At 36.3% G+C, this 57671-nt stretch carries 55 protein-coding genes (1 of these 55 only partly in view); 39 read left to right on the top strand and 16 right to left on the bottom strand.

Annotation, left to right across the window (positions count from 1 at the left end):
- On the top strand, positions 1 to 1658 hold the 3' portion of the coding sequence (locus NSQ59_RS19260; RefSeq protein ID WP_340832432.1) for an ATP-binding protein. Its footprint begins 1312 nt before the window's first position; only the last 1658 of its 2970 coding nucleotides appear in the window; its start codon lies beyond the left edge, outside the window; the stop codon is at positions 1656 to 1658.
- Between the two features lie 250 nt (positions 1659 to 1908).
- Entirely contained in the window at positions 1909 to 2853 is a 945-nt protein-coding gene (yhaM, locus tag NSQ59_RS19255; RefSeq protein ID WP_055740877.1) for a 3'-5' exoribonuclease YhaM, read from the top strand.
- 291 nt (positions 2854 to 3144) lie between these two features.
- Here yhaM and NSQ59_RS19250 read toward each other — a convergent pair whose 3' ends face one another.
- Genes NSQ59_RS19250 through NSQ59_RS19240 form a run of 3 tightly spaced genes read right to left on the bottom strand, consistent with a single transcriptional unit; the run spans position 3145 to position 5872 of the window.
- A complete protein-coding gene (locus NSQ59_RS19250; protein ID WP_340832431.1) occupies positions 3145 to 3876 on the bottom strand; it encodes an EcsC family protein in 732 nt (243 codons plus the stop codon).
- A 36-nt stretch (positions 3877 to 3912) separates the two neighbouring features.
- Positions 3913 to 5139, bottom strand: coding sequence for an ABC transporter permease (locus tag NSQ59_RS19245; protein ID WP_055740875.1), 1227 nt, complete (start codon positions 5137 to 5139; stop codon positions 3913 to 3915).
- Positions 5126 to 5872, bottom strand: a complete 747-nt coding sequence (locus NSQ59_RS19240; RefSeq protein ID WP_055740874.1) for an ABC transporter ATP-binding protein — start codon at positions 5870 to 5872, stop codon at positions 5126 to 5128. The genes NSQ59_RS19245 and NSQ59_RS19240 overlap by 14 nt, the downstream gene beginning before the upstream one ends.
- A gap of 880 nt (positions 5873 to 6752) precedes the next feature.
- Here NSQ59_RS19240 and NSQ59_RS19235 point away from each other — a divergent pair.
- Positions 6753 to 7175: an HIT family protein gene (locus tag NSQ59_RS19235; RefSeq protein ID WP_055740873.1), complete on the top strand. Its 423-nt coding sequence runs from the start codon at positions 6753 to 6755 to the stop codon at positions 7173 to 7175.
- A 174-nt stretch (positions 7176 to 7349) separates the two neighbouring features.
- Positions 7350 to 7865: a tryptophan transporter gene (locus NSQ59_RS19230; RefSeq protein ID WP_055740872.1), complete on the top strand. Its 516-nt coding sequence runs from the start codon at positions 7350 to 7352 to the stop codon at positions 7863 to 7865.
- Between the two features lie 34 nt (positions 7866 to 7899).
- On the opposite strand, the gene NSQ59_RS19225 is transcribed toward NSQ59_RS19230, so the two are convergent.
- Positions 7900 to 8172 carry a hypothetical protein gene (locus NSQ59_RS19225; protein WP_126648311.1) on the bottom strand — a complete coding sequence of 91 codons (273 nt, stop codon included), beginning with the start codon at positions 8170 to 8172 and terminating at the stop codon, positions 7900 to 7902.
- A gap of 248 nt (positions 8173 to 8420) precedes the next feature.
- Between NSQ59_RS19225 and NSQ59_RS19220 the strand changes: the two genes are divergently transcribed.
- Both NSQ59_RS19220 and NSQ59_RS19215 read left to right on the top strand, forming a co-directional pair.
- On the top strand, positions 8421 to 8780 hold the full coding sequence (locus tag NSQ59_RS19220) for a YtxH domain-containing protein (RefSeq protein WP_055740870.1): 360 nt from the start codon (positions 8421 to 8423) through the stop codon (positions 8778 to 8780).
- A 127-nt stretch (positions 8781 to 8907) separates the two neighbouring features.
- On the top strand, positions 8908 to 9480 hold the full coding sequence (locus NSQ59_RS19215; RefSeq protein WP_055740869.1) for an HTH-type transcriptional regulator Hpr: 573 nt from the start codon (positions 8908 to 8910) through the stop codon (positions 9478 to 9480).
- On the opposite strand, the gene NSQ59_RS19210 is transcribed toward NSQ59_RS19215, so the two are convergent.
- A complete protein-coding gene (locus NSQ59_RS19210) occupies positions 9477 to 9809 on the bottom strand; it encodes a DUF1878 family protein (RefSeq protein WP_055740868.1) in 333 nt (110 codons plus the stop codon). The two genes, NSQ59_RS19215 and NSQ59_RS19210, sit on opposite strands and share 4 nt — an antisense overlap.
- Before the next feature lie 414 nt (positions 9810 to 10223).
- On the opposite strand from NSQ59_RS19210, the gene NSQ59_RS19205 reads away from it, so the two are divergent.
- Positions 10224 to 10403 carry a hypothetical protein gene (locus NSQ59_RS19205; protein WP_340832429.1) on the top strand — a complete coding sequence of 60 codons (180 nt, stop codon included), beginning with the start codon at positions 10224 to 10226 and terminating at the stop codon, positions 10401 to 10403.
- 310 nt (positions 10404 to 10713) lie between these two features.
- On the opposite strand, the gene NSQ59_RS19200 is transcribed toward NSQ59_RS19205, so the two are convergent.
- Positions 10714 to 10803, bottom strand: coding sequence for a YjcZ family sporulation protein (locus tag NSQ59_RS19200; protein WP_055740866.1), 90 nt, complete (start codon positions 10801 to 10803; stop codon positions 10714 to 10716).
- An 83-nt stretch (positions 10804 to 10886) separates the two neighbouring features.
- Positions 10887 to 10970: a YjcZ family sporulation protein gene (locus tag NSQ59_RS19195; protein ID WP_083489390.1), complete on the bottom strand. Its 84-nt coding sequence runs from the start codon at positions 10968 to 10970 to the stop codon at positions 10887 to 10889.
- A 417-nt stretch (positions 10971 to 11387) separates the two neighbouring features.
- Between NSQ59_RS19195 and NSQ59_RS19190 the strand changes: the two genes are divergently transcribed.
- Positions 11388 to 12287: a peptidylprolyl isomerase gene (locus tag NSQ59_RS19190; RefSeq protein WP_055740865.1), complete on the top strand. Its 900-nt coding sequence runs from the start codon at positions 11388 to 11390 to the stop codon at positions 12285 to 12287.
- Positions 12288 to 12351: 64 nt separating this feature from the next.
- Here the strand turns inward: NSQ59_RS19190 and NSQ59_RS19185 are convergent, their stop codons facing one another.
- From NSQ59_RS19185 to NSQ59_RS19175, 3 genes are all read right to left on the bottom strand, one after another.
- On the bottom strand, positions 12352 to 12531 hold the full coding sequence (locus tag NSQ59_RS19185) for a sporulation YhaL family protein (RefSeq protein WP_055740864.1): 180 nt from the start codon (positions 12529 to 12531) through the stop codon (positions 12352 to 12354).
- Positions 12532 to 12877: 346 nt separating this feature from the next.
- Entirely contained in the window at positions 12878 to 14047 is a 1170-nt protein-coding gene (locus tag NSQ59_RS19180; protein WP_340833178.1) for a M20 family metallopeptidase, read from the bottom strand.
- Positions 14048 to 14370: 323 nt separating this feature from the next.
- A complete protein-coding gene (locus tag NSQ59_RS19175; RefSeq protein WP_055740863.1) occupies positions 14371 to 15765 on the bottom strand; it encodes a hypothetical protein in 1395 nt (464 codons plus the stop codon).
- Between the two features lie 308 nt (positions 15766 to 16073).
- Here NSQ59_RS19175 and liaF point away from each other — a divergent pair, with 308 nt between their 5' ends.
- The 3 genes from liaF (at position 16074) to NSQ59_RS19160 (ending at position 18684) form a co-directional block, all read left to right on the top strand.
- Positions 16074 to 16844 (top strand): cell wall-active antibiotics response protein LiaF, encoded by a 771-nt coding sequence (liaF, locus tag NSQ59_RS19170; RefSeq protein ID WP_055740862.1) that lies wholly within the window; start codon positions 16074 to 16076, stop codon positions 16842 to 16844.
- A 12-nt stretch (positions 16845 to 16856) separates the two neighbouring features.
- Positions 16857 to 17888: a sensor histidine kinase gene (locus NSQ59_RS19165; RefSeq protein WP_055740861.1), complete on the top strand. Its 1032-nt coding sequence runs from the start codon at positions 16857 to 16859 to the stop codon at positions 17886 to 17888.
- A 151-nt stretch (positions 17889 to 18039) separates the two neighbouring features.
- A complete protein-coding gene (locus NSQ59_RS19160) occupies positions 18040 to 18684 on the top strand; it encodes a response regulator (protein ID WP_055740860.1) in 645 nt (214 codons plus the stop codon).
- Between the two features lie 38 nt (positions 18685 to 18722).
- Here the strand turns inward: NSQ59_RS19160 and NSQ59_RS19155 are convergent, their stop codons facing one another.
- Positions 18723 to 19220: an antibiotic biosynthesis monooxygenase family protein gene (locus tag NSQ59_RS19155; RefSeq protein WP_055740859.1), complete on the bottom strand. Its 498-nt coding sequence runs from the start codon at positions 19218 to 19220 to the stop codon at positions 18723 to 18725.
- A gap of 416 nt (positions 19221 to 19636) precedes the next feature.
- Here NSQ59_RS19155 and hemE point away from each other — a divergent pair, with 416 nt between their 5' ends.
- The 4 genes from hemE (at position 19637) to NSQ59_RS19135 (ending at position 24622) form a co-directional block, all read left to right on the top strand.
- Entirely contained in the window at positions 19637 to 20689 is a 1053-nt protein-coding gene (hemE, locus tag NSQ59_RS19150) for a uroporphyrinogen decarboxylase (protein ID WP_055740858.1), read from the top strand.
- A gap of 5 nt (positions 20690 to 20694) precedes the next feature.
- A complete protein-coding gene (gene hemH, locus NSQ59_RS19145) occupies positions 20695 to 21627 on the top strand; it encodes a ferrochelatase (protein ID WP_055740857.1) in 933 nt (310 codons plus the stop codon).
- A gap of 149 nt (positions 21628 to 21776) precedes the next feature.
- Positions 21777 to 22349 (top strand): TetR/AcrR family transcriptional regulator, encoded by a 573-nt coding sequence (locus tag NSQ59_RS19140; protein ID WP_055740856.1) that lies wholly within the window; start codon positions 21777 to 21779, stop codon positions 22347 to 22349.
- Positions 22350 to 22426: 77 nt separating this feature from the next.
- A complete protein-coding gene (locus NSQ59_RS19135) occupies positions 22427 to 24622 on the top strand; it encodes a YhgE/Pip domain-containing protein (protein ID WP_055740855.1) in 2196 nt (731 codons plus the stop codon).
- A gap of 32 nt (positions 24623 to 24654) precedes the next feature.
- Here NSQ59_RS19135 and NSQ59_RS19130 read toward each other — a convergent pair whose 3' ends face one another.
- A complete protein-coding gene (locus NSQ59_RS19130; protein WP_083489389.1) occupies positions 24655 to 25233 on the bottom strand; it encodes an SCO family protein in 579 nt (192 codons plus the stop codon).
- Between the two features lie 214 nt (positions 25234 to 25447).
- Between NSQ59_RS19130 and NSQ59_RS19125 the strand changes: the two genes are divergently transcribed.
- From NSQ59_RS19125 to NSQ59_RS19065, 13 genes are all read left to right on the top strand, one after another.
- Complete coding sequence (locus NSQ59_RS19125; RefSeq protein WP_055740854.1) at positions 25448 to 25852, top strand: FixH family protein; 405 nt, start codon at positions 25448 to 25450, stop codon at positions 25850 to 25852.
- A gap of 211 nt (positions 25853 to 26063) precedes the next feature.
- Positions 26064 to 26798 carry an MBL fold metallo-hydrolase gene (locus tag NSQ59_RS19120; protein WP_055740853.1) on the top strand — a complete coding sequence of 245 codons (735 nt, stop codon included), beginning with the start codon at positions 26064 to 26066 and terminating at the stop codon, positions 26796 to 26798.
- 30 nt (positions 26799 to 26828) lie between these two features.
- Positions 26829 to 27818, top strand: coding sequence for a lipoate--protein ligase (locus NSQ59_RS19115; RefSeq protein WP_055740852.1), 990 nt, complete (start codon positions 26829 to 26831; stop codon positions 27816 to 27818).
- Between the two features lie 563 nt (positions 27819 to 28381).
- Positions 28382 to 29080 (top strand): response regulator transcription factor, encoded by a 699-nt coding sequence (locus NSQ59_RS19110; RefSeq protein WP_055740851.1) that lies wholly within the window; start codon positions 28382 to 28384, stop codon positions 29078 to 29080.
- A complete protein-coding gene (locus NSQ59_RS19105) occupies positions 29081 to 30016 on the top strand; it encodes a sensor histidine kinase (protein ID WP_055740850.1) in 936 nt (311 codons plus the stop codon).
- Positions 30017 to 30112: 96 nt separating this feature from the next.
- The gene (locus tag NSQ59_RS19100) at positions 30113 to 31036 is read left to right on the top strand and encodes an ABC transporter ATP-binding protein (RefSeq protein ID WP_055740849.1); all 924 of its coding nucleotides are present in this window, start codon (positions 30113 to 30115) and stop codon (positions 31034 to 31036) included.
- Positions 31037 to 31232: 196 nt separating this feature from the next.
- A complete protein-coding gene (locus NSQ59_RS19095) occupies positions 31233 to 31796 on the top strand; it encodes an ABC transporter permease (protein WP_340832427.1) in 564 nt (187 codons plus the stop codon).
- A 182-nt stretch (positions 31797 to 31978) separates the two neighbouring features.
- The gene (locus NSQ59_RS19090; protein ID WP_161809274.1) at positions 31979 to 32155 is read left to right on the top strand and encodes a hypothetical protein; all 177 of its coding nucleotides are present in this window, start codon (positions 31979 to 31981) and stop codon (positions 32153 to 32155) included.
- Positions 32156 to 32615: 460 nt separating this feature from the next.
- Positions 32616 to 33317 carry a response regulator transcription factor gene (locus NSQ59_RS19085; protein ID WP_055740847.1) on the top strand — a complete coding sequence of 234 codons (702 nt, stop codon included), beginning with the start codon at positions 32616 to 32618 and terminating at the stop codon, positions 33315 to 33317.
- Positions 33314 to 34285 carry a HAMP domain-containing histidine kinase gene (locus NSQ59_RS19080; protein ID WP_055740846.1) on the top strand — a complete coding sequence of 324 codons (972 nt, stop codon included), beginning with the start codon at positions 33314 to 33316 and terminating at the stop codon, positions 34283 to 34285. The genes NSQ59_RS19085 and NSQ59_RS19080 overlap by 4 nt, the downstream gene beginning before the upstream one ends.
- A gap of 425 nt (positions 34286 to 34710) precedes the next feature.
- Positions 34711 to 35481, top strand: a complete 771-nt coding sequence (locus NSQ59_RS19075; protein WP_055740845.1) for an ABC transporter ATP-binding protein — start codon at positions 34711 to 34713, stop codon at positions 35479 to 35481.
- Positions 35456 to 37357: an ABC transporter permease gene (locus tag NSQ59_RS19070; protein WP_055740844.1), complete on the top strand. Its 1902-nt coding sequence runs from the start codon at positions 35456 to 35458 to the stop codon at positions 37355 to 37357. The genes NSQ59_RS19075 and NSQ59_RS19070 overlap by 26 nt, the downstream gene beginning before the upstream one ends.
- Before the next feature lie 654 nt (positions 37358 to 38011).
- Positions 38012 to 39550, top strand: coding sequence for a fatty acid--CoA ligase family protein (locus NSQ59_RS19065; protein ID WP_055740843.1), 1539 nt, complete (start codon positions 38012 to 38014; stop codon positions 39548 to 39550).
- Between the two features lie 59 nt (positions 39551 to 39609).
- Here NSQ59_RS19065 and NSQ59_RS19060 read toward each other — a convergent pair whose 3' ends face one another.
- Entirely contained in the window at positions 39610 to 39909 is a 300-nt protein-coding gene (locus NSQ59_RS19060; RefSeq protein ID WP_055740842.1) for a hypothetical protein, read from the bottom strand.
- 152 nt (positions 39910 to 40061) lie between these two features.
- Between NSQ59_RS19060 and NSQ59_RS19055 the strand changes: the two genes are divergently transcribed.
- From NSQ59_RS19055 to NSQ59_RS19045, 3 genes are all read left to right on the top strand, one after another.
- Positions 40062 to 40838, top strand: coding sequence for an enoyl-CoA hydratase-related protein (locus NSQ59_RS19055; protein ID WP_055740841.1), 777 nt, complete (start codon positions 40062 to 40064; stop codon positions 40836 to 40838).
- A gap of 137 nt (positions 40839 to 40975) precedes the next feature.
- Positions 40976 to 41635, top strand: coding sequence for a GDSL-type esterase/lipase family protein (locus NSQ59_RS19050; protein WP_055740840.1), 660 nt, complete (start codon positions 40976 to 40978; stop codon positions 41633 to 41635).
- A gap of 169 nt (positions 41636 to 41804) precedes the next feature.
- Positions 41805 to 43073 (top strand): M48 family metallopeptidase, encoded by a 1269-nt coding sequence (locus NSQ59_RS19045; RefSeq protein WP_055740839.1) that lies wholly within the window; start codon positions 41805 to 41807, stop codon positions 43071 to 43073.
- Positions 43074 to 43226: 153 nt separating this feature from the next.
- Here NSQ59_RS19045 and NSQ59_RS19040 read toward each other — a convergent pair whose 3' ends face one another.
- On the bottom strand, positions 43227 to 43463 hold the full coding sequence (locus tag NSQ59_RS19040; protein ID WP_055740838.1) for an IDEAL domain-containing protein: 237 nt from the start codon (positions 43461 to 43463) through the stop codon (positions 43227 to 43229).
- Between the two features lie 241 nt (positions 43464 to 43704).
- On the opposite strand from NSQ59_RS19040, the gene NSQ59_RS19035 reads away from it, so the two are divergent.
- Complete coding sequence (locus NSQ59_RS19035) at positions 43705 to 44280, top strand: competence protein ComK (RefSeq protein ID WP_055740837.1); 576 nt, start codon at positions 43705 to 43707, stop codon at positions 44278 to 44280.
- A gap of 33 nt (positions 44281 to 44313) precedes the next feature.
- Here NSQ59_RS19035 and NSQ59_RS19030 read toward each other — a convergent pair whose 3' ends face one another.
- Positions 44314 to 44703, bottom strand: a complete 390-nt coding sequence (locus tag NSQ59_RS19030) for a hypothetical protein (protein WP_055740836.1) — start codon at positions 44701 to 44703, stop codon at positions 44314 to 44316.
- Between the two features lie 397 nt (positions 44704 to 45100).
- Here NSQ59_RS19030 and NSQ59_RS19025 point away from each other — a divergent pair, with 397 nt between their 5' ends.
- The 4 genes from NSQ59_RS19025 to NSQ59_RS19010 all read left to right on the top strand — a co-directional run bounded on the left by NSQ59_RS19025 (position 45101) and on the right by NSQ59_RS19010 (position 53150).
- Entirely contained in the window at positions 45101 to 47086 is a 1986-nt protein-coding gene (locus NSQ59_RS19025) for a S9 family peptidase (protein ID WP_055740835.1), read from the top strand.
- A gap of 284 nt (positions 47087 to 47370) precedes the next feature.
- Entirely contained in the window at positions 47371 to 47988 is a 618-nt protein-coding gene (locus NSQ59_RS19020) for a TVP38/TMEM64 family protein (protein ID WP_055740834.1), read from the top strand.
- A gap of 312 nt (positions 47989 to 48300) precedes the next feature.
- Positions 48301 to 51537: a BTAD domain-containing putative transcriptional regulator gene (locus tag NSQ59_RS19015; RefSeq protein WP_235950807.1), complete on the top strand. Its 3237-nt coding sequence runs from the start codon at positions 48301 to 48303 to the stop codon at positions 51535 to 51537.
- Between the two features lie 1088 nt (positions 51538 to 52625).
- Positions 52626 to 53150, top strand: coding sequence for a hypothetical protein (locus NSQ59_RS19010; protein ID WP_055740833.1), 525 nt, complete (start codon positions 52626 to 52628; stop codon positions 53148 to 53150).
- Between the two features lie 219 nt (positions 53151 to 53369).
- On the opposite strand, the gene NSQ59_RS19005 is transcribed toward NSQ59_RS19010, so the two are convergent.
- A protein-coding gene (locus tag NSQ59_RS19005; protein WP_200915597.1) for an IS3 family transposase occupies positions 53370 to 54529 on the bottom strand; the annotation gives its coding sequence in 2 pieces (ribosomal slippage) (positions 53370 to 54268 and positions 54268 to 54529; 1161 coding nt in all).
- A 261-nt stretch (positions 54530 to 54790) separates the two neighbouring features.
- Here NSQ59_RS19005 and NSQ59_RS19000 point away from each other — a divergent pair.
- From NSQ59_RS19000 to NSQ59_RS18990, 3 genes are all read left to right on the top strand, one after another.
- Positions 54791 to 55558, top strand: a complete 768-nt coding sequence (locus NSQ59_RS19000) for a hypothetical protein (RefSeq protein WP_055740831.1) — start codon at positions 54791 to 54793, stop codon at positions 55556 to 55558.
- Between the two features lie 50 nt (positions 55559 to 55608).
- Complete coding sequence (locus NSQ59_RS18995) at positions 55609 to 56031, top strand: hypothetical protein (protein WP_055740830.1); 423 nt, start codon at positions 55609 to 55611, stop codon at positions 56029 to 56031.
- 449 nt (positions 56032 to 56480) lie between these two features.
- On the top strand, positions 56481 to 57641 hold the full coding sequence (locus tag NSQ59_RS18990) for a substrate-binding domain-containing protein (RefSeq protein WP_437177119.1): 1161 nt from the start codon (positions 56481 to 56483) through the stop codon (positions 57639 to 57641).
- Positions 57642 to 57671 lie beyond the last annotated feature (30 nt).

Genomic DNA, 57671 nt, shown 5'->3' with positions numbered 1-57671 from the left:
ATCGCTTGGAACAATTACAGATTGAATATCAGCATGTGAAAGAACAAATCCACATGTTGAAAATGGCAAAGGGAAATAATCAATCGTTTGTTCGTGGAATTCGTCTAATAGGATTTATCATACTTTTAGTATGCTTAATGGTTTACAGTTTTGTATCTAAACAAAGTTTTCTTGCGATTATCTCCTTAATAGGGGTTGTCTTTCTATTGGTTTCTTCTTGGTTGGAGAAAGGAAAGAGAAAGAGTTCATCGAGTGAGCTTTCAATATTAGTAGAAAGAGAAAAAGATTTATTGGAGCAGTTGGATGAACGAGAAAATAATCTTAAACAATCGGAAAAATACGCAGAACAATTAGAGTTAAGACAGGAATGGAAGGATCTGCTTCTTCAGCTTGAAATGCAGCAAAACCGTGTTGAAAGTGTTCATTTAGCTTTAGAACATTGGAAATTAGATTGTAAAGAAAATGAAGAAATTCTTAACAACATTAAAAAAGAACTGCTGCTTCAACATCATTTTGCAACTGATCAGCTCCCGGATGCTTATGACATACTAATGGAACTTTCTAAGGTAATCCAAAATAAATACCAAAAAAGAAAAAATTTCGATATATTAAAAGCAAAATACGAGGAATGGGAAAGAAAAGTAGAAGCACTCACAAAAACCGAAAAGGAGCATTCATTACCAATCAATGAAGCTATTATTCGCCTAAAAAATGATTGGAACAAAGCAAAAGAAAGTCAAGGAAAATATAAAGAAGGATCAGTAAAGCTTGAAGAACTAAAAAATGATGAACGAAAATGGTCAAATGAAAAAACAGCACTGAATAGTGCAATAGAAGAACTGCTACGGGACGCTCATGCGAAAGATAAGGAGGATTTCCGCAAGAAAGCGAAAGTATACACTGAATACCAGGAACTCCAATCTAATCTTGCAATTCTGGAGAAAAAATTCAATCCAAATACTTTTGCCGATGCTGAAATAGGTTCTTTGGATGAGCTTGAAAAGGAAAAGCAAAAATTCGCTAATCTTGTTCAAACAAACTCCAAAAAACTGGATTCCCTTCATAAGGAGTTTGCACAAGTGAATTATGAAATCACCGTTTTAGAAGAAGGCGGAACCTATACAGAAAAACTCCACGAATTTTATCAATTACGGGATCAATTCAATAGTAAAGCAAGACATTGGGCAAAAGTGGCGATTGCGAAACAATTGTTAAAGTTAACGATGGATCGTTTAAAAAAGGAGCGTTTTCCAAAGGTAATGGAAAAGGCGGAGGTATTTATACGACTGCTTACGAATGAGCAGTATATTCATATACATTTACAAGAAGACGGAAATTTTGTTGTGGAAAGAAACGATCGAATGATCTTTGCGCCAGAAGAGCTAAGTCAAGCGACAGCAGAGCAATTATATGTCGCTATTAGATTTGCACTTGTTGATGTACTAAAAGATGATTATCCGTTTCCTATCATCATTGATGACAGCTTCGTAAACTTTGATCAAAAGAGAACGAACAAAGTTATAGAATTACTAAAAGAAATAAGCAGAACGACTCAGGTGCTGTTTTTTACCTGTCATCAGCACCTTCTGCAAGAATTTTCTCATGAAACAATAATAGATTTAAAGGCTTCTCTGCAAAAAGTGGAGACCATTGGATAATTTTTAAAAAGTAATCGTTATGCAATTTATGGTATACTCGGTTTAAACCTTAAGTAAGGCTCTTTTCTTAAATATAGATGCTTTTGCAAAATGAAAATCTTATAAACTTCCTAATTTGGATTAGAAATGAATATCCATTATAAGAAAAGATGCCCCGAAAATAAGTCTAATTTAGGATTTAAAAATAAAATACGAAAGATAAGAATTTATACGAAAACAATCAAAGAAGAGAGAAACGGGGGTATAAAAAATGACCAAAGGACTTATGGAATTTGAAGTCGGGGAACAATTAGAAATGTTTTTGCTGGTAAAAACTTGTACAAAGGGGATTGCGAGTAATGGCAAACCCTTTTTGTCGCTCGTATTGCAGGACCGCTCTGGTGATATAGAGGCAAAGCTCTGGGATACATCTGACCAGGATGAACAAACCTATAAGGCTGAAACAGTTGTGAAGGTAAATGGGGATGTTCAAAATTATCGCGGGCGTCTTCAACTAAGAATACGTCAAATCCGCCCCGCAAATCCGCAGGATAATGTTCAAGTCTCAGATTTCGTAGAAACGGCACCGCTTAGTCAAGATGAGATGATGAGCCAGATAACCCAATATATATTTGAAATGAAAAACCCGAATCTCCAAAGAATTACGAGACACTTATTAAAAAAATATAATAAGGGATTCTTAGTCTATCCAGCGGCAACAAAAAACCATCACGAATTTGTTTCGGGGCTTGCATACCATGTTGTATCTATGTTAAATCTGGCAAAAGCAATTGCTAATTTATACCCATCGTTAGACAAGGACTTATTATATTCCGGCATCATCCTACACGACCTAGGTAAAGTTATGGAGCTTTCCGGTCCGATTTCCACTACTTATACAGTAGAAGGGAATTTGTTAGGACATATAACCATCATGGTCAATGAAATTGGTAAAGCGGCAGAGGAACTCGATATCCATGGTGAGGAAGTAATGGTGCTGCAGCATTTGGTATTAAGCCATCACGGGAAGCTGGAATGGGGCAGTGCAAAGACTCCGATGATCAAGGAAGCTGAGATACTGCACTATATTGATAATGTCGATGCCAAAATGAATATGTTGGACCGTGCATTAAGACATGTGAAGCCAGGGGAATTTTCGGAAAGAATATTTGCTTTGGAAAATCGTTCTTTCTATAAACCTACTTTTCATAATTAAATAACCTTCAATGAAAAACCGAGTAAAAAGCTTCACTCTTGCTTTTTACTCGGTTTCTTTGTGAATAGGGGGTAAGGCGGACACAGAATCCGTTATTTTCAATAAATGCCCCATATATAAGAGTTTACCGGACACTGATTCCGTTATATGCCAAAAACCACAAGGAAATCCCTGCTTATGAAGCGAATAGCGGAACCAAAGTCCGCGAACATCCGAAATTAAGCCGTTTTGTCACAAATAATGGAACTGGTGTCCGCCTAGCTGAGATAACGGTGAAATTCACCAAAGCTTTTACTCAGTATCAATTTTTTTAAGAGAATTATCCAATAACCTAATCCTATATGCATTAAGTGCAGTTTCCCCTAACTGCTCCAATAAATTATAATTAGCATACGCTCCAACCACTGCACCAATTCCCGGTAGAAGCTGCAGCATTTTAACAAAATCAATATGATCACGATATTCTTCTTGCAACGTCCGCCAATCCACATCCATTAAATGCACTTTTTCTTGTTCCCAATTTTCTATAATCGATAATACCTTCTTACGGTGCTCTTCACTTGAAAATGCCAATTGGAATACATTTAAAATGAACAATCTTTCTTCATATCTTGAGGTATCATAACCATGAATAGCAGCTGCTTCAAATAAAAATTTCATTTTAATAGAAAGCAGTAATGGAAAATCAGCAAGGCCAAGTAAAATTCCTCCGGCACCTGTTCCAGCACCTTCCACAGCTGCTGTTTTTCGGTAGACTGCAAGCTTTTCTTTTATTAGCTTTTCTTTTTCTTCCAAGGATAAAGCAGAAGTGTCACGTTTCTTTGTTAAAAAGTCCGAACCGAAAAGCGTTGTTTGAATCATTTTTTTGATGCTTTCAGTGATCAATTGATGTGCTTTTTCCGGAATAAACTGATTCAATTTTCCTTGAGCTTTTTCGGTTATGCGTTTGACCATGCTTGATCTTTTTGTTATTTTCCGTTTCCAATTTTCTACTTCTGAACGGATTGTTGTTTCATAATCCATAAATGATTCTCCTTCAGAATCTAGTATGGTGCCATGTTAAAAATTCGTATCTATTTTTTTTAACCGAGATGGAATATAAATTTTCACTAATAGCAATACAAATACAATGCCAATAAGCAGTACAAGTACTCCATTTACCCACGAGCTGCTTATTAGGGCAAGAATCCCGAATATTAGCGCTTGAAGCATTAATACAGTTGTAATTACCTTTAGAAAAGAGCTTTTTTTCAGTTCCATAGAAACCGGATAGAGATGTAACCATATTTTCAATTCATGGTAACGCACCATTGGGATAAGCTGAAATCCGGTTAAATATAAAAACACTAGGGCTACCCCAATCATTAAGTAGCGCTGATCACTGAAAAGCAAGATTAGTCCCCCGATGATGGTTAATCGAACGAACAATCCAAAATATTCACTTGTTCTGACAAAGGTTCTCGCAAATAAATAGCGATACGTATTTTGTTGCCCATATTTTACTCTATTTAGAATAGGATCTAACCATTTGCGGCGTTTTACTTGCCCTTTTAATTTCGGAACATCCGTAAATAGGTTGGCAAAGCGGTAAAATCCTGTCAATCGCTTTTCTTCCTTTTCAATTAACAAATCCCATTTTATTGTTTTTTCCTTCGCCAAACGATGGAAATATTGATATACACCAATATAGAGTACAATTAATACTCCGACGTACCAAAATGGAGCTTTTTCAACGAGCAAAAACACAAATATTGTGTTTAAAGCGAATCGAATAATCCAATCGAAAATTTCTACTTGTGGATCTCTAAATTTTAATACGTCCCAATGCATGAAAAGATTCCAATATTTTAAAATCCACATGATGATTAAATAAAAGAAAAAGGATCGAAAGCTTCCGCCAGTTGAATGTACATACATCGGCATTAAAACGGCGAGCACCATTAATAAAATATATGACTGAATGACAAAGCTTAGTTTTATCGCTTTGCGAAAGTATGATTGCAGCTTTGTTTCAAGCGGAAGTAAGAAAACTTTATCCGCATTTTTCAGTAACGTATAAATCGGACTAATCGTAATGACAAGACCTAAAATAAGCCCCATCACCCATCCTATTGGGAAATGGTGATCTAATGTTTTTACCCACCTGCTATAATAATATGCCCCGCCGCTCAATGCGAAAATTGCCACAAACAATAAATGATCATTAAAAATGTATTTTAAATACTTACGCATTTCGATGGTATATAATTGCAGCCGTTCTTTCCAAAGGTTATCAATTTTCTTCATCTGAATCTTCCTTCGTTAATTGAATATAAATATCATCCAATGTTGCTCCCGGCATATTAAATTGGTCTCTTAATTCTTCCAACGACCCCTTAGCTCTTATCGTCCCGTTATGTAAAATAATGAATCCATCACAATATCGCTCTGCTGTTGCCAATATATGAGTAGACATTAAAATGCCGGCACCGTTTTCTTTCATCTGTTTCATCAGATCAAGCAGGGATTGAATTCCAAGTGGATCAAGTCCAAGAAAAGGTTCATCAATAATATATAGATCAGGTTCTACCAAAAAGGCGCACATAATCATGACCTTTTGCTTCATCCCTTTAGAAAAATGCGCAGGAAACCAATTCAATTTTTTATTGAGTCGAAATTCCTTTAGTAATGGTGTTATACGTTCGTTATATGTATTTTCATCGATTCCATAAGCCATCGCTGTGATTTTTAAATGTTCGTCCAATGTTAATTCATCGTATAGAATTGGCGTCTCAGGAATATAGGAGAATTGCTTCCTGTATTCGTCAGGTTGATCGCGAAGGGCTTTTCCATTAATGTGAATCGATCCTTTTTTAGGCTCCATCAATCCGATGATATGTTTAATGGTTGTACTTTTTCCAGCACCATTTAAGCCAATTAGCCCAATGATTTCTTTCTGGTTGATGGAAAAAGAAATATCCTTTAATACTGGCTTTTTTGTATATCCGCCAATTAAGTTTTTTACTTCAAGTAGAGACATTTTGTACGTCCTTTCATTCATGGATTATGGCTCTTTTCTTATCCTTTGTTGAATCAAAACTTCCATAAATTTCTCTATTCAAATAGACTCAATACATTTTCAGAAAAGATGCCATGAAACTGTACTGTTTCTGTATCTTATACAAAGAGGTAAAACAATAAATTGTATGAAAACAGTATTGATTATTGATATTGTAACATTATCCAACACTTTAATTAAAAAAGAAAACGGTCATTTTGTGAAAAAGTGTATAACTTCCTTATGATTGCACATTCTATTATCGAAGGGGATTTACAAAACTTATAACGGGGTGGTTGTTAAAGACCGAGATCCGTAATATAAGCTGATTAGGGAAAAGTCATAAAATGACAACAACGGATTTTACACCAACATGAAAAATGAGGTGTTTGTCGTAGATCGCTTACTGTTTTAAAAGTCTAAATAAAAACTTTTAAGCAATAAGGGGATGATCACGTTGAACAAAGGTCATTTACTCCACTAGCTTTATAACACATTCATCGAAAAATGAGGTGTTTATCAAAGGCTGAATAGACGAAAACCTATATCTTTAAATACCCCTTCAGGTGGGACGGGATCCATACGGAAATCCCGTCCCTTCTTTATTTCAAAAATATCCTTGTCTAGTTACAGCGCCTATCGGCTAGCGGATTTCTCCGTCTCCTCCCTACGATAAGTCAACATCAGTTGAAAATGGAAGTGCGATTTTCACTTGTTCGTGAACTACCTCAATGTGTTTCCTTTATCTCAGTCGAAGACTACGAAATCCGTACGCCGATGGGCAAGGCGCTTCCGCTTTTCTAACTTCCAACTTCCGCCACTTCCTAGTATAATAAATAAAAAGCAGAAAGGTGGAATTGCTGTGAGTGATTGTATTTTTTGCAAGATAATTAACGGGGAGCTTCCAAGCGCAAAAGTGTATGAGGACGAACATGTCTTTGCTTTTCTTGATTTAAGCCAAGTAACAAAAGGACATACACTTGTTATTCCGAAAATACATAAAAAGAATGTATTTGAATTAACTCCAGAAATCGCAGGAAATGTATTTAAGGCAGTACCGAAAATAGCAAATGCCCTAAATACTGCCTACGAACCAATTGGAATGAATTTATTGCAAAACAATGGTGAATTTGCTGGACAATCTGTTTTCCACTTCCATATACACCTAATTCCTCGTTATGGGAAAGGTGATGGATTTGGCGCTGTTTGGAAATCTCATCAAGATAATTATAGTTCTGACGATCTGCAAAAAATTGCAGGCGAAATATCTAATCATATTCAATAAAAAAAGCCCGAAATCCTGCCTAAATGCAGGATTTTTACTTTTTATTCCCATTAAAATTCTCTTTCCTGCCTGTTAGGTATATGATAAAATACAAATAAACTTTCGCTGCTGGCAGTGAGTGCACAGCAGGAGAGGGATTAGCAGAGAATAGAATGATGAGGAGAGATGAGAAAAATGAATACAAAGTCACTTGTTAGCATGGCCTTGCTCGTCGGCATCGGTACTGTGCTGCACACCATTATTCCTGGGATTATTTTGGATATGAAGCCGGACATGATGTTAACGATGATGTTTCTTGGAATTATGTTATTTCCTGAAAAGAAAAATGTACTGTTATTAGGTGCTTTAACAGGAATTATATCAGGCTTGACTACCAGTTTTCCGGGAGGACTTGTTCCAAATATTATTGATAAATTAATTACATCCTTTATTTTCTTTGGACTTTATATTTTATTATCCAAAAAAAGCTTTTCTGTTATTAAAGCAATCGTATTTACGGTTATTGGAACTATAATCTCAGGTACTGTATTTTTAACTTCAGCATTACTTCTTGTTGGATTACCTGGACCTTTCTTAGTATTATATATAACTGTTTTAGTAGGAGCATTAATGAATGCTGTTGCGATGGCGATTCTTTATCCAATTGTGCAAACAATATTAAGAAGAACGCACGTCATTAAAAATGCTTAAATATAATCAAATGGCCCTAATTTTTAGGGCCATTTTAATTGAAAATCCACATACAAATAAAACCTAATAAACCAAACAGTATGCCTCCAACAGCCATCAATCTAACTCTTTGTTTTAAAACTCTCTTCGGTGGATAAAAGCCCGGCTGTAAATGTTTTAAAATATTATAGATCATACCAGCAAGTAAAAGAATACTAATTATAAAAAAGAAAAAAGTGATGGCAGCCATCTCCTTCCCCCAGATGCCATTAGTAAGTCCTACCACTACAATATGCTTCACAGTTACATGTAATGAATTATATTCCATAAAAAAATGTTTAACCTATGAAGTCTATATCTAGCATTAACACTGTCTACTAGGGACTTATCCGTGCGGTATGTCATCAACTCATGAACTTCTTCGCTGTGTTTCCGTTGGTCTCGCTAGTGACTAAGAAATCCGTATGCTAGAGTATTTTTGTCATATATTAAACATTTGAATAATTTATGATATTTTTTAGAAGTTAGTTTCGAATCTGTTATAATAGGATATAGAAACAAACAGAGGTGAATAGAATGAATAAAAGGTCTCTAGGTTATGGATTTCTTTTTGGCAGTATTGCAGGTGCTATTACTGCGTTATTAGCAGCCCCAACTTCCGGAAAAGAGCTTCGGGTTCAATTAAAAGAAACGGCGGATGATTGGGCAAGTAACTTACAAGATATCAGATTGAATCTTACCCGTTTAAAAAATTCATTTTCCAAATTATCCGGAGAAGGAAAAGAGATAGCCATAGAAATTATTCACGATATTAAAACATCGATAAATGAATGGCAAAAGGAAATCGAGCCAACAAAGCAATCACTTTTCAATGAATTAAAAGAAATTCAAAAAACCATTGAAGAATTAGAAATAAAGACGAATAAAAATGCCTGAAAAACTCCGTTATAAATGGGGTTTTTTTATTATATTTCTCGTTTCAAAAAATTTTGTCAATTTATATCTTTATTAATTTTTGTTTTATTGGCATAATGTTATTAAAGAGATAAAAGTGGGTGAAATAATGACAGGGGATCAATTTTCAATTAAGGAAGCTATGCTTTTTAGCCAAAGAATAGCTCAATTAAGCAAAGCATTGTGGAAGACAATAGAAAAAGACTGGCAACAATGGATTAAGCCCTATGATTTGAATATCAACGAGCACCACATTTTATGGATTGCTTATCATCTTAAAGGTGCTTCTATTTCTGATGTCGCAAAATTTGGGGTAATGCATGTTTCGACCGCTTTCAATTTTTCAAAGAAATTAGAGGAGAGAGGTTTGTTGCAGTTTTCCAAAAAGGAAAATGACAAAAGAAACACGTATATTCAAATTACAGAAGATGGGGAAAAGATATTATTAGAATTAATGGAATCCTTTAATCCATCCACAAATACCATTTTTCAAGGTGCTATGCCAATTCGAAACTTATATGGTAAATTTCCAGAATTTATTGAACTTATGGCGGTAATTCGAAATATTTACGGGGATGACTTTGTGAAAATATTCGAAAAGTCCTTTAATAATATTGAAACAGAGTTCACGGAGGATGATGGGAAAATCAAAAAATTATCCTTGGAAAATGAACATTCTTAAGAAATATTTTTCAATAAGGTATGCATTAATTCCGAATATATTTTTTGATCGATGCATGCCATTATCACTTCGTGAGGGTGCAGTTTAGGATGTAGCCTTTCTTTGAACTTTACATAAAGCGGAGAAAAGTAGACAAAATTTTCCGCTTTTAATTCTTCATATTCTTTGCTCAAACTCTCACAAAGGTCAAAGAACTGTGCTACATCTTCCTCTGTTAATTGTTTTTCTATGATTAATTGATAGAAACCAAAGCCTTCTTTTTTTGACATTTGTAAAAGCAGTGATTGATAATATTCCATTCTTTTCAATCGTTCTTCGAAATTTTCCATTTCCCAACCTCGTTTAATGTTTTCTTTTGTCTGGCTCTAGCGTCAAGCGTCTAGGGGATTGCTCTCATCTTACGATAAAGCGGAAATCGACTCTCTGTTTCCCGAAGTATGCATCGAAGAATACGAAATTCGTCGCCTAAGATCATAGCGTTTCCTTCTTAATATGTTACATCTTAACCAAAAAAATATATACATTTCAAGCATATTTTACAACTAATATTTGTTTTGTTTTATTGTTTTGATAATTAAAAAATTAATAAGAGTAATATTGCTTCATATGATGAATATAGTGCAAGAACTGCACATAAGCCTATCATAAATCATTTTCCGTTCTTCGATAAGAGCATTTTCATCTATCTTTTTTGATAAACTTTTGATATCCTAATTTATAGGAGATATGGGGAGGGGTTATGGATGATCTCCATTTTTATTATTTTTGCTGTTTTTATTCTGTATTCCTTTAATAGCTTGACCAATTCTCTTTGTATTCAAAAGGAAATTCTAGAAGACCGTCAGCCGAAAGTTTTTATGACGATTAATATTCTCATAACTATATTGCTGGTATCTTCATATGTAGAAATTATTACTGCATAAATACACCGCTTGAAAATGGTGACTAAAAACATATACATTTCCTTTTTTCTTGGGGATAATAACCTTTTGTACATAAAAAAGTCAGGCTTGAATGCCTGACCCTTTTAAATTAATAATAAAAATAACAAATTCCAATAAATATTCAATGAGTTTTTCTTTGACTTAGCTCCAGCGCCTATCGACTAGCGGACTTCCGGGTCTCCTTCCTACGATAAGTTAACATCAGCAGAATTACCTTGCTATGTTTTCTTTAACACAGCCTGAAGCCCCTCAGTCCGTACGTCGATGATAAGGTGCTTCTGCTTACTTATTAATACACCCAAGATGCACCGATAATGATGAGCAGAATAAATAATACTACCAGCAATGCAAAACCAGCTCCGTATGCGCCTCCGGTCATTGTATAACACCTCCTCTAAATTGATCTTTTTTTATATTTCTTATTTCATATCGTTAAGGCATTCGTCTTATTGACGGCTTTTTCTAACAAAGGAAAGCTGCCCCTACAATGATTAGCAGGATAAAAAGCACGACAATTAAAGCGAAACCGCCACCTGCAAAGTTCATATTTGAATACCTCCTTTTTTTCTTTCCCTTTATGTTATGTGCATTTGACTATTTGGTGTAGAACAAATGCCTATTATTAGTATGAAACTCTAATTTAAAAGCGTTGGTACCGTTCACATCACTGTAAAAGCAAAATAGTGAACATTAGATTTCCATTAGAATTCTGATAATATGTTTCTTTTCTGACAAGATTTGTGTTATAGTATGTTTTGTAGATTTTATGAGGGAAATAGTGGAGGAGCTATTAATTCTATTTTAAGAAATGAAATGTATCATAAGTTGTATTGTGCTTGTATACAAAATATATGCATTTGTACTATAGCCCGTATTCCTTCATAAGTATAAGCGGTTGGGATAGGCTCGAAATCCCTTATTAGTTGTATACACAAGATAAATACAGTTGGGAGTTGTTATTGAATGAAGAAATGGATACTATCCTTGACACTTGCAGCAAGTGTGGTTGGACTGGCTGCCTGCGGCAATAGTGGCAGCGGTAAAGATGTAGTAGTAAAAACAAAGGCTGGTAATATTACTCAAGATGAACTTTACACTGCTTTAAAAGATAAATATGGTGAGCAAGTTCTGCAACAACTTATTTTTGAAAAAGTATTATCTAAAAAATATAAAGTTTCCTCTAAGGATGTAGATAAGCAGGTTCAACAGGCTAAGGATCAACTTGGTGCTCAGTTTGATTCCGCTCTTCAACAATATGGTTATAAAGATGAGAAAGATTTCCGAAATACCATTAAAGTAGGACTTCTTGAACAACAAGCTGCTACAAAAGATGTTAAAGTTACAGATAAGGAAATAAAAGACTATTACGATAAAAATATAAAACCAGATATCAAAGCTCGTCATATTTTAGTTAAAGACTTAAAAACGGCGAATGATATTGAAGCAAAGCTTAAAGCAGGTCAAAAATTTGAGGACTTAGCGAAGAAATATTCTACTGATACGGGTTCAGCATCAAAAGGTGGAGATCTTGGCTGGTTTGGTCCAGGTAAAATGGTGCCTGCATTTGAAAATGCTGCATATGCTTTAAAACTAAATGAAATTAGTAAGCCGATTAAGTCTGATTATGGCTACCACATTATTCAATTAACTGGTAAGAAGAAAAAAGCACCACTTGATGATAAAATGAAAAAGCAAATTGAGCAAGATATTAAAACATCAAAAGTGGATAATACAAAAATCGCGAAAGCAATGCAATCGGAACTTAAAGATGCTAATGTGAAAATTGAAGATAAAGACTTAAAGAGTACATTAGATAACGTATTAAATGCTAATCCATCAAGTACCGGAACTTCTACTAAATAACACATAAAAAAGGGACAAGGATTTCACCTTGTCCTTTTTTGTGTGGGTCAGAGGACTTGATTCCTCATCCCACTTCTTGTTTACGGCGTTCTTTTTCTTCTTGCATTCTATCTATATATTCTTTGCCTTCTTTTTCAATCCATTCCATTTCTTGATCTCGATCCTCTTTTGCTGTTTTCACAGCCATGAAAGCACTAATTACAATTCCTGCTATAACAAAGTAAATCCAAATCGGCAATGACATGTGCTATTCTCCTTCCTACTATTTGTCCATTTCTACATTATATGAATCCATCATTCTTTTATGTATAAGAGAATAAAAAAATCCCCATATTCGGGGAGATTTCTTCAGACAGGAAGGAATGCTATCTTAAAGATAATATTTTCTATCAGCAAATTTAATTTTATGAGCCCAAGCAGCTCTTTGGCTGGCGGATTTCTGCGTATCCTCATCTTTTTGATAAGGGCATCAGGTGAAAATGGAAAAGCTATTTTCACTCGGTAAAATTATATTTCAAATTTTACCGAGTGAAATTTAACATGCTAATTTCACGCATCCGTAAGCAAAGCTGTGGCGCCCCGAGCTTTGCTTATTTCGCTGCGAATTCTGCACTTTCTTCTTTAGAATCTTCTGTTTGTTGATAATTTAAAGCCGCCGAACCAAGTGTTTTGGCTGCTACTAGCAAGGATTTTTCATTAATATCAAATCTAGGATGATGATGCGGATATGGTGTTTCGGTCGCCTCGGGTTTCGCTCCAGTAAAGAAGAAGGTACCTTTTACATGTTGTAAGTAATAAGCAAAATCTTCTCCGCCCATTTCCGGTTCCGCTTCTTGAATGGAATGAATATCTTTTACAAGTTTCGCAGAGGCAACCAGAAAGTCTGTTTCCTTATCGTGATTGACTACTGCAGGGTATCCGCGGTCGTAAAGATATTCATACGTACAATCTGAAGCAAAACAAGTACCTTTAATTACTTTTTCTATTTCTTTCTCGATAAAGTCACGAACCTCTTCATTAAATGTACGAACCGTTCCAATGATTTTTGCCGAATCCGCAATCACATTAAAAGCGTTATTGGAAACAAAGGATCCAACAGATACGACGGCTGAATCAATCGGATTTACTCTCCGGCTGACAATTTGCTGTAAATTTAAAACTAATTGTGAAGCAATGACAATCGCATCTTTTGTCTTATGTGGTTGTGCTCCGTGTCCGCCAAATCCTTGGATGGTTATTTCGAAACGATCTGCTGCAGCCATAATAGGTCCCTTACGATAAGTGATTTCACCATAAGGAACGGGAGACCATAAATGAGTTCCAAATATTACATCGACACCATCCAAGCAACCATCCTTAATCATGGAAATCGCGCCACCGGGAGCATATTCTTCTGCGTGTTGGTGAATCATCACATATTCTCCTGAAAGGTCGTCTTTTAATTCGTTCAATACCTTTGCTAAAACTAGAAGGGTAGCAGTATGACCGTCATGACCACATGCATGCATCACACCAGGTACTAAAGATTTATAAGGGACTTCATTCTCTTCCTGGATGGGGAGGGCATCGAAATCTGCGCGCAAAGCAACGGTGCTGCCTGGTTTTGCCCCTTTAATTCTTGCGACAACACCATTTCCTCCAACATTTTCTCTTACCTCAATGCCTAAATCCTTATAAAAATTCGCTATGTATTTAGCGGTATTTACCTCTTTAAAAGATAATTCAGGATGTTGGTGCAAGTACCTTCTAATCTCAACCATTTCATTGTAGGATTCATCCAATTTTGTAAAAAGGTTTTCTAAAGTAGTCAAACTTATCAGCCCCTTTTGGAAGTATTTCTACTATTATATCACTTTGTATAAGTAAAAATATTCTATAAACGAAAATTTCAAGTTCAAAGTATTTTCTAATACTTATATAATGTAGATAAGATATTCATGGAAAAAGAGGTTTCCCATGAGTTGAAAATGTACAAACCTTCGGGAAATCCTCTTTTTATAAAGTAAAAAGAAAGTATAAATTTTTTTATCTCTAAAATTATTTAACTAGGATAAAGTCTGTGTAGCTCCAGCGCTTTTCTAAGTTAAATCAGAAAAATCGCCACAATGGTAGTTACGACTAATCCAATTACAACTGGTAAAAGGTTCCTCCTTGCTAAATCAAAAGGATCGACATTACAGATGGCTGCTGCTGGTATGAGCGCCCAAGGAATGATGGTTCCGCCGCCAACCCAGATTGCTGTTATCTGTCCTAATGCTGTTAAGGTTGCTACACCTGATCCTATAGCATGACCAAAAAGGGCAGCAATTGATCCATTCAAGGAAAGTCCGGAAAATCCTGAACCATCTAAACCGGTAATTACCCCGCCAATTGTAGAAGTGATAGCTCCTACTTCTTTTGATAAAGGAACAATACTGGCTAGTGCACCACCTAAATCGTTGACGATTCCTTGGGAGGCTTTCGGCAAATAGTCACCGATTATCGTTTTAAAACCGGCATCACCTAAATAGAAGAAAGCTGCTATGGGAATGACGGGGCCAAATACTTTAAAACCAAATTGCAAGCCTTCTATTAAATATTTGGTCGTTTTTTCTAATGCCTGTTTCTTATGCCCTGCTGCAGTGATCAGTAGCAGGATGAGGATAGCAGTACCACCGACTAGTGCTGTTGCGTCGCCACCTTGGAGGTTAAAGACAACCATTGCAATGATATCGAGGGCAAATAGAATAGGAACTAGAAAAGCAAAGAAGCGTCTGTAGAATACGGATAGTAAATTTGGATTGAACAGTTCATTTTTCTCACCTGTCCCAACAGTTGTGCCGGATTTCAGGATACCTTTTTTCATATCACGTTTTAAAAGGATAAAAGCTGTAACAGTCGTTACGACACCCATAATCACGACAAGCGGAATACTTGCATGAACAACATCTGAAACAGGTATTCCGGCACCATCCGCTGTAAGCTTCGGTGCACCCTGAATGATAAAATCGCCTGATAAGGCTATCCCGTGCCCGAATAAATTCATTGCTACAGCGACCCCAAGCGCCGGCAAACCAACACGAAGAGCAACAGGAAGCAAAACAGCTCCAATTAATGCAACGGCGGGAGATGGCCAGAAAAATAAAGATATGACAAGCATAACAATCCCAATTATCCAATAGGCAAGAGTTGGCGATTTAATTAATTTTGTAAATGGATAAATCATTACGTCATTTATTCCAGTTTCCATGAGGCTCTTACTCATAGAGACAATGATGGAGATGACGAGAATAATGGAGAGTAATTCGGTGATGGCATAGATAAAGCTATTAAAAACACTGCTAATTGAGGCGGTAAGCGAACCGGTAGCGGTTAATGCGATGAGAAAAATACCTGCAATACAAACAATGGTTGTATCGCGTTTAAAAATCATAAAAAGGATGATAAGCACGATGAAAGCCAAGTAAATCCAATGGATGGATGATATATCAATATTCATTCGTGACGCCTCCTTAATGGATACTTGTAAATTGGGCGATTGCCCTATTACCTATATTCAAGATATGTTGAGATACATATTAAGTGCAGAGGAGGCACAGAATTATTTTGTGTAAATGAAAGTAAATATTGGAATTTACTGCAACATACTATCTTGAAATATCCGACTACAGACGGAGACGAGATATATCGGTTGGACCTTTAAAAGGTTAAATACAAGAGAATATAATAATTGTACAGAGAAATAGAGGATTTTTTCATATTTTTCTCGAAATTTATGTATTGAGATTGAAAAGGCGGCGAAGTATTTTGATTTTTTCTGCGATATTACTTGTAATAGGGATTGCCCTTCTTCTAATAAATATTGGTGTCATTTCCTTGGAAATGAAAGAACTATTTGTCATGTTTATACCGATTTTGTTTGTTTTTGCTGGAATACTGTATTTTATCCAGAGCATCCACAGGAAATCGTCCGGATCTATTTTTCTTTCCTTGTTTTTCTTATTATATGGCTCCCTGTTAGAGTTAAATCATTATGGAATGGTTCATTTTACATATGGAGATTGGTGGAAGCTGTGGCCAATTTTCTTTATCTATTTGGCCATTAAAAAGATTTTCTTTAAGGAAAAAGTTAAATTTTCCATCGAAGCAGATTTTGACGATAAGGATATAGAAGATATAAAGAAATACAAAAACAAATATAAGAAGAAGTATAAAAAAAGCTTTACACTTATCGGAGATATGGAGTTTAACACACAAAATTGGCCCTTGAAATCAATGGATTTGCATAATTTAACTGGAGATTATTATTTTGATTTCAATAAAGCCTTCATACCGGAGGAAGAAACGAAAATTACGATAAAGAGCCGAATTGGGGACGTGAAAATGCTTATTCCGGAGGATATTCCAGTTCGGATTGTTACCAAAGTAACATTGGGGGATATACGTCTTTTTGAACAGAATTCTTCAGGGACGAAACCACATTTAGTATTTGAATCTCCAAATTATCATGATTCCATTAAAAAAATTGATATTTTAATTGAAGTTGGTATTGGGGATATAAGAATTGATCGTGTGTAGGAAAGGGGGAGTATGGTGAGAAGGTTTTTGAGCATCCGTTTTTGGTTTATCCAAAACTTTTTAACGATGGCCGTTATTTGCAGCTTAGTCTATTTTGTCGGCCTGCAATTTTACTTATTAGTTCATCATGAGAGTGTACTCGATACAAAAAAAATCCTCTTCCTTTCCATCTTTATGTTTTTAATATTTGCAATATTAAGCGTATACTTTGGTTATCGCAGCGGAAGATTATTTTTGCGAAAATTAGATGATGTGTTATCCTTTGTCTCTATTTTACGGAGCGGTAAATATTCAGCAAGAGTTGAAAATTATGAACAGGATGAAATTGGACTTATTCTTGACGAAATGAACCAGCTTGCGGCGTACATACAAGATCAAGTCCGTTCTTTGCAAAGGCTTGCAGATGAGAAGACAGAGTTAGTAGATCAAGCGCATCAGGCAGCTGTCATGGAAGAGCGGCAAAGACTAGCAAGAGATTTACACGATTCCGTAAGCCAACAGCTATTCGCACTCGGAATGTTATCCTCCGCTGCACTAAGAACGGTTACAAAAGATCCTGCCCAAGCTGAAAATATGTTAAAGCAAGTCGCGGGTATTTCTGCCAAGGCTCAAGGGGAAATGAGGGCGCTGCTACTGCACTTACGGCCAATAGATTTAAAAGGTGATACATTAGAAGAGGGAATCTATAAATTGGTAAGAGAATTAAAGGAAAAAACAAATCTTGATATTGAAAGTTCGATTAAGGAATTGGAAAATTTGTCAAAAGCAATTGAAGAGCATGTATTTCGCATTGTTCAGGAGGCACTTTCCAATATTCTAAGGCATGCACATGCCACAAAGGTTAGAATTACGTTGGAAGTGCTGAAGGACCATTTGCATTTATATATTAGTGATAATGGGAATGGATTTAGTTTAGAAAGGAAGTCTATGACTTCATACGGACTGCAGACGATGCGTGAACGATGTGAGGAACTGGGAGGGGTTTTTCAAATCCGGTCAAAAGAAAATGAGGGAACATATATTAATATTCGGATACCATTGTAGGGATAGCTTTCGTAATGTGTTTTAAATACCCAATTAGACTTAGTTTCGGGCATTTTTTCTTAAAATCGTTAGGCATTTCTAAGTTGTGTTTTACAAAAACAGAAACAACAAAGTTTAAGAAAAGAGCCTTTCGTAGGGGAGGGGGAAAGTCATGGATAAAGTAAAGGTAATGATAGTGGATGATCATGAAATGGTCAGGCTGGGGATTCGTTCCTATTTATTAACGGAAGAAAAAATTGATCTAGTAGCAGAGGCAAGCTCTGGAAAAGAAGCGGCATTACTTGCCAAAAAACATATGCCACAAGTCATCTTAATGGATTTGCTAATGGAAGAAGGGACTGGTATCGATGCGACGAAGGAAATTTTATCGTTTCTGCCAGACTGTAAAATTATCATTCTCACAAGCTATTATGATGATGAACAAGTTTTCCCGGCAATCGAAGCGGGTGCACATAGCTATTTATTAAAAACCTCTCGTGCGGAAGAGGTTACGGCAGCCATCTTTAAGGCAATCAGAGGAGAGTCTGTAATAGAGCCGAAAGTGGCTCATAAAATGATGAATCGTTTTAGAGGAGCGGCAAAGCTGCCACATGATGAATTAACAGAAAGAGAAATAGAAGTGCTGAAATGCCTGGGGGATGGCATGACCAATCAGGAAATTAGTGATTTCTTATTCATTGGTGTAAAAACAGTGAAAACCCATGTCAGTAATATTTTAAGTAAATTGGGAGTATCTGACCGAACTCAAGCCGCTATTTATGCAAATCGGAATAATATTATATTGGAAAGAAAATAAGAGCCCATTCGGCTCTTTTATCATATCTGGAAGCTTTGTTACTCCTCCTCAGGAATATTATATTGTGTAAAATAGGCAGGACCTGAGAAAATACTTTTGAATTCTGCTTCGGAATCTGCTTTTTGAGCTTCCTCATATGATTTAGAGCGTTTCCAGTCCGAATATGCTTTTTCGTTTTCCCACAAGGTAAATCCCACATAAGTATCCCCTTTTAATGGACGCAGAAGCCGAATGGCTTTGAAGCCAGGGACTTTCTTTACGGATGGAATTCTTGCTTTATAGCGATATTCAAAGACTGGTCTTCCTTCATCTGTTACAGGCACATGGTTAAAAGCAGCCAATCCTTTATTCACTAATTCTCCTAATCCATCAACCACTTCATACTTTCGGGGTACCTCAAATACGGATTTTTCATTTGTTTCATGCAATAATAAAGAATTTTGACCATTCTGCATAAGAATCATATTTTCGTTTGGATATTTTGTTTTAATTTTTTCTAAAAAATCATAGGTTCCAGTCGTAATATAAACATTCATGTTATCACCTCATCATATTTCCTTCACCTGCTTTTCCTATATTATATCCATTCCCTTAGGGAAAAAGTATAAACAAAAGCTTAAGTTTTTATTGTCAAATTTCAGCACCTAACGAAGAACGGAATTCCGGATATCCTCTCTGCGAAAAGACAAAATAATCTCCTGAACTACATTACTGTGTTTCTTTTATCTAAGTCGATGCCCATGAAAGTGAAATTGGCAGTTCTAATTTCACTCATCTGGATGCTAGAACTTTGCGTATCTACTTTTCGGCGAAAAAGTAAAGAATTTATGACAATTATTTCGGTTTACTATACTTTTAGTTATAAAACGTCTATAGTAAAAACAGACTACAAACGGATAATGTTAGAATACATAGAAGAGATTGTACTGCTTGAAAGGTGGGCATTTTGCAGATGACTAAATTAACAAATGATACTCTCATAAAAGCGGCAAGAGGTGAAAAAACGAAGCATGTACCTGTATGGTATATGCGTCAAGCTGGTCGTTCACAGCCTGAATACCGTGCGTTAAAGGAGAAATACTCCTTATTTGAAATTACCCATCAGCCGGAGCTATGCGCTTATGTAACAAGACTTCCTGTGGAACAATACAATGTTGATGCAGCGATTCTTTATAAAGATATCATGTCACCGCTTCCTTCAATAGGTGTAGATGTAGAAATTAAGTCCGGTATTGGACCAGTAATTAATAATCCTATTAGATCCGCCAGCGATGTAGAAAAACTTGGAGAGATTCATCCGGAAGAGGATGTTCCATATGTTTTGGATACTATTAAGCTTTTAACACAAGAGCAATTAACAGTACCGCTAATTGGATTTGCAGGTGCACCATTCACTGTGTCCAGTTATATGATTGAAGGAGGACCTTCAAAAGATTATAAAAAAACAAAAGCATTTATGTATACAGAACCAAAAGCTTGGTTTATGCTAATGGACAAGCTGGCAGAAATGACCATTACATATGTACGTGCACAAATTAAAGCGGGAGCTAGTGCTATTCAAATATTTGATTCATGGGTTGGGGCTTTAAATGTCGAAGATTATCGCACATTTATTAAGCCTGTCATGACAAAAATTTTCTCAGAGTTACGAAAGGAGAATGTTCCTCTCATTATGTTTGGAGTTGGAGCAAGCCATTTGGCATTAGAATGGAATGATCTTCCACTCGATGTTGTCGGACTTGACTGGCGTCTTCCTATCCGTGAAGCCCGTGCCAAAGGAGTAAATAAGGCTGTTCAAGGAAATTTAGATCCGACAGTATTATTAGCGCCTTGGGATGTATTAGAAGAAAGGGTAAAAAGCATTCTGGACCAAGGAATGGAGCTGCCGGGATATATTTTCAATCTTGGGCATGGGGTATTCCCACAAGTGAATCCGGATGTACTTAAACGTTTAACAGCTTTTATTCATGAATACAGTGCAAAGAAAATAAGTGAAATGAGGTAAGAAAGATGGCAAAAAAGAAAATGGGGCTTCTTGTAATGGCGTATGGAACTCCATACAAAGAAGAGGATATTGAACGTTACTATACACATATTCGCCATGGCAGAAAGCCATCTCCCGAAATGTTAGAAGACTTAAGAAGCCGTTACGAAGCTATAGGCGGTATTTCTCCCCTAGCCAAAATAACGGAAGAACAAGCATACGGTTTGCAAAATCGCTTGAATGAAGTTCAAGACGAGGTTGAATTTAAAGCATACATAGGTTTAAAACATATTGAGCCATTTATTGAAGATGCTGTCGGACAAATGCATGAAGATGGAATAGAAGAGGCGGTTTCACTTGTACTGGCTCCTCATTTTTCTACATTTAGTGTGAAATCTTATAATGAAAGAGCGAGTGTTACTGCTGAAAAACTTGGAGGACCAAGTATTACTTCCGTAGAAAGCTGGTACAAAGAACCGAAGTTTATTCAGTATTGGGTTGATAAGGTGAAAGATACTTATCAAAGCATGAGTGAAGAAGAAAGAAATTCAGCTTGTCTAATTGTTTCCGCACATAGCTTGCCGGAAAAAATTCTCCAATACGGGGATCCTTATCCTGAGCAACTGAAAGAAACAGCAAAATTAATTACAGAAAAAGCTGGAATTACGGAATACGCACTTGGCTGGCAAAGTGCCGGAAATACACCGGATCCATGGCTTGGACCTGATGTTCAAGATTTGACGCGCGACCTTTATAAGGAAAAAGGCTATAAAGCCTTCGTATATATTCCGGTTGGGTTTGTAGCGGAACATTTGGAAGTGCTATATGATAATGATTATGAATGCAAAACAGTAACAGAAGAAATAGGTGCAAGCTATTACCGTCCGCCAATGCCGAATGCAAGACCTGAATTTATTGATGTCTTGGCAACCGTTATTTTAAAGCATTTGGAAATGTAAAAAATCACGCTCCCTTTGGGAGCGGATTTTTTATTTCAAAAAAAACATTTCAGTCCCTTGATTCCCTAAATTGGTTGTGCTATATTATTCCTTGTGGAACTAATTGACTGATTCAGTATTTTGGTCATTTCGGAAAAGTGGTGAAATCATTGGCAATTGATCGCAGAAAATTAATTATCGATGCGGCTACTAAATCCTTTTCTTTATTTGGATACAAAGCAACAACCATGGACCAGGTGGCAAAGCTTGCGAATGTTGGAAAGGGAACCATTTATACTTTTTTCAAAAACAAAGAAGAATTATTCTATGAAATCATCACTTCTTTGTTAAAGGAAATGAGAGAGGCTGCGGAACAATTTATGCATTCTGATTTACCGTTTCATGAAAAGGTGGATCACACCCTTTTTAAATTATTGGAATTTCGAAAAGAACATCAACTATACATTAAGCTTTTTCAAGAAGAAAGTGATATAGGAACTCCCGAAGTTCAAGAAGTGATGCTCAAAATTGAAGATTCCATCCTGAATTATATTCAAAATATCATCATGGAAGCAGTTCAGAAAGGAGAAATCAAAGACTGCAATCCGGAGATTACCGCCTTTGTAATCTTAAAATTATATATCTCCTTAATTTTTGACTGGGAAAAGCATCGTGAGCCGCTCGAAAAAGAAGAAATCTCTAAACTATTTAAACTCTACTTATTCCAGGGATTATCAACTTGATGGTCCTAAATTTTTGAAACGTAATGACCAAATGAATATAACGGTCATTAAATACTAATTTTGGAGGTAAAAACGTCATGTTTATTGCTGAATTAAAGAAAATCCTCCGTCATCCAATGCTGTTGATTTCAACTTTAGCTATTACATTTGTACCTATTATGTATGCAGGAATGTTTATATGGTCGTTTTGGGATCCATATGGACACTTGGATCGTTTGCCTGTGGCAGTAGTAAATAACGACAAAGGTGCTGTATTGGACGGAGATCATTTAAAGCTTGGGAAGAAGCTAGCGGATAATCTAAAGGATAGTAAGGATTTTGATTTTCATATTGTAGATAATAAAAATGGATTAAAGGATCTTAAGGATCAAAAATACTACCTTTTAATTGAGATACCGCAAAACTTTTCCAAAAACGCGACTACTTTAATGGATGATCAGCCAAAAAAATTAGAGCTGAACTATATTCCGAATGAAGGGGCCAATTATCTTTCATCAAAAATTGGTGACTCTGCCATGAAAGAAATAAAGCAGTCCGTTTCAAAAGAAGTAACATCTACTTATGCGGAAACATTGTTTAGTAAGATCAAAGAAATGGGAAAAGGATACAACCAAGCATCGAAAGGCGCTTCCTCCTTGTATGATGGAGCAAAAAAACTGGATAACGGATCAAAATCAATCAAAGAAAATCTTGAAACACTAGCATCCAAATCAATAGAATTTCAAAACGGTGTAAATTCAGCTGCCAGTGGTTCTACTGATGTAGCGAATGGTGCATCCGACCTTTCTAAAGGTCTTAGCCAGCTTAAAGACGGAAATGATCAGCTTTTAAAAGGTGTACAGAGCGCAAGTAAAGGTTCTGCTGATCTCGCGGCTGGATCCAAACAACTAACAAGCGGTTTACAAGATGCTGATAACGGTGCAAAAAAACTTGTGTCTAATACAGATAAAATTCATGAAGGCGCTAAAGCTCTTGCGGATAATCTTGGTGCTCTAGGAAATGGAGCAACTAAAACAGCAGATGGAGCAAAACAAGTTCATGATGGAATAACCGCTCTTAAACAGCAATTAGAGCCATTTATGGCGACACTCCCAGATCAACAAAAAACGGTATTGCAAGCAACATTAGATCAATTGGAAAAAGGCAGCAATGATGTAGCAAATGGCGCAGATCAGCTTAGCACATCAACAGGCAAGCTTCAAACTGGTGCAAGTACAATAGCTGATTCGGTTAATAAATTAAACCAAGAAGGAAACAAACCATTGCAAAATGGTTTAGATACCCTTTTAGCAGGTTCCCAGAAGTTAACAGATGGTGCAAATCAATTAAATGCAGGCCAAACCCAGTTGCTTCAAGGAATGACTACATTTAATCAGAAGTTAGCTGATGCCGGCAGCGGTGCAAACGCATTGGCATCCGGAAGTAACCAGCTCAATGCGGGAATTGGGCAATTAGCGGATGGTGCAAACAAAATAAGTGACGGTACATCTAAATTGGCAGATGGATCAAAAGATTTAAACAGTGGTACAAACAAGTTAACGGATGGATCAAAAGAGTTAAAGAATAAACTTCATGACGCCGCAGATAAATCAGGTTCCGTCCATGCTGATCAAAAAACATATGATATGATGGGAAATCCAGTTAAGGTTGATAAAAAAGAAGTCAATAAAGTTCCGAACTATGGTACAGGATTGGCTCCATATTTCTTATCCCTAGGGCTGTTTGTCGGAGCATTATTATTAACGATTGTGTTCAATGTCAAAAACCCTGTTATCGCACCTAAGAATGGATTCCTTATGTTTACTAGTAAATTTGGTGTTATGGCAATAGTGGGTATTATCCAGTCGCTGATCGCAGCAGCTATTGCCATCGGTGGAATCGGTCTTGATGTGAAGAGCATACCAGTATTTATAGGTACTGAAATTGTGACCAGTTTAACCTATATGGCATTGATTCTATGTTTAACCGCTATATTAGGGGATCCTGGGCGATTCTTAGCAATCATTATCTTAATCCTGCAATTAACAAGCAGTGCGGGAACATTCCCACTTGAGTTATTGCCGCCTGCTTTACACCCAGTGCATAATGTATTGCCTATGACATTTTCTTTAAATGCCTTTAAAGCAGTCATTTCATCTGGCGATTATTCAACAGTATGGCATAACTTGGGATTAATGCTTATATACATGATTGCTTTTATGATAATCACCATTGCATACTTCACGGTAAAATATAAAAAATCACATACAGTACAAACAGAAGAAGCAGCATAAAAAAAAGTTAGGGCAGAACGCCCTAACTTTTTTTAATCTAATCCTTTAAGATCTTTTATAATTTCCTCAGCCTGAAAGTCTTTCCCACCTGAATAGTCCTTGATGATTTCCCCTTTTTTGTTTATTAGGTAGAAGCTAGTGCCATGAACAACTTGCGTATCATTTTCAGGCTTCTTTACTAGCTCTTTAAATTTGTCCAATGCAAACTTTTCGACATCTGCCTGTGAATAACCCGTTAACAAATGCCATGTAGAAAAATCAGGCTGAAAATTAGAAGCGTAATTTTTTAAGCGTTTTGGTGTATCTACCTCTGGGTCTACACTAAAAGAAACAAAGTGTACGTCTTTTAAACCCTCTTTCTTCGCTTTTTTCTGAAGCTCGCTCATTTGATAAGTTAATTGCGGACAAATTGTCGTACAGCTTGTAAAAATGAAATTTGCAACCCAAAGCTTCCCTTTCAAGTCCTTCATCCCAAACGGTTTCCCGTTTTCATCGGTGTAGGTGAAGTTTCCGACTGGTTCGCCTTTTTTATTACTTAAAGAACTGCATGCACTAAGACTAATTAAGGAAAAAATCAATAATAACAAAAGAGGTATTCGTAAACGTTTCAATATAGTATCCTCCATCATTTATTTATATGTATTTGACTTCATTATAGATGAAATATAAATTAAAAATTAGTTTATGGTCAAATATTCATGAAATGCTCAAAATTACCCTGACGATTGTTTAGTGAAAAAATTGTCAACACTTATTAACAAAACAGGCACTTTTTATCTCAAATGGAATGTTACCATAAAAATATAGAATTAGGGAGGTATCGTTATGTCTCGAAAAATGCTAATGATTTTATTTACCTGTATTACCGCCATTGCCTTATCTGCCTGCGGAAGCAATCAGTCCAATACATATGAAAAAAAAGTACCGGTAGAATTAAAGGTTGCTTTAAAAGTGCCGGAGAATGCTAATGTCAACGAAAAGGTTCCCTTACAAGCATTGGTAACACAAGGCAAAGAAAAGGTTAAAGATGCAGATGATGTGAAGTATCAAATTTGGGAAGGTGACAATACGAACGATAGTAAATACATAGATGCTAAGAATGATAAGAATGGCAATTATTCTGCCAGCCTTGAATTTGACCATGCAGGGACCTACCAGGTACAAGTTCATGTAACGGCAAGAAATCAACATGTGATGCCGAAAGCGAAAATTACGATAAGTGTAAAATAAGTAAGGGAGGCTGTCTCAATGGTGCCTGACACCTATTAAGACAGTCTTTTTATTTAGACTAAGCGCGGTTATTGTTAATGAAATTAGCCCGAACAAATATGATTTTGTATAAAAGCGTTAAACTGTTTTTCTCATAAGAATTTGGGTAAAATGGAGTATAGTAAAAATTGATAAGAAATGTCTATTGAACTATAATTTTAGGAGGATACATATGAAGTTAACGGTAATAGGTCAGTGGGGTGGGTATCCGAAAGTAAATGAAGCGAGCTCAGGGTATCTACTAGAACATGATCAATATAAATTATTGATTGACTGCGGAAGTGCAGTTCTGTCCAAATTGCAAAATTTTGTACAACCAGAAGACTTAAACGCAGTTATCATTTCTCATTATCATCCAGATCATATTGCTGATATTGGGGTACTGCAACATGCGCTCCTCATCGGAAAATATATGGATAAAAATATACAAACGATTTCTATTTACGGACATCAAGAAGACGAGCATGGCTTCCAAGCTTTAAATTTCCAGGATGTAACGAAAGCTGTGCCATATGATCCGAGCGGGAAGCTGCAAATTGGTCCTTTTTCCATTAGCTTTTTAAAAACAAAGCATCCTGTACCATGTTATGCCATGAGAATAGAGGCGGAGGATCAGGTATTTGTCTATACTGCTGATACATCATATATAGAGTCCTTGAACGCATTTGCGAAAGATGCGGATGTTTTGCTTTGTGAATGTAATTTCTATGGAAACATGGATGGTTCCGGGGCGGGTCATATGACTAGCTATGATGCAGGAGAACTTGCTAATCTTGCCGGTGCTAAGCGATTAGTTTTAACACATTTGCCTCAATACGGTGATTTGGAGCAATTAAAAACGGAGGCAGCCGAGAAGTTTTCAGGTGAGGTGATACTTGCCTATTACGGTCTTGGCATCCAGCTTTAAGAAGATATATTTGAATTTGGAGTGATACATATGTTGTTTATTGATAATAAGGGAATTACTGATCCGCAAATCAATTTAGCCATTGAGGAATACGCATTAAAAAACTTAGATCCAAATGAAACGTATCTTTTATTTTACATAAATCAGCCATCTATTATTATTGGAAAAAACCAAAATACAATAGAGGAAATCAATACAGAATATGTAGATAAAAACGGAATCATCGTTGTTCGCAGGCTGTCAGGCGGAGGAGCTGTTTACCATGATCTTGGCAACCTTAATTTCAGCTTTATCACCAAGGACGATGGAGAGAGTTTCCATAATTTCTTGAAATTTACCGAGCCTGTGATTAACGCATTGAAGAAATTAGGAGTTAATGCAGAGCTCAGCGGCCGAAACGATATTCAAGTTGGTGAAAGAAAGATTTCCGGAAACGCACAATTTTCAACAAGAGGACGCATGTTCAGTCATGGTACATTAATGCTTGACTCCGAGCTTGAAAATGTTGCATCCGCCTTGAAGGTAAAAAAAGACAAAATTGAATCAAAAGGTATTAAATCAGTACGAAGCCGTGTGGCAAATATTTCGGAGTTTTTGGATCAAAAGCTAACGATTGAGAAATTCCGTCAGCTTCTTCTTGAATCTATTTTTGAGGGACAAAATCCAATTCCTGAATATAAGCTTACAGATGAAGACTGGGAAAACATTCACCAGCTTTCTAAAGAAAGATACCAAAATTGGGATTGGAATTATGGCAAATCACCAAAATTCAATCTTCAACATTCTCATCGATTCCCTGTCGGAAGCGTAGATGTCCGCTTAGATGTTAATAAAGGAAAGATTGAAAATTGTAAAATTTATGGGGACTTCTTTGGCGTCGGTGATGTGGAGGACATCGAAAGCAAATTAACAGGAGTTCGCTATGAACGAAACGAAATTGAAAAAGCTCTTGAGGATATCGATGTCAAACATTATTTCGGGAATATAACGAAGGACGAGCTTGTAAATTTAATCTACTAATATTATGACCCTTTCACATTGGTGAGAGGGTTTTTATTTGTTTTTTAGTCCATAACCGTTTTTGTTAAATATAAAAGGGACGCTGTTTCCTAATGTGCAAGTTAGATGTTTATAAAAGCAGCTCTTATGGACAAATTTTTCCGTTTTGGGTTGAAGTATGTACATAAGAAGCGTTCAAAAGAAACACTTTCTCCGGTATGGCGATATATAAAGTCAAATAGTTCTCATGGTGTAATAAGTGAATTAAACTGTGTGCCGATTATCAACAATTAATGCATAAATATGTTCAGGTAAGGCTCCATTCAATTTCAGGATTGGGCCTTTATTTTGTCAAAAGGATTCCATGAATGGCAATGATTTTTTAAAAAGTAATGGATATTTATGCTAAAATGTTGAAAGGATTTAAAATCGTAGTTCTAAAGGAATGAACCACGGAGTGAAAACTATTTTTAGAAAATTAATACAAAATAATCACTAGTGTTTGTAAAATGAAACTTTCATTCGTTGATTGAATTGGGCATGCAAATTTATATAAAAGTATTACAGGAGAGGTGTTGTTTTTAATGCAGAAAACGATATTACTGGTTGAAGATGATCCGGCTATTAGTGATATGGTAAAAAAATATTTAAATAATGAGTCCTTTAGCGTTAAATGTGTTTTTGATGGCGAGGAAGCAGCGAATGCTTTTAAGGATGAGCATTATGATTTAGTTTTGTTAGATTTAATGCTGCCAAAGTTAAATGGTTTGGATTTTCTTCAAATGGTGCGGACAAAGAGTTACATTCCCGTCATTATTATGTCAGCAAAAGATAGCGAAGCGGATAAAGCGTTAGGACTCGGGTTTGGAGCAGATGATTATATTACTAAACCATTTTCGATGGTCGAACTAGCGGCAAGAGTGAAAGCGGCCATAAGAAGATCCACACAGTACATAGTCACTCAAATAGAACGAGATACATCCATAATCAAAGTACATGAGATTGAATTGGATTACGAGAATCATCGCGCGACAAAGAACGGCATGGAGATCAACTTAACATCAAAGGAATGGAAGATTCTTTGTTTGTTTTTTAAAAATCAAAAGAAGGTTTTTACAAAAGAACAGATTTATCGTTCCGTCTGGGAAGATGATTACTATGGTGATGAAAATATTATTAACGTTCACATGAGCCGACTGAGAGAAAAAATCGAGGATACCCCATCGAAACCAGCGTATATCAAAACAATATGGGGGATCGGGTACAAGCTGGGAGAATTTTAAATGATCACTATATTAAGCTGTGTCATTATTGCCCTTCTTATTTGTATAATCTATCAATATCAAACAAAGAAGGGAAGAAACAAGGATCTTGCTTACATAACAAATAAACTTGAACAGTTAAAAGCCTCACAATCAAGGGAGAGAATCCTCCTCACTACTGGTGATAAACAACTCATAGAACTGCTTGATTTGTTAAATCAACTTGTTGATGATCATCAAGAACATGCACGTCAGTATCTGAAAATGAAAGCCTCGATGAAACGAATGTTGGCGAATGTCTCCCATGATCTTAAGACGCCGCTAACAGTGATTGCAGGTTATATTGAGATGCTTCAGAACCAACCTCTAATGAATGAACAAGAAAGAGCGCGTTTGCTGCAACAAGTACATAGTAAAACGTTAGAGCTCATTACATTAATGAATACATTTTTTGACTTGGCTAAGTTAGAGTCAGGAGATCAAGATATTCCGCTTGAAAAAGTGAATGTAACAGAAATCTGTAAAAATAATATTCTATTGTTCTATGAATGGATCCAAAATAAAGGATTAGAGGTGGTTATTGAGATACCTGAAAAGCCTGTTTTTGCTCTCGGTAATGAAGAAGCATTAAACCGTGTATTAACTAACTTGATTTCAAATGGAATTCGCTATGGTGCTGATGGCAAAATGATTGGTTTAAAGGTGTTTTATGATGTAGCGAGGGTCTATGTTGAAGTTTTCGATAAGGGAAAAGGGATCAATGAAATCGAGCAGGAGCGCGTCTTTGAACGAATGTTCACGCTTGAAGAATCAAGAAATAAAGCCTTTCAGGGCAGTGGGCTAGGTTTAACCATTACAAAAAGACTGGTTGAAGAAATGCAAGGAGATATTTCGATACAATCCATCCCATTTGAAAAAACGTCATTTACTTTTTCATTAAAACGTCTTAATAAGTAGCTCACTGTTTTCTTAAGATTTTCGTAAGAATTAAGACAGAAAAAAGCAAGAGTCGATGGCTAGAATGAAAATTGATAGAAAACGAGGAGGGGCATCATGGATTATGTAGTACAGACAAGAAATTTAACAAAGACTTTCCAAGGGCATGATGTTGTGTCCAATGTAACGATGAATATTAGACAAGGTGAGATTTATGGATTTCTTGGACCGAATGGTGCGGGTAAGTCCACAATTATGAAGCTGCTGACCAATATGATTAAGCCTTCACATGGCGAGGTCACCATCTTCGGTGAACCGCTCAAACATGATTCTTTCGATTACTTAAAGAGGATAGGCAGTATGATCGAATACCCTATTTTTTATGAGAAATTGACTGCACGGGAAAATTTAGAGCTGCATTGTGCTTATATGGGATACCATAGCAAACAGGCGATTCGCGATGTTTTGGATCGGGTTGGGCTTGAAAATGTTGAGAATAAGCTGCCAAAAGACTTTTCACTAGGGATGAGACAGCGTCTTTGCGTCGCCAGAGCGATTATCACAAAGCCGGAATTCTTGATTCTAGATGAACCAATTAATGGATTAGATCCTGCTGGGATTAAGGCTATGAGAAAGCTATTTAAAACGCTTAATCAAGAATACGGTATGACCTTACTCATTTCCAGCCACATTATTGGGGAGATTGAGCAGATTGCAGACACGATCGGTGTCATTAAAGGCGGTAAACTGATTGAAGAGGCGTCCATGGAATCGATTAAGGCGAGAAATAAGGAATACATAGAATTGGTGACCAGCAATCAAAAAAAAGCAGCAATGGTGCTACATGATAAATTAGGCATTAATAATTTTAAGGTGGTTGATGATCAAACCATTCGCATCTATGCTGCAGATGTGCCTCAATCAGCCATTTCTAAGACATTAATACTTGAAGACATTAATATTGAGTCTATTGATAAAAAACGTACAACATTAGAAGAGTATTTCGTAAAAAAAGTGGAGTTAGATCAGGTCGTGAGTTAACGTTTTGAGGAAGAGAATAGTATAACGGAGTAATATATTAAGAGGCAAGGAGCCGATCATATTGTTTCATTTAATAAGACTTGAATCAAAAAAGTTTAAATTAGGATGGTTTGTTAAAGGTGCTATTCTTGCAAATATAATCATTCTGAGTATTTTATGTATAATTCCTGTCGTTGAAAAAAGTGAAGGTACCGAAATGTTAAAAGATGTGACAGGAGTTTTTACGATAAGTGGAGCAGGCGTTAGAGGTGTTTTTATCGTATTTGCCGCTGTACTGATTTCAAAAATGATTATTCAAGAGTTTAGGAATCGAACAATGTTTATTATGTTTTCCTATCCAATCAATCGTAAAAAAATCCTGAGTGCAAAATTGATTCTGATCGTTTTGATGACATTCATTGCTATGACAATTTCTCATATAGTGGTGATTTTCAGTTTTATTGGTTTGAATCAAATCTTTCATTTTACTTCTGCAATGAGTTTAACTTCAAGCGATGTTTTGGCGGAGATTATAAAAATCATCATGTTTAGCTTAACGACTGCAGTCGCAGCACTCGTACCGCTATATTTCGGGATGAGAAACTATTCTACACCAGCAACAATTATCTCTTCACTTTTAATTGTTAGTGTGACATGCCAATCGATGGGTCCGAATTTCTCATTAGCAGGTATTATTTATATTCCGCTAGCCTTAGCAATAATTGCTCTTGGTATTGTTGTGTTAGCCATAAGGAAAATTGACCGCATTGATTTAAATTAAGCACTGACTGTTTAGTGGACGGAAGCTTTATTAGAATTACATTGCCCAAGACTGATCAGGAAATTTTTAAAATCAGGCACTATCATTAATTGTAAATAAAACCTTTAAGTAATGTTTTGATTAAACTTTAGACATACATTGATACAAAAAATCGATGGGATGGATGAAAAAGGAGTATAGAAATGGAAATAAGTAGCTTAATCAATATGATATTTGGTGTACTATTGGTAATTATAAGTTTTGTCTCATTGCTTGTAAGTAAACGAAAGGGGAGGAAAAATAAATGGGCAGGATGGGTAATTCTAATTGGTAGCTGTGCAATTATAACGGCTGTCGTTAACTTGGTTGTTCTGCATTAAACTATCAATTTGTATAACCGAATTGCGGATATTATTTTCTTACCTTTCTTAATTAATAAAAATTATACCTTTATAAAGCCGAAATCCATTCTTTCAAAATAAGGATTTCGGTTTTTTTTTAATAAATCAACTTAAATTCAATCGGATAATTTTTGCGCATGACTCGTTTTACTCAAAGAGAATCCCTCCTGCATGACAGTATAGGCTTTCTTACAACAGGAGGGACGCCGATCTTATAATAAGAACAGTGGCTATGGTGGGATAACGTAGCACAAAATGGATCAATCTTTTTTCAAATAGGATTCTATTTAGTTATAGTAATTTTATATGTTTTGAGGTGTTCTAACTATTCTAATACTACACCTCTAAGAGACAGAACGAATGTAAAACTTGGTATTATCCAAAAAAAGAAATCTTTGTTAAAATCAATGAAGGAAAATAGGCGGAGGGGGAATCGATCATGTTTAAAATTTTTATCATTGAAGATGATAAGCAGCTAGTTAGACTTCTTCAGGAGCATTTACATAAATTTGGCTTTGAAACAAAATCAGTTGTGGACTTTGATTCAATTAGATCCGAGTTCGAACAATTTTCACCGCATCTTGTATTGCTGGATGTGAATCTACCTAAATTTGACGGTTATTATTGGTGCAGACAAATTCGTAATATATCAACCTGCCCGATACTGTTTATTTCTGCACGTGATGGAAAGATGGATCAAGTTATGGCTTTGGAAAACGGAGGAGATGATTATATAACAAAGCCATTCGATTACGAAATAGTAATTGCAAAGATTAATAGCCAGCTTCGCCGCGCATATGGCAGCTATGCCGGGTCTCAAAATGAGCGCTCTTTGAGTGTGAATGGATTAAAGCTTGATGTTGAGCGCTTAATACTTTCCGTAGGTGACAACACGGTGGAATTAAGCCATACGGAAGCAAAAATTCTTGATGAATTAATGAAAAAGTCGGAACGAGTGGTAAGCCGTGATCGTTTACTTGAAAAAATATGGGATGACCAAGCATTTGTGGATGATAATACTTTAAATGTCTATATTACTCGTGTAAGAAAGAAATTAGCTTCTTTACAAATTGAAGATGCAATCGAAACGATTCGCGGTCAAGGATATCGGCTTATGCCTAATTGGGGTGAAGCGGAGTGAAACTTTTCTTACGTGAACAGCTCCCGCTTATTCTCTTTTATATCATCCAGCTTTTTATTATCACCATTGTTTATTGGCTTGATGGCTATAGGCATTTAACCATTTCATTATATGCCGCATTACTTAGCGGCTGTTTGCTTATCGGTTATCTTGTATTTCGATACATAACAAACCGTAGTTTCTACCAACGCTTAGAAGATCCGCTTTCCAATATTGATGAATTTATGAATGTCGATCATAGTACTCCATTAGCTGAAAGCCTTCACAATTTGCTTACAAGTCAATTTAGACTTTATAAAACGGACTTGCATGATTATCGGCGGAAGCTTGAGGGACATATTCAATTTATTAACCAATGGGTTCATCAAATGAAAACACCAATTTCGGTTATTCATTTAATGATACAAGATAAAGATGAACCTACCTATACTGCAATAGGGGATGAACTTGACCGATTAAAGAAAGGCCTGGAAATGGTGTTGTATACCTCGCGTCTAGACACGTTTGAGCGGGATTTTTATGTTGAAACACTCCAGCTTGAAAATATTATCCGTTCCGTTACATCCGCACAAAAACGATTATTTATTCGGAGGCATGTCTTTCCAATGATTCAGGTGGATAGTAATCTTCAGGTTGCGACAGATGAAAAATGGCTTTCATTTGTCCTTACTCAGCTTATTACTAATGCAGTGCGCTATACAATGTATGAAAATCGGAAAATCTACTTTCGCGGATATATCCGCGGCATGCATACCATCCTTGAAATACAAGATGAAGGCGTCGGCATCCCCAAAAGTGATTTACCACGTGTCTTTGATCCCTATTTTACCGGCGAAAATGGCCGCAACTTTCAAGAATCAACGGGTATGGGTTTGTATTTAGCAAAGCAAATTTGTGAAAAACTCGGACACCGAATCGAAATTGAATCAACTGTGAACGAAGGCACGACAGTACGAATTATCTTTTAAGTGACAGGCACCATGTGAATATTTCACATGGTGCCTGTCACCACAAATGGACAAATGGCAAGAGTGTCCACACAGGAGAGACACCTTTCTTCAATTTTAAGTTTTTTGTTCTATAAATTATTTTACAAGTATAGTCTTTGTCTAGCTCCAAGTGAAATTGGCACTTCAAATTTCACCAGCGCCTAATCGGCTATCTGATTTCTCCCTCTCCTCCCTACGATAAGTCAACATCAGTTCGTGAACTACCTCACTGTGTTTCCTTTATCTCGAGGTGAGCGACTACGAAATCCGTACGCCGATGGGCAAGGCGCTTCCGCTTTTCTTCTACCTTACAATTTTGTAAGCTAACTGTAAGTTAACGAAATGGTTGTATTTCATGAATCTAGATAAAATGAAGATACAAAATGATACAGGGAGTGATAAGAATGTCGATTCTAGAGGTGAGACATTTAGAGAAGATTTATGAGGGAAAAGTCGCTCATAAAGCATTAAATGATATTAATTTTTCCATTGAAAAAGGGGAGTTTGTCGGGATCATGGGTCCTTCAGGAAGCGGGAAAACAACGCTTCTCAACCTAATTGCAACAATCGACCGCCCGACATCCGGCGAAATCAAGATAAACAGCAAAAATCCGCATGTTTTAAACCGAAAAGATACTGCACTATTTAGAAGACATGAGCTCGGCTTCGTTTTCCAGCACTTTAATTTACTTGATACATTAACGGTGGAAGAAAACATTGTGCTGCCCCTCACACTGGATGGTGAAAGTATTCGAGAAATGAACAAAAAGCTGCAAACTGTCACAAAGAAGCTGGGAATTGACCATATTTTAAAGAAAAGAACTTATGAAATATCTGGAGGACAGATGCAAAGAACGGCAATTGCACGAGCTATCATTCACAATCCCTCTCTTATTTTAGCGGACGAGCCAACTGGTAACTTAGACTCGAAATCAGCGAAGGATGTTATGGAGACTCTAACTGCCATTAATCAAGAAGACGGAGCTACTGCATTAATGGTAACCCACGATGCGGTTGCAGCAAGCTATTGCCACCGTGTGATTTTTATCAAGGACGGCCAATTATACAATGAAATTTACCGCGGGGATAACCGCCAAGCATTCTTCCAAAAGATTATTGATATGCTTGCTTTGCTAGGAGGAGACAGCAGTGACCTTTCCGCAGTTCGTGTATAGAAATGTTGTCCGTAATAAACGGACATACTCTGCCTATTTTCTAAGCAGCGCATTTTCCGTTTTAATTTTCTTTGTGTATGCACTATTTATTTTTCACCCAGATATAAAACAAGGTGTAACTTCTGCTGTTGCAGTTCAGCTAATGACTGCAGCTGAAGTGATTATGTATCTTTTTGCCTTTTTATTCGTCCTATACTCTGTCAGCACATTCCTAAAATCACGGAAGCGTGAATTTGGAATACTAATGATGCATGGCATGACAAGAAGCCAATTAAATCGTATGGTCTTTTTGGAAAATATGCTTATAGGTATTGGGGCAATTATTCTTGGCATTGGTGCAGGTATTATCACTGGAAAATTGTTTTTAATGATCGGATCAAGGATGATTGGGATTGATTCACTATCCTTTTATCTTTCCTTTAAAGCATTATTGCTAACGATATGTGCGTTTTTAATTCTATTCTTTTGTATTTCATTATTTACGACGATTCTTCTAAGAGTAAATAAACTGATAGATTTATTCCAAGCTGGCGAAAAGCCGAAAAAGGAGCCGAAAGCTTCGGTACTACTATCACTGTTTGCAGCTGTTCTGCTGCTCTTAAGTTATTACTTGGCGGCAACAACAACTATGGGGACCATTCTTTTTAGAATTCTCCCAGTCATTGCGATGACTATTGTGGGAACATATTTTTTCTATACACAACTATCCGTATTTGTAATAAAAATGCTGCAAAAAAATCGTTTTTTCTTTTGGAAGAAAACTAATATCATAACGATTTCAAGCCTTGCCTATCGCTTAAAGGATAATGCACGCATGTTCTTTATGGTCACGATCGTTTCAGCGGTTGCGTTTTGCGCGGTAGGAACACTTGCTTCGATGAATATTATGAACAAGCAATTCAAAGATGATTATCCTGCAGCAATCAGCTATACCGCGATGGATGATCAACCAGTACAGCAGCAAAACTTGCAGCAAATCAAAACAGAATTGAACAATAAAGGTATTCCTTATACGACATCAAGCGCTGTAATCAAAAATGTGGAAGTTGCTTCAGAAAATACAGGCTATCGTTATCCAGTCAAGGATATTGATATTATTTCATTCTCTGATTATAAAAATATCGCAAAAAGTGCAGGATTTGATGTTCACGAGAAACCGTTAACTGGAAATGAAGCTTTGGCAATGTTATACTCCCATAATCAAATGGAGTTCAAACCTGTCATGTATACATTGAAACAGGATAAAATTAAACTTAATGCAAAGAAGCTGTCTAAAAATGTGGCGATTCCATTTCGAGCGGGTCTAATAGTCAGTGATGAACTTTATAAAAAACTAAAGCCGGTTAAAACAAATACTTTCACAGGATTCTTTACGAAGGACTTCGAAAAAACGGCTGGCATTGCAAAAAAACTTGCACCAGAGGGCAGCTCTTATTTCTCTGAAAATCATCATTATGAAATACAAGTCAGTGGTACGATGTATCAAAATCAAATGAATATGTTTAAAACGATGTTATTCGTTGCGTTATTAATTGGTGCTGTATTCTTTATTGCAGCCGGCAGTTTCCTGTATTTCCGCCTGTATGCGGATCTGGATTATGACAGACGACAATATTTAACGATTAAAAAGGTAGGATTAACAGATCAGGAATTAAACAAAATTGTTACCCAGCAGCTTGCGTTGCTATTCTTTGTTCCGATTGTCGTAGCATTTGTTCATAGTGCGTTTGCTTTTATGGCATTGCAAAGCTACTACTCATTATCAATTGTTTCTGAGATGGTTATTGTTCTGGCAAGCTTCCTGATTGCTCAATTGATATACTTCTTCCTCATTCGATATCGTTATTTGCGAAACTTGAAGAAGACATTAATTTAGTACTATCGGTCTGTAATTTTGGGGGACAAAAACATTAAATAGAAACCGGAATGGGAATCATTCCGGTTTTTACTTTAAACATAGACTTAAAGAACGCCAGGACCGTTGTGAAAACCACACCTGTAAAAATTTTAATTTGTATAATGTTAGAGGACAGACGTTCCGTTATTGCTGTAAAAAATCGTATTTTCTTCGAATTTGCGGACCTACATTCCGCTATTTGATGAAAATCTTGAAAATTACCAATAAAAATAGCTTATAACGGAACGAGTGTCCGATAATAGCCCAAAACCAAGCAATTTGTCACAGATAAGGGATTTAGAGTCCGCGGAAAGTTCATTGCGGCCCCAGTTTCCCTTATTTACAAAAAATTGTCCGTTTTAACTGCCTTTGCGGCCCCACATTCCGCTATCCAATGAAAATAGCTGTCTTTTGCTTTAACAACGGAATGTGTGTCGGTTCAACTCCCAAAATGCCTTTTTGTCACTGATAACGGAACCACTGTCCGGTCAAAGGCTATTCTACCAATCAAGTTTCGCCTATAAGTTTTTTTATGACATTCCCCCAAGACATCTTGTATCCCTAAAATTCTTTCTATATAATATATTTAGAAAATTAAAATGAATGATTATTCATTCAGAAAGGGGAGGGAATATGGATTTAACAACAAGACTTCACAACACATCAATAGAAAGCGCTGACAAAATTGCTTATTATTTCATGGATCAACCAACTACATATGCCGAGTTGGATGCGGCAGTCACAAAATTTGCAAGCGGGTTGGAACAATTGGGGTTGAAAAAAGGGGACCATATTGCACTTCTTCTTGGTAATTCGCCGCATTTCATTATTGCCCTGTATGGAGCAATGAGACTTGGTGTGACGGTAATTCCGGTTAATCCAATCTATACACCGGAAGAAATAGGCTATATTTTATTGAATGGGGATATAAAAGCAGTAGTAGCACTTGACCTTCTAGTGCCACTTGCTGAAAAAATGGGGGCAATGCTTCCAAAGGTAGAACATTATATTATTTGTGAATCGGATCCGACTAAAAAAGTGGAGCCTCCTGCAAACGATAAATTGAAATCGTTTGCAGAAGTTGTTGCATCAGGGGATTTAGCGTTTCAAGGACCACAAATTTTTGAGGATGATGTTGCTGTCATTCTTTATACATCCGGCACAACCGGAAAACCTAAGGGTGCCATGCTTACTCACAAAAATCTATATTCCAATGCAAGCGACACAGGTATGTATTTAAAAATGAACAATGAGGACCGTGTCATCACTACCTTGCCAATGTTTCATGTTTTCAGCCTTACAGTCGTCGTTAATGCGCCACTTATAAGCGGAGCAACTCTATTAATCGCACCTAAATTTAGTCCAAAAGATATTTTTAGATTAGCAAAAAAATATGAAGCTACTATTTTTGCTGGAGTTCCAACTATGTATAATTTCTTATACCAATATCCAGAAGGAGATCCAAAGGATTTTTCATCCCTGCGCTTATGTATTTCCGGAGGGTCATCACTTCCTGTTGCCTTATTGAAAAACTTTGAAAAGAAATTTAATGTTTTTGTCTCTGAAGGGTATGGTTTATCGGAAGCATCGCCTGTGACAGCCTTTAATCCGCTTGACCGTCCAAGAAAGCCGGGATCCATTGGTACTTCCATCTTAAATGTAAAAAATAAAGTAGTGGATGTGTTAGGGGAGGAAGTTCCGGTTGGGGAAGTTGGAGAGTTGGTAGTTCAAGGACCTAATGTCATGAAGGGCTATTATAAAATGCCGGAGGAAACAGCTGCAACCATTCGTGATGGATGGCTATACACCGGGGATCTTGCAAAAATGGATGAGGAAGGCTATTTCTATATTGTCGATCGTAAAAAGGATATGGTGATAGTAGGAGGGTTTAATGTTTATCCTCGTGAAGTAGAAGAGGTATTATATGATCATCCGGATGTAGTAGAGGCTGCTGTCATTGGTATTCCGGATCCGGAACAAGGAGAAGCAATAAAATGCTTTGTTGTAACTAAAAATAGTGAATTAACTGCACAAGCATTAATGAATTATTGTAAAGAAAGATTAGCAAAATATAAGCTTCCAACAATAATTGAATTTATTGATGAGCTGCCGAAAAATACAACGGGAAAAATATTAAGAAGAGCTTTAAAGGATCAAATCCCATCTAAATAAGGAGAAAAAAATGCAGAATAATAATTCTGCATTTTTTCATATATTTATTTTGTCCTGTTTTATTGAAAGTCATCTTTATTTGCTGATATAGGAGAACCAGTAGAAGTGTGAGTATTCATCCAATTCAACGATACTTGCGAAACACTGGACCAATTTGGAATTTGGGCTTGATGCTGTTCGACCCAGCTCATGCAATATTGCGGGTCAATACTATATTCCTCGCATCCTGCTAAAAATGCTTGAATAGTTTCTTCCGTACAATTTTGCCAGGAACCACATGTATCAACCCAAACCTTTTCCATTTTAGACTGTACGGTTGGATCATTTACAAAATGACTAAATTGATTTTCATTCGTCATTGATTGTACCTCCTTTTTGAATATGGACAACATCATTAAGTATGTCCAAGGTTCTCTAAATCAAACGATTGAAAAGAAAATAGCACTATCAAAAAGGTTTTTTACAAGAAGTGTTGAAATACATATTTGAGGATCAAAAAAGGGGTGTAGAAATGAGTAATATTGTTTTAGATGTAAAAGACTATATTGGATATGTAACGCTTAATCGGGCGGAAGCGATGAATGCTTTTAATTATGATACTTTATGTGAGCTTGCAAATGTAGTGGAATCTATTAGGTCGAATCCTGAAATCAGGGTAGTAGTTTTTCAAGGGGCTGGCGAAAAAGCATTTAGTGTAGGAGCAGATTTGAAGGAAAGAAAAACACTTTCTGAGCAAGAGGTGCGCCGAAATGTATATAAAATCGGGGAAGTTTTTTCTTCCGTTGAAAAACTGCCGCAGCCTACCATTGCGGCAATGAATGGCTACGCGTTTGGCGGCGGGATGGAGCTTGCGCTTGCCTGTGATTTCCGGATTGCTGTGAGTGATGCAATAATGGGGCTGACGGAAACAAGTCTTGCGATTATCCCTGGTGCAGGCGGAACACAGAGACTCCCACGTTTAATCGGAGAAGCGAAGGCGATGGAGCTTATTCTAACAGCCAAAAGAATGACGGCGGACGAAGCTTATCATTATGGTGTTGTAACAAAAACTGTTGAGCGGGAGCATTTTCATCAAAGTGTGAACGAGTTTGCTAACAAGATTTTGGCTAATGGACCAATCGCTGTTCAACAAGCAAAGTTTGCCATTAAAAACGGAATGAATGCGGATCTTCAGACAGGACTGGAAATAGAAAGAAAAGCATATGAAATAACCATTCCGACGGAAGATAGGATTGAGGCATTACAAGCTTTTTCAGAAAAAAGGAAACCTAATTTTAAAGGGAAATAATCTATTTTCGCGATACTATCAAAAAGTATCGCATTTCTTCTGTTTATAGAAATTTTCCCCTTGTGATTAAAAATAGTCTCAGATAAAGAAGGATTGAATATATAGAAGTATGACTAATTTATCCTGAGGGTGAACAAATGAAGGCAACAACTTTTATACATTCAAATGAATTCTTAAGGTATTGTGCAATAGGTGACTCGCTGACGGTTGGAATAGGCTCTACCTATTTTATAAAAGGGTTTATCACGAAATATTTGTGGCTATTGAGAAGATCGCAGAACTTGCCCATTGTTCCGTATATATACGGGAGAAGCGGAGCAACCACTGCAAATATTTTGAAAATGTTGCAGCATCCTTTTGTTAAGGAAGGAATCATTCGTTCAAACATTATTACGATCACGGCAGGCGGGAATGATCTTATTGATGCTGCACAAGTCTTCTTGAAAAATAAAAATGAAAAGGATTTTTTTCTCGCTGTTGAACATGGAAAAAAGAACCTGGCCACCATCATTGATACGATATTAAAAATGAAGAATGGCGGGGTGCCATTTATCATTCGAATGATGAATCTGTACGATCCATTTGAAAATATCCCTGGGACAGATAAATGGGTGGAAGCTTTTAATCTGGGGATTGAACAGCTTTCTTCTCCACCGGCTATAAAGGTAGCAAATGTACATGACCGTTTTAAAGGAAGGACGAATGAATTATTGGCAAATGACCATGTTCACCCGAATAATAGGGGGTATGAAGTAATCGCTGATGCATTATTTGAGCTCGGGATTGATCCATTATAAGGGCAAGCATATATCTTGTCCTTTTTGCCGTTTTCATAATATCCACATTAAATCCCACATATGTTGGGTATATTTTTACTATAACTTTAAAACTTACTAAAAGCTGTTCTATTCCACGCGATTTTTTCTACATTTATATAAGAGGACAAGAAGGGAGGAGTAGCTAATCATGTTAAGAAAGTGGGCTTTTCGTGCCGTAATCGCTTATTTGCTTTTTGGTATATTGATGTATGTGTATCTATTTTTCATAGCAAATTCTACCATTCCTGCGGATTTAAAAGGGACAAGCGTCGACCCATCTACTTTTTTAAATGGCAGAGAGTTAATGCTTAGTGAGGAATACTCCAAAATAAGGAATTTGTTATTTTTTCTTTCGACTCCATATGAATGGCTCTTTTATTTTCTGGTGCTAATCTTTGGAGTTTCAAGAGGGTTTGAAAGATGGGCAAAAAATACATCCAGATTTCATATTATCCAATCCGCAGTGTTTTTGTTTTTGTTGTATCTTTCAGCTTATCTTGCAACGTTTCCACTGGAGTTTATTTCGTATAAGTTTTCCAAAATGTATCATATCTCTAGGCAAACTTTTACCGGATGGATGAAGGATGAGGTAATTGATTTCTGGGTAAATTTAGCCACTATGTTCATTATTGTGACGGTTCTTTACGCCTTAATGAGAAAATTTAAGAAGAAATGGTGGATTCCGGCATGGCTTTTATCGATTCCATTCACTATCTTTATGATGTTCATCCAGCCGGTTGTGATCGACCCCCTATATAATGATTTTTATCCGCTTAAAAATAAGGAACTGGAGGCAAAGATTCTTGTCTTGGCAGATAAAGCAAATATACCCGCCAAACATGTTTATGAGGTCAATATGTCCGAAAAAACAAATTCCCTTAATGCATACGTGACCGGGATTGGTTCTAACGCCAGGATAGTTTTATGGGATACAACCCTCAATCAATTAAATGATAAAGAAATTCTATTCATTATGGCTCATGAGATGGGGCATTATGTCGAAAAGCATATATATTTTGGGATTGCAGGATATTTATTACTATCCTTAGTTGGGCTATGGCTGACTTCCATCTTGATGAATAAAATTGTGAGTAATAAGGGTGAACAATTAAAAATTAGCGGTGTTTCTGAATTAAGCTCATTGCCTTTGTTCTTACTTATCATTTCCATCTTACTGTTTGCAGTCAGCCCTTTAACAAATTGGGTTTCACGCTATGAGGAAACACGCGCAGATCGCTATGGAATTGAAATGACGCATAATCAAAAAGCGGCTATTCAAGCATTTCAGGATCTGACCAAATCGGGGTTAAGTCAAGTAAATCCACCTTTATTAGTAAAAATTTTTCGTTATGATCATCCGACCATGTTAGAACGGATGGAGATGATTGAACATTATCGGTTTAAAAAGAATCCATAAACACGGCAAACGAAATACCCTCTGGAAATATCGCCAGAGGGTTTTTTCTAAGAAGTTATAAGTTGTTTGTCTTTTAAATTATTTATCGAATATAGACTTTGTCTAGCGCAAGCAGCCATTGGCTAGCGGATTTCTCCGTCTCCCCGTACTTTTCTACGAGCCGAAGCGTTCTTCAAGATCCTTCAATTCATTTGTCAATTTCATAAATTGCTCTTTTTCTTTTTTATCTAATGCATCATCAATTTCGCGAAGGATTTGTTCCTTTTGCCTCTTCAAAATTAATTCGTTTAAAATCATATCTGAGTAAATATGCATCATCCATTTTTCATTTTGTAGCTGTGTCATCGCATAATCCTTCATTAATTCTGTGTAAGATTTCTTTTTTTCCATCGATGATCACCTCTTCTGCTTTTAAATATTATAGCAGAAAAGAATTGGCTAATCAACAGAACAATTGTAATTTTCTGATAAAGGACACTGCAGCTGTCAATTAATAAGAGACATATTTCGGTTAAATTCAACATTTCTCTCTGGAAAGTTCTGATTTTTTAGAAAAAATAAATGACAAAATTGGAAGTACATGCTATTATAGGGTTGTACATGGAAAATATTGTAGAAAGGAAGCGAAATTATGGGAGAGAAAAGTTCATTAATTGAAGAATATGAAATCAATCCTTATACAATGGCGATTATTCCAACACAATATGGATCGCGAACCTATACAGAGGTTTTGGAATCGCAGGATCGTTTTATTTCACCATTTAGACCCATTGACATTGTCAAGAAAAGCTGTGAATACTTCGGGGCGTCCTATTTAGGAAGGAAAGAAGGGACCAAGCGTCTTATAGGTATTACACATAAAGCACCCATCATCGTTGACCCCCATACATCAATTTATCTATTTCCTACGACATCACCGACAAATCCGCATTGTATTTGGATCTCACACGATCATGTAATGAAACAGGATAAGGCAAGCTCTAATTCTACTGTGGTTACATTCCGTAATAAACAGACATTGACTATTCCTGTATCTATTAGTTCCTTTGAAAATCAAATGTACCGAACATCCCTGCTACGTATCAGATTTACCCAGCATATTCAGCATATGGAGAAGAGAATCGGTCAGCCGAAAAGCTTTATCATGCAATTAGAAGCATCTGAAAGAAAGCGAAATTATGAATTAAAAAATGATCATTTGCTGTAAGGAGGAGGAGCAATCAGAGTTAAAGATTGCTCCTTAAGCCTCTTTTGGTGTATTTAGTGAAGGATTTAAAAAGCGTTGATAAAGGTAGTATCTTAGTAATTCTTCCGTACGATTTCTGAGCCTTGGATTAAAATAATTATGATGCTCCTCATATCCTTTGTACAAAAACATATACATAGTAAAGGTATCATCTGATTGGAGCCGCTCTACTTTAATTTGATGCTTTCTCATATATCGTTTAACCTCTGCCAGTTCTTTCTGGATGAATCTCATGGTCTCCTCAATCCATTCAAGATATGGTTTCTTTAATTTAAAAGGACTTTTATCAATTATGGTTAAGTCACGATTTAATACCGTCAAAACCATAGGCAGATAAATTGCCTGTTCGATAATATCACGATCCTGATCAGGTATTTTTGTCATCTATAATCCCTCTTTTCTAATATAGAACACATGTTCTTATTATATATTACTTTATTCCCAGTATGTATTTCAAGTGACACAAAGAATAAAATTTTTTTATTATATATTATTAGTCCAGTGAGGTCTGTCTAGCACAAGCTGCCTATCGGCTAGCGGATTTCTGCCATCAGATAAAATTACAGTTCAAATTTTACTCGGTGAAATTTGAAGTGCGGAGCTCCGCGCTTTTCTAATTTTCCCTTCTTATTTTTAATCCATACAAATCGGTGTAACCGTTATTTTAGAAATATTTTTAATTTTGGAAGGGAAAATGTTTTGGGTGTCGAAATAAATAACATGGTGATAACATTTGCCGATATTTTGGCGGCAATATTTTTATAGTGGAAGGTGATAGGGAATGGAAAAGAGACAAGGTATTCAAGCACAGGATTTATATGAATTAAAGTCAGTTACCGATCCGCAGCTTTCTTCCAATGGAAAAGATGTTGTATACACACAAACACATATTGATCGGGAAAAAAATGAATATGTATCCAATTTATATTACGTAAATGTGGAGGAAAAACAGCCCGTACAATGGACGTTTGGAAATCATCGCACCAATTCGCCGCGTTGGTCTCCAGATGGAACCAAGCTGGCATTTGTTTCGAATCGTGAAGGCAAACCGCAAATCTTTTGTTTAACAAAGAGTGGCGGGGAAGCAAAACAATTAACTTTATGCAAAAATGGGGCAGGGAGTCCTGTTTGGTCACCATGCGGGGAAAAAATAGCATTCTCGGTAACGCTCGGCAAGGATGAAACGATTCATGATCGCGAAAGTGAAGAAAAGGAAAAGAAAGAATTAAAACCGCTTATCGTAGAAAAAATGAAATATAAATCAGATGCAAGTGGATTTTTAGATTTAGATCAGTATTCACATATCGGTATTGTAAATGTAGAAACAGGAGAAGTGGAGCAACTAACCACTGGCGAGCAGGATTACCACTTAGGTTCATGGTCGCCTAATGGAAAGTATATTACATATTCGGCAGATTTAGCGGAGGACAGAGATTTTTCCTTTAACTCCGACATCTTTTTATACAATATTGCAACAAAAGAAACACAGCAAGTAACAAATAGTACAGGCGGATTTTGGCAAACCTCATGGTCTCCAAACAGCCGATATCTTTCATTCCTTGGAAGTGAACAGGAGTTTAAAAATGCGACGCATTCCAAAGTATGGATTTATGATGTCGAGGAGAAAAGTCTAAATTGCTTTACCAGTGATCTAGATGCGCCGGTTGGTGACTATGTAGCAGGTGATTTCCAGCAAGGAGCGACGATTCCTGGCGTTCAATGGGCGGATGATAATGAAAGCTTTTATTTCATCGTTTCGGACCATGGAAGCACCCATGTCTATTATGGAAATCTTTCAGGTGAAATTTACCCTGCTTTGCATGAAGCTCAACATGTATATGGATTTAGCTTAAATAAACAAACACATCAAGCAGTTGTAGCAATCAGTAAACCGACACTACCCGGTGAACTTTTCTTGGCAAACCTGCAAACAGGAGAAGTGGAGCAGCTGACACATACAAATGATGTATTCTTAAAGGATAGAGAATTATCAGATGCCGAGCCAATTGAATACGAAAGTGCAGAAGGCTGGAAGGTTCATGGCTGGATCATGAAACCTGCAGGCTTTGAAGAAGGCAAAAAGTATCCATTAGTACTTGAAATTCACGGCGGTCCACATGCCATGTACGCGAATACGTACTTTAATGAATTCCAAGTATTGGCGGCTCAAGGATTTGCTGTATTATTTGTGAACCCTCGAGGCAGCCACGGTTATGGCCAAAAATTCGTAGATGCGGTACGCGGTGATTATGGCGGCAATGATTATAATGATTTGATGGCGGCTGTGGATTATGCATTGGAAACATATGATTTCATTGATAAAGAGAGATTAGGGGTAACAGGAGGAAGCTACGGTGGTTTTATGACGAACTGGATTGTGGGACATACAGATCGTTTTAAGGCTGCAGTTACACAACGTTCCATTTCCAACTGGATCAGCTTCTACGGAGTAAGTGATATTGGCTACTATTTCTCTGAGTGGCAAATTCTTGCAGACTTAAATGATATTGAGACACTTTGGAAGCATTCGCCGCTTGCATATGCTAAGGATATTAAAACACCGCTTTTAATCCTCCATAGTGAAAAGGATTATCGTTGTCCGATTGAGCAAGGAGAACAATTATTTATTGCATTAAAACGTCAGGAAAAAACAGCGAAATTTATCCGTTTTCCTGAATCCAATCATGAGCTTTCAAGAAGTGGAAAGCCAGAACTGAGAATAAACCGATTGGAATATATTAGAGATTGGTTCTTGCAATACGTTTAAAATAATGGGTAATAACCGATTCTAAAAAGTAACCTCAGTTTTAACAAGAGGTTACTTTTTTTCTTGGAGTACATAATAAAACTTTTTTGTGTTGGTAATTCCATAGAGGAACCTTTTTACGTGTATAAAACCAGAGATGGAAGAAATCATCCACTCACAAAATGCTACTTATTGCGATTAAGCTTTTTTGGAAAAAGAGCCGTATTCTGCCTAAACTCCGTCATGCTTATATGCTATACTTCACATAGGAAATATTCTGATACATAAAGAATAGGGGAAATCAGATGGATTTTCATACTTTAAAAGATTGGTTCACTGTAGAAAATATTATGCATTTAATGGAACAATATCGCTCGCTAGGTCCATTACCGGGTATTTTATTCATTGTATTAGAGGCGTTTTTCCCCTTTATCCCATTGTTTTTAATCGTCATGGCAAATGCGAATGCTTTTGGATTTTGGCTAGGCTTTCTAATTTCGTGGATTGGCTGCAGTATAGGAGCGATTCTCGTATTTTTAGTCATCCGTAAATTTGGAAAAACGAAAGCACTTGCATTTCTTTATAAAAATCAACAAGTGCAAAAGGTGATGAGCTGGGTAGAAAGACATGGATTTGGTCCCGTATTTTTAATGATGTGTTTTCCGTTTACTCCTTCAGCAGTCGTGAACATAGTGGCAGGTTTATCAAGAATCAGCATTTTACAATATACACTGGCTGTGTTCGCAGGAAAAATGGTAATGGTATTCTTTATCAGCTATGTCGGTTATGATATTTTCTCATTGGTGAAAAAACCTTTAAGAACTGCAATTGTACTTGTTGCAATCTTTATTTTATGGTTAGTTGGAAAAAGAATAGAAAAAAGATTAGCGAGAAAAACGGAAAAGGAACAAAGACAGGCTTAACGATTAACTGCCTCTCTCCCAAATATAAGTTGAAATGTGATAAAATATTTTAAAAAGTCAGTTATTAACTTCGGGGAATAAATAAAATACTATAAGTTTTTATTCTATAATGAAATTACAAGATTAACTTGCCTAGCGCAAGCGGCTGTCGGCTAGTGGATTTCTCCGTCCCCTCCCTGCGATAAGTCAACATTAGTTCGTGAGCAACCTCAACACGGTTGCCTTTATCTCAGTCGAAGACTACGAAATCCATATGCCGATGAGCAAGGCGCATGCGCATTGCTAAACTATCAATGAAAGAGGGGAGGATCATTGAATACGAAACTTACCATCGTAGATACAAAATTGATGCCGCCGCTGATAAAAAAGACCCATATTCGTAAGTCTTGCCTCATGAGAAAACTAAAAACGTCAGTTCAATATTCCTTAACGATTGTTCATTCCGGTGCTGGGTATGGAAAAAGCTCTGCTTTGAGTTTATACATTCATGATGTCAGACAAAATTTTTGCTGGTATACCATATCGGGAAATGATGATGATATTATTCCTTTTGTAACCTATATCGTTTATTCTTTAAGAAAGCGCTATCCTTTTTTGGGTGCAGAATTAATGGAATATATGAATACAATGGATAAATATATTCGAGATGAAGAAATCTATTCCCTTTGTGCTTTGTTCATTAATGAAATATCCCATATTCAGAATGAAACGATTTTAGTCCTCGATGATTTTCATTTAGTAGACCATTCTTTTACTATAAATCAATGGCTTGAAAGGGTAATCGAACATTTACCGGGTTTCTTTCATATTGTCATTTCTACTCGAAATAAACCAAAATGGAATCTATTAACAAAATGGAAAGTATCCGGAAAAGTATTGGAGATTTTGGAAGAAGACTTAACCTTAGATAAGGAAGAGGTTGAACTGCTTTTTCAAGATTTTTATGGGCTGGAAGTGGAGGACACGCAACTTCAATCCATTTTTCAATTAACCGAAGGCTGGGTGATTGCACTTAGCATGATTGCCGAGCAAATAGAAAAAGGCACATCTATCCAAGAAATTTTACATTATCATCATTCTTCCATGGAAGAATTGTTTCACTATTTAGCAATAGAGGTTTTCTCGAAACAATCTCCCATTATTCAAAGCTTCCTTGAACAGACCTCCATCTTCGAAGATATTACACCTCAAGTTTGTGATGAAATTCTGGGAATTCAAGGTTCAGATTTAATGCTGGAACAACTAGCAGAACGAAATGCATTTCTGCATAAAATTTGGGGAAGCAAACAATATCGCTTCCATGCACTATTTAGGGCATCCTTGCAAAAAAAATTAAAAGAAGAGCAGGCAAGCCTTTATCGGCAGCTTCATGAACGCTGTGCTAGATACTATGAAAAAATAAATCTATGGGAACAAGCCGTTTACCATTACGAACAAATACATCTGTTTGAGCCGATTGGCTATTTGTTGGAAAAAAACGCGAATGATATGTTACAAAGCGGACGCTTGGAAAGCTTGTATGAGAAATTAAAAAAATTACCGGATGAGGTTAAGGATCGGTACAAAATATTATGGTTTTACGAAGGAGAGGTTCTTAGGTACCAATCCTTTTATGAGAAAGCGGAGAGATGTTATCAGCATTTAATTAATGCTTCGGTTGGGAATGATCATTTGAACTTAATCGGAAAAGCGTATGAGGGGATTGCCAAAATTTATCTGGACACGATACAACCTGGAAAGGCAGAGAGATTTTTGCAATTAGCCATAGAGGCAACGGAATCTCACCCTGATGCAGAAGAATCAGAGAAGCAGCATTTGTATTTTTTAATGGCTGAAAATTTCGTTAACTCCGGTCAGGCAAGCAAAGCGGAAAAGTATTACGAGAAAGGAAAAATGCAAAACCAGCAGCTTCATGATGGAAATTTGGATGCGCGGCTTTATTTGCGAACGGGCAAGCTGGAAATGGCAAAACGAGTGCTTACAGGACGCCTAAGTACTGAAGTGAGCATCTTGCCAAAATCACATAGAGAAACAGATATTCTGCTTTCTTTCATTGAAGCATGTATGGGAAATGCTGAAAAAGCAAAAGAGTTGGCGCAACGAGGAATCGAAAGGGGTATCCGCTATAAAAGCTCCTTTGTAGAGGCATGCGGCTGGATGAGGATGGGAAGTGCTGTTCAAATACTTGATCAATATGAAATCCAGCTTGCTGAACAATGCTATATGACCTCCTTAAAAATGATGGAGGAAATGAAAATTTCTCGCGGAAAAGCTGAGCCATATATGGGATTATGTATTTTATACAGCCGCATAGGAGAGTATGAGAAGGCAAAAGAATTTGGAAAAATGGCATTGGAGGAGACGGAAAAGGTTTACGATTTATGGTTGTCTTCCTTTATCCAACTATGCATGGGAATAGCCCATTTTTTTAGTGATGAGCTTGATGATGCAAGAAGGTTTTTAAGCGATGCAAAGGAAAACTTCGTGCAATGCGGGGATCCGTATGGGCTGATGCTAACAGAGCTTTGGAATGCATTCCTAACTTTTGAAACGAATGAGGAAGAACAGTTTTATAGTGCTATTTCTTCCTTTCTAAAGGAAGTCCAGCTTGGAAACTATGAATTTATTTTTTTGCGAAAAACCCCGTTTAGCCCAAAAGATTTACAATCTATTATGCCATTACTTATAAAAGCGAAAGAGTTGAATGTACATTCTGCCTTTACATACAGAATTTTAAAGGAAATGGGATATGAAGAATTAGACTCACATCCTGGATATACCTTAAAAGTAGAAACACTTGGAATTTTTAAAGTGTGGCTAGGAGATAGATTGATTGACGAAAAAGACTGGCAACGTGGAAAGGCAAAGGAATTATTTCAATTTTTTCTTACCCATCGCGGGAAGTGGTGGAGTAAGGAGGAAATTTACCAAAAGATTTGGCCGGATGCAGACGATAAAAGCATGGACCAAGAATTTAAAGTACTATTAAATGCATTGAATCGGACCTTAGAACCCCATCGCAAGGCAAGGGCAAATCCATTTTTTATCCACCGCCACAACAATACTTACTGTTTAAATCCGAAAGCGGTTATCGATGTGGATTTCATTCAATTTGAGGAATGGATATATGCTGGATTGGATGAAAAGTATCCCAATAAGGCTAGGAATATATTAAAAAAAGGACTAGAGCTTTATAAAGGGGATTTTTTGTCTGAAAGACGTGATGTTTGGTCCACTACAGAACGGGAAAGGTTACTAACCGTTTTCTTACGAGGGGCTGAAAAAATGGCCCAATTATGTGTGCAAAACAATGATCCGAATGAAGCTATTATTTGGTGTGAGCGAATATTGAAAATGGATTCCACTTGGGAAGAGGCTTACCGGCTTGTTATGTATTGTTATTATCAGAAAAATAACCGGCCACAGGCGATAAAATGGTATAAAAAATGTGAAAGTATTCTAATGAACGAATTAGGGGTAGAGCCAATGGAACCGACAAAAAGGATATTTGAAATGATATTGATAGGTTCTGAAAGTTTTTCAATATAGGTGTACAGTCTGGAAATAATATTTACAAAGGTAAGTCCATTATCAGTAAAATTTTTAATGGGGCTTGAAGTGTGTATAGATCTTTAATTTAGTAGCTGAAAATTTCCACTATATGGTTTAATGGCAATAACAGTATTACAGCAAGGTGAGAAGTGGTAACCTCCAATAATTAAAAAGGGGTGCTACTGTTGATTACTTAAAAACGCACTAAGTTGATGAAAGGATTCAACTCTCTAATCGTTGCAGTAACGCAGTTAGATACACAAAAAAGGCACCCCGACCTTAACCAGATAAGGTAAGGTAGTGAAGTTACTCTTCTAATGCTTGCTGGTAGCTTGAAGGTAGATTACGTACATTAACTAATAAGGTGAACTAAATAATATCATTTTAATTTCTTTCAAAGAATGAAGAAACTGAAGATATAAACAAATATTCTTGATAAGAAAGACAAATCATAATACGTTTCGTAAAAAAATATATACTTACAAATATATTAAAACATACTCCCTCGTGATTCGATTCGGTACCTTTAGTAAATAAAGCCTATTTTATTTAATTTTATAAAAATTTTACCAATTCAGCCAATTTTATGTTAAAATTCAATTATAAATGATAAGGACGGTGATAGATATGTAAATATTAGCTTTGGATCCAATCCCCTTTACCTTCCAAATAAATATATACAAAAGCATTCTTATTTAACTACATAAAAATTCATCCTCTAAGAAAAGAATGATGTTGACTCAATTTTAGACTAAGGTATAAAAACCATTCAGTCAATTGTCGGAAGGTTGCAGTGTAACTGACTATTTTTTTGTAAAAAATCATATGTAAGTGGGGATTCATGAATTATTTAGTTTATGTCTGTGTAATTAGTAGCAATTTCTTTTAGGTACCTTTTTATTTCCTTTCTAATTTTGTTCATCTATTGCCTCTTATAAAATATCTTTTTCAACTTCTAGTCTCTACTAACTTTTCTTGTCATTTACTTTTCGTTCTAGTGAATTAATAGTTCTTATAAACCTATTAATGAAGACAAACTAATAAATATTACTTTATATGTTTAAAAAAAGAGGGAAGATTATAATATGAAAAGACTATTTTATTCAATTTGTGCATTGTTAGTTTTATTTATGCTGTCTTCGTCTTATAATGCTTTTGCCGATGAAAAGAATAACAAATTGAAGAAGGAGAAAGAAATTACAGATATAGATACTCTTTATGAAAGAGCACTTAATGGAATCACAGATAATGAAGAAATTGATGGACAATTAAATTCAACAGTTATACTTTCAGGAGATAAGGGGACTTTTTCTACAAATGATGTATTAAGTACTACACAAAAACTAACATCTGAACAAACAGATGAGAGCTTAGAAGAAAGTTTTGTCACTACATCTTTTGCAACACTAGATTTAAATAATGACGATAATATGTTCAACATTCAAGCTACTGGGGATAAAGGGGATGATAATTTCGACACTCCATCAAAAAGTGTAAAAGCTTATTCACGTATATATTATACTACTAGTACTAAAAATTCATTAACCCATTATGCAATAACTAAAGTTACTGGCGGTTGGACCAGTTATGATCCATATGTATTTTTTTAAAACACCAATGTTACAATTGCACAGCAAGGAAAAACCTTTTATACAGGATGTTCTAAAAATCTTTGCGGCGAACAGATGACAACGAAATCCGTAAGTGGTTCGACATTTTGATACTACGTCAAGAAAATAGACACAGATTTTTCTACCGCGCTTTCGCTTGGTTGCCTTCATAAAAAAGTTTAAATAAAGTGCGATTTAAACTTTTTTATGAAGGTAAAATCAAGCTGCAGATTTTCTATACATTCGCTCAAATTCATTCGGCGTATAGTATCCCAACGTTGAATGGATCCGCTTTGAATTGTAAAAGAACTCGATGTATTCGAACAATGATTTCTTCGCTTCTTCTCTAGTTTTATATTTTATTTGATACACTAGCTCACGTTTAAGAATACCGTGAAAGGACTCGATACAAGCGTTGTCATAACAGTTTCCTTTTCGGCTCATGCTACCAACCATATGGTATTTTTTTAATAGCTTTTGATATTCAGAAGAAGCATATTGAACACCTCTGTCTGAATGATGAATAACACCTTTTCCGGGTTTTTGACGCTTGTAAGCCATCTTTAATGCAGAGATAACCAATTCCTTTGTCATGGTTTTGCCCATTGCCCAACCTATTATTTTACGAGAATATAAATCCATTACACTTGCTAAATACAACCAGCCCTCATTGGTCGGGATATAAGTTATATCCGTTACCCACACTTGGTTTGGTTTACAAGGTTTAAATTGTCGATTTAAGACATTTTCACTTACTGGATGTGCATGTTTCGAATTGGTCGTAGCCTTGTATTTTTTGACTATACAAGACTTCCATTGGTTCTTTGTCATAATACGTGAGACCGTACGCACACTTACTTTTACGCCACGACTATTGAGCGTTTTAGCAATTTTAACACTGCCGTAACGTTGCTTGAATTCTAGGTGGGTCTGTAAAATCTTTTGTGATAATTTCTCGTGTTGTTTCTTCCTGTTACTTATCGGTTGTTTTAACCATTTGAAGTAACCACTTTTAGAAACTCCCAGAACGCTGCACATCTTCTCCACTCGGAATTGGGAGCGATTTTCATGAATGAATTCATATTTTACCGAGGGCTTTTTGCGAAGTAGTGCATCGCCTTTTTTAAAATTTCATTCTCCTCCTGTAGATCACGAATTTCTTTCTGAAGGGCCCTTAATTCAGCTGATTCTGAGGAAAAAGATTTTACAGCTTTAATCTCTGGTTGTTGGCCGTATTTCTTCAACCAGCTATATAAAGTATTTTCATTGACCCCCACTTCTCTAGCAACTTGAGCTACAGACTTATGGTTTTCATTGATATACTTAACTGTTTCAATTTTAAATGCCTCTTCGTATCGATTGCCGTTACCTCTTGCCATCCTGACACACCTCGTTATAGTTGATATTTTTATTATAACAATCTGTGTCTACTATTTAGTCTAGCATCATTTTCATATACATCACCAATGAATAGTTGGATTCCTATTGCTTACCATGCTGATTTATTCAATTTATTTACAAAACAAACAGCAACTCTGTATGACAGCAGTTCATCATGGAATTTTACTTTTGAAAATAGGTTGCCATAAAGATCATTTATTTTAAATAAGACTTTATTTAAAAAAGGGGGAATATTTAATATGAGAAAACTATTTTATTCAATTTGTGCATTGTTAATTTTATTTATATACTCTTCATCTTTTGATACTTTTGCCGTTGAAAAAAGTAATATTTTGAAGAAGGAGAAAGAAATTACAGATCTAGATACACTTTATGAAAAAGCACTTAATGGAATCACAGATAATAAAGAAATTGATGAACAATTAAAGTCAACAGCTATACTTTCAGGAGATAATGGGACCTTTTCAACAAACGATGTATTAATTACTACACAGGAATTAATATCTGAACAAACAGATAAGGGTTTAAAAGAAAGTTATGTTACTACAACCTTTGCTAGTGTAAACCTTGATGAGTTAAGAAAAGAATCTAATATTCAACCCTTTGCCGATAGGGGGAAAGAGGATTACGACCCAACTGGAAGTGTTAAGGCTTATTCACGTATATACTATGACATAACTACTAAAGATGGGCAAACACATTATGCAATAACTAAAGTTACTGGAGGTTGGACCAGTTATGACGCATTTATATCTTTTAAAAACACCAAAGTTAAAATTTCACAGACAGGAGCTACTAAGTACAGTGGGTGTAACGCAGGGTTCTGCGATGATCAAATAGAAACTAAAACTGTAAGTGGATCCACCTTCTCATATACATCTCCAATGACAAGTTGGAAACCAGTTGTTAATACTACTTATACTATGATAGGGGTAAAACAAACAGCAACACTTTATGACAATAGTTCATCATGGAATTTCACTTTTGACAATATATTATTTAGATAAGCCAATATATTTCTTGGGTTTAAATTCTTTAAACGGGGGCCGGGCCAACTATGAATCATCATTCTTTTGAAGTTAAAATGAAGAAGATTTTATTACCGATTGGATGTCTTATATTATTGTTTATACTTGGGGCATGTACGAGCGATAAAAGTTCAAGTCCGTCAGAATTTAAAAAGCAATATTTTGAAGGAAAAAGCAATAATTGGTATGTAAAAATGGAATACGAAACGGATAGTTTTATGCGTTACGTCATCTCTTATATTGGAGAAGGAAAAAAACCAGTAAATTTTAAATATGAAATATATCAACCTCAAAACTTCCCAACTTCCGGGGATGGCGAATTTAAAAACGAAGATGAATTTGAAATTAATGAAAATTGTGGTGGGCAATGTGGTTCACTACCTAAAAGTATTCCGATTCAAATTCAATGGGATGGGAAAAAAGAAAAAGTAGTAATTAAGAATAATAAATAGAATTTACCAATAAGAGCATTTGTCCACTGAAATGTTCATGTTTGGTATTGATCGCAATCACTTACACCTAATCGGGTTTTCTATCTGGAGCTTTTCTAAAGTATGAAAAAAGTCCAATTTCTCTATTTAATACTGGGAAATTGGACTTTTAAATTTTTATTGCCAAAATGGTGTATTTTTGGCATTTCAAACGCTGACACGTCCGGGGTGAGAGTATTTCTATCTATCGTAAGCAACTAGAGGTAAATTTGTATTTTAAATTCACTCATCCTTACGTCAGTGGCGAGATACCACTGCTTTTCTTAATTGTAACTACTGTGTAACTCTCTCCATATACGATGAAATCACGGAAAAAGCTTTATTTTGTAAAAAATACTGGGGGGAGAAATTTGAAAAGGTCAACAAAAAGATTTTCGGTACTAATTAGTATTGTAATAGCTGCTTTATTATTGACGACTGCCTGCAGCTCTAATAAAGCAAGCGGGGGAAAAGATGACAAAGGAACCATTAAGATTGGGGTTCTTGCATCTTTAACAGGCGCCTTAGAATCCTATGGGAAGCAAACGAAAAATGGTTTTGAAATGGGGCTTGATTATGCAACAGATGGAAAACGGGAAATTAATGGGAAGAAAATTAAAGTAGTTTATGAGGACACTGAAACAAAGCCTGAGGTTGCAGTAAAAAAAGCAACAAAGCTGTTAGAAGAAGATAATGTGGATTTTCTTGTCGGATCATCTAGCTCAGCAGATACGTTAGCTGTGCTGCCTTTAGCAGAAGAGTATAAAAAAATCATGATCGTAGAACCAGCTGTTGCAGACAGTATTACAGGAGCAGATTTCAATAAGTATATTTTCCGAACAGCAAGAAACTCCTCCCAAGATGCGGTAGCGGGCGCAGCTGCGATAGCAAAACCAGGCGTGAAAATTGCTACTCTTGCACCTGATTATGCTTTTGGGCGTGACGGTGTTGCTGCTTTTAAGGAAGCGGCTGAAAAACTTGGGGCGAAGGTTATTCGTGAAGAGTATGCAGATCCTGCAGCTACAGATTTCACCTCTAATATTCAAAAAATTATAAATGCAAAACCGGATTACTTATTTGTAGTATGGTCTGGTGCTAATTCACCTTGGAAGCAAATTGCCGATATGAAGGTTCAGGATAAAGGAATTAAGATTTCTACAGGTGCACCAGATATTGCAGCATTATCCACCATGGAACCGCTTGTAGGAATGGAAGGATTCTCCGTTTACTACTATGATCTACCGAATAATAAGATAAATGAATGGCTCGTTAGCGAGAATAAAAAACGATTTAACGGAGAAGTTCCTGATCTTTTCACACCTGGCGGAATGAGTGCAGCCATTTCCATTGTAGAAGCATTAAAGAAAACTGATGGAAACGCAGATAGCGACAAGCTAATCAAAACAATGGAAGGCATGAGTTTTGATACACCTAAAGGAAAAATGACCTTCCGTAAAGAGGATCATCAGGCACTCCAAAGCATGTACGCGATAAAACTAGAGAAAAAGGATAGAGTACCATATCCTGTTCCGGTACTAATCCGTGAGCTATCGCCTGACGAAACAGCGCCTCCCATCAGGGTTAAGAAATAAAAATAACAGGAACTTCGGAAAAAAGTTTCC

The organism is Margalitia sp. FSL K6-0131 (assembly GCF_038008735.1).
Classification (GTDB): domain Bacteria; phylum Bacillota; class Bacilli; order Bacillales; family Bacillaceae_C; genus Margalitia; species Margalitia shackletonii.
The sequence above is the reverse complement of the archived record's forward strand: the minus strand, read 5'-3'. Positions and strand labels throughout refer to the sequence as shown.

Excerpts from the sequence above, each read along its gene's own strand:
- yhaM (WP_055740877.1), top strand. The coding sequence starts at position 1,909 with ATGACCAAAGGACTTATGGAATTTGAAGTCGGGGAACAATTAGAAATG.
- NSQ59_RS19250 (WP_340832431.1), bottom strand. The coding sequence starts at position 3,876 with ATGGATTATGAAACAACAATCCGTTCAGAAGTAGAAAATTGGAAACGG.
- NSQ59_RS19245 (WP_055740875.1), bottom strand. The coding sequence starts at position 5,139 with ATGAAGAAAATTGATAACCTTTGGAAAGAACGGCTGCAATTATATACC.
- NSQ59_RS19240 (WP_055740874.1), bottom strand. The coding sequence starts at position 5,872 with ATGTCTCTACTTGAAGTAAAAAACTTAATTGGCGGATATACAAAAAAG.
- NSQ59_RS19230 (WP_055740872.1), top strand. The coding sequence starts at position 7,350 with ATGAATACAAAGTCACTTGTTAGCATGGCCTTGCTCGTCGGCATCGGT.
- NSQ59_RS19225 (WP_126648311.1), bottom strand. The coding sequence starts at position 8,172 with ATGGAATATAATTCATTACATGTAACTGTGAAGCATATTGTAGTGGTA.
- NSQ59_RS19220 (WP_055740870.1), top strand. The coding sequence starts at position 8,421 with ATGAATAAAAGGTCTCTAGGTTATGGATTTCTTTTTGGCAGTATTGCA.
- NSQ59_RS19215 (WP_055740869.1), top strand. The coding sequence starts at position 8,908 with ATGACAGGGGATCAATTTTCAATTAAGGAAGCTATGCTTTTTAGCCAA.
- NSQ59_RS19210 (WP_055740868.1), bottom strand. The coding sequence starts at position 9,809 with ATGGAAAATTTCGAAGAACGATTGAAAAGAATGGAATATTATCAATCA.
- NSQ59_RS19205 (WP_340832429.1), top strand. The coding sequence starts at position 10,224 with ATGATCTCCATTTTTATTATTTTTGCTGTTTTTATTCTGTATTCCTTT.
- NSQ59_RS19200 (WP_055740866.1), bottom strand. The coding sequence starts at position 10,803 with ATGACCGGAGGCGCATACGGAGCTGGTTTTGCATTGCTGGTAGTATTA.
- NSQ59_RS19195 (WP_083489390.1), bottom strand. The coding sequence starts at position 10,970 with ATGAACTTTGCAGGTGGCGGTTTCGCTTTAATTGTCGTGCTTTTTATC.
- NSQ59_RS19190 (WP_055740865.1), top strand. The coding sequence starts at position 11,388 with ATGAAGAAATGGATACTATCCTTGACACTTGCAGCAAGTGTGGTTGGA.
- NSQ59_RS19185 (WP_055740864.1), bottom strand. The coding sequence starts at position 12,531 with ATGTCATTGCCGATTTGGATTTACTTTGTTATAGCAGGAATTGTAATT.
- NSQ59_RS19180 (WP_340833178.1), bottom strand. The coding sequence starts at position 14,047 with ATGGTTGAGATTAGAAGGTACTTGCACCAACATCCTGAATTATCTTTT.
- NSQ59_RS19175 (WP_055740863.1), bottom strand. The coding sequence starts at position 15,765 with ATGAATATTGATATATCATCCATCCATTGGATTTACTTGGCTTTCATC.
- NSQ59_RS19165 (WP_055740861.1), top strand. The coding sequence starts at position 16,857 with ATGGTGAGAAGGTTTTTGAGCATCCGTTTTTGGTTTATCCAAAACTTT.
- NSQ59_RS19160 (WP_055740860.1), top strand. The coding sequence starts at position 18,040 with ATGGATAAAGTAAAGGTAATGATAGTGGATGATCATGAAATGGTCAGG.
- NSQ59_RS19155 (WP_055740859.1), bottom strand. The coding sequence starts at position 19,220 with ATGAATGTTTATATTACGACTGGAACCTATGATTTTTTAGAAAAAATT.
- hemE (WP_055740858.1), top strand. The coding sequence starts at position 19,637 with ATGACTAAATTAACAAATGATACTCTCATAAAAGCGGCAAGAGGTGAA.
- hemH (WP_055740857.1), top strand. The coding sequence starts at position 20,695 with ATGGCAAAAAAGAAAATGGGGCTTCTTGTAATGGCGTATGGAACTCCA.
- NSQ59_RS19135 (WP_055740855.1), top strand. The coding sequence starts at position 22,427 with ATGTTTATTGCTGAATTAAAGAAAATCCTCCGTCATCCAATGCTGTTG.
- NSQ59_RS19125 (WP_055740854.1), top strand. The coding sequence starts at position 25,448 with ATGTCTCGAAAAATGCTAATGATTTTATTTACCTGTATTACCGCCATT.
- NSQ59_RS19120 (WP_055740853.1), top strand. The coding sequence starts at position 26,064 with ATGAAGTTAACGGTAATAGGTCAGTGGGGTGGGTATCCGAAAGTAAAT.
- NSQ59_RS19115 (WP_055740852.1), top strand. The coding sequence starts at position 26,829 with ATGTTGTTTATTGATAATAAGGGAATTACTGATCCGCAAATCAATTTA.
- NSQ59_RS19110 (WP_055740851.1), top strand. The coding sequence starts at position 28,382 with ATGCAGAAAACGATATTACTGGTTGAAGATGATCCGGCTATTAGTGAT.
- NSQ59_RS19105 (WP_055740850.1), top strand. The coding sequence starts at position 29,081 with ATGATCACTATATTAAGCTGTGTCATTATTGCCCTTCTTATTTGTATA.
- NSQ59_RS19100 (WP_055740849.1), top strand. The coding sequence starts at position 30,113 with ATGGATTATGTAGTACAGACAAGAAATTTAACAAAGACTTTCCAAGGG.
- NSQ59_RS19095 (WP_340832427.1), top strand. The coding sequence starts at position 31,233 with ATGTTAAAAGATGTGACAGGAGTTTTTACGATAAGTGGAGCAGGCGTT.
- NSQ59_RS19090 (WP_161809274.1), top strand. The coding sequence starts at position 31,979 with ATGGAAATAAGTAGCTTAATCAATATGATATTTGGTGTACTATTGGTA.
- NSQ59_RS19085 (WP_055740847.1), top strand. The coding sequence starts at position 32,616 with ATGTTTAAAATTTTTATCATTGAAGATGATAAGCAGCTAGTTAGACTT.
- NSQ59_RS19075 (WP_055740845.1), top strand. The coding sequence starts at position 34,711 with ATGTCGATTCTAGAGGTGAGACATTTAGAGAAGATTTATGAGGGAAAA.
- NSQ59_RS19065 (WP_055740843.1), top strand. The coding sequence starts at position 38,012 with ATGGATTTAACAACAAGACTTCACAACACATCAATAGAAAGCGCTGAC.
- NSQ59_RS19060 (WP_055740842.1), bottom strand. The coding sequence starts at position 39,909 with ATGACGAATGAAAATCAATTTAGTCATTTTGTAAATGATCCAACCGTA.
- NSQ59_RS19055 (WP_055740841.1), top strand. The coding sequence starts at position 40,062 with ATGAGTAATATTGTTTTAGATGTAAAAGACTATATTGGATATGTAACG.
- NSQ59_RS19050 (WP_055740840.1), top strand. The coding sequence starts at position 40,976 with ATGAAGGCAACAACTTTTATACATTCAAATGAATTCTTAAGGTATTGT.
- NSQ59_RS19045 (WP_055740839.1), top strand. The coding sequence starts at position 41,805 with ATGTTAAGAAAGTGGGCTTTTCGTGCCGTAATCGCTTATTTGCTTTTT.
- NSQ59_RS19040 (WP_055740838.1), bottom strand. The coding sequence starts at position 43,463 with ATGGAAAAAAAGAAATCTTACACAGAATTAATGAAGGATTATGCGATG.
- NSQ59_RS19035 (WP_055740837.1), top strand. The coding sequence starts at position 43,705 with ATGGGAGAGAAAAGTTCATTAATTGAAGAATATGAAATCAATCCTTAT.
- NSQ59_RS19030 (WP_055740836.1), bottom strand. The coding sequence starts at position 44,703 with ATGACAAAAATACCTGATCAGGATCGTGATATTATCGAACAGGCAATT.
- NSQ59_RS19025 (WP_055740835.1), top strand. The coding sequence starts at position 45,101 with ATGGAAAAGAGACAAGGTATTCAAGCACAGGATTTATATGAATTAAAG.
- NSQ59_RS19020 (WP_055740834.1), top strand. The coding sequence starts at position 47,371 with ATGGATTTTCATACTTTAAAAGATTGGTTCACTGTAGAAAATATTATG.
- NSQ59_RS19010 (WP_055740833.1), top strand. The coding sequence starts at position 52,626 with ATGAAAAGACTATTTTATTCAATTTGTGCATTGTTAGTTTTATTTATG.
- NSQ59_RS19000 (WP_055740831.1), top strand. The coding sequence starts at position 54,791 with ATGAGAAAACTATTTTATTCAATTTGTGCATTGTTAATTTTATTTATA.
- NSQ59_RS18995 (WP_055740830.1), top strand. The coding sequence starts at position 55,609 with ATGAATCATCATTCTTTTGAAGTTAAAATGAAGAAGATTTTATTACCG.